Source organism: Microvirga sp., from assembly GCF_014699075.1.
In the GTDB taxonomy this organism is placed as follows: Bacteria; Pseudomonadota; Alphaproteobacteria; order Rhizobiales; family Beijerinckiaceae; genus Microvirga.
The window spans coordinates 1-56,102 of record NZ_JACXAB010000004.1 but is presented as its reverse complement, the minus strand read 5'-3'; the positions used below and the strand labels follow the sequence as shown (position 1 = coordinate 56,102).

54 protein-coding genes, 1 tRNA gene and 1 pseudogene (1 of these 56 running past the window's edge) are annotated in these 56,102 nt (G+C 64.1%); 34 read left to right on the top strand and 22 right to left on the bottom strand.

Annotated features, from left to right (window positions below):
- The 3 genes from IC232_RS07970 to IC232_RS07960 all read left to right on the top strand — a co-directional run.
- Positions 1-328 carry the 3' portion of an arylsulfatase gene (locus IC232_RS07970; protein ID WP_190844405.1) on the top strand. 1,382 nt of this gene lie to the left of the window's left edge, so the window shows 328 of its 1,710 coding nt (coding positions 1,383-1,710); its start codon lies off the left edge, out of view; its stop codon occupies positions 326-328.
- 143 nt (positions 329-471) lie between these two features.
- Complete coding sequence (locus IC232_RS07965) at positions 472-729, top strand: hypothetical protein (protein WP_190844404.1); 258 nt, start codon at positions 472-474, stop codon at positions 727-729.
- A 61-nt stretch (positions 730-790) separates the two neighbouring features.
- The gene (locus IC232_RS07960; protein ID WP_190844403.1) at positions 791-1,783 is read left to right on the top strand and encodes an HAD family hydrolase; all 993 of its coding nucleotides are present in this window, start codon (positions 791-793) and stop codon (positions 1,781-1,783) included.
- Positions 1,784-1,894: 111 nt separating this feature from the next.
- Here IC232_RS07960 and IC232_RS32275 read toward each other — a convergent pair whose 3' ends face one another.
- On the bottom strand, positions 1,895-2,296 hold the full coding sequence (locus IC232_RS32275) for a hypothetical protein (RefSeq protein ID WP_312895133.1): 402 nt from the start codon (positions 2,294-2,296) through the stop codon (positions 1,895-1,897).
- 3 nt (positions 2,297-2,299) lie between these two features.
- On the opposite strand from IC232_RS32275, the pseudogene IC232_RS07955 reads away from it, so the two are divergent.
- Positions 2,300-2,710 (top strand): annotated as a pseudogene (locus IC232_RS07955) (mechanosensitive ion channel family protein); the annotation flags it as partial.
- 70 nt (positions 2,711-2,780) lie between these two features.
- On the top strand, positions 2,781-4,037 hold the full coding sequence (locus IC232_RS07950; RefSeq protein WP_190844402.1) for an alpha/beta hydrolase: 1,257 nt from the start codon (positions 2,781-2,783) through the stop codon (positions 4,035-4,037).
- A 642-nt stretch (positions 4,038-4,679) separates the two neighbouring features.
- Here IC232_RS07950 and IC232_RS07945 read toward each other — a convergent pair.
- Genes IC232_RS07945 through IC232_RS07930 form a run of 4 tightly spaced genes read right to left on the bottom strand, consistent with a single transcriptional unit; the run spans position 4,680 to position 9,188 of the window.
- Positions 4,680-5,792 (bottom strand): SAVED domain-containing protein, encoded by a 1,113-nt coding sequence (locus IC232_RS07945; protein ID WP_190844401.1) that lies wholly within the window; start codon positions 5,790-5,792, stop codon positions 4,680-4,682.
- On the bottom strand, positions 5,789-6,265 hold the full coding sequence (locus IC232_RS07940) for a Mov34/MPN/PAD-1 family protein (RefSeq protein WP_210335285.1): 477 nt from the start codon (positions 6,263-6,265) through the stop codon (positions 5,789-5,791). The genes IC232_RS07945 and IC232_RS07940 overlap by 4 nt, the downstream gene beginning before the upstream one ends.
- Entirely contained in the window at positions 6,262-7,977 is a 1,716-nt protein-coding gene (locus tag IC232_RS07935) for a ThiF family adenylyltransferase (RefSeq protein ID WP_190844400.1), read from the bottom strand. The genes IC232_RS07940 and IC232_RS07935 overlap by 4 nt, the downstream gene beginning before the upstream one ends.
- Complete coding sequence (locus tag IC232_RS07930; protein WP_190844399.1) at positions 7,974-9,188, bottom strand: nucleotidyltransferase; 1,215 nt, start codon at positions 9,186-9,188, stop codon at positions 7,974-7,976. Before IC232_RS07930 ends, IC232_RS07935 begins: the two co-directional genes overlap by 4 nt.
- Positions 9,189-9,437: 249 nt before the next feature.
- Between IC232_RS07930 and IC232_RS07925 the strand changes: the two genes are divergently transcribed.
- The 9 genes from IC232_RS07925 to IC232_RS07885 all read left to right on the top strand — a co-directional run bounded on the left by IC232_RS07925 (position 9,438) and on the right by IC232_RS07885 (position 21,052).
- Complete coding sequence (locus IC232_RS07925; protein ID WP_190844398.1) at positions 9,438-10,760, top strand: DNA cytosine methyltransferase; 1,323 nt, start codon at positions 9,438-9,440, stop codon at positions 10,758-10,760.
- Between the two features lie 877 nt (positions 10,761-11,637).
- The gene (locus IC232_RS07920) at positions 11,638-11,976 is read left to right on the top strand and encodes a hypothetical protein (protein WP_190844397.1); all 339 of its coding nucleotides are present in this window, start codon (positions 11,638-11,640) and stop codon (positions 11,974-11,976) included.
- Complete coding sequence (locus tag IC232_RS07915; RefSeq protein WP_190844396.1) at positions 11,973-12,293, top strand: hypothetical protein; 321 nt, start codon at positions 11,973-11,975, stop codon at positions 12,291-12,293. Before IC232_RS07920 ends, IC232_RS07915 begins: the two co-directional genes overlap by 4 nt.
- Positions 12,294-12,404: 111 nt before the next feature.
- Positions 12,405-14,534 carry an AAA family ATPase gene (locus tag IC232_RS07910; protein WP_190844395.1) on the top strand — a complete coding sequence of 710 codons (2,130 nt, stop codon included), beginning with the start codon at positions 12,405-12,407 and terminating at the stop codon, positions 14,532-14,534.
- A 110-nt stretch (positions 14,535-14,644) separates the two neighbouring features.
- Positions 14,645-14,815: a hypothetical protein gene (locus tag IC232_RS07905; protein ID WP_190844394.1), complete on the top strand. Its 171-nt coding sequence runs from the start codon at positions 14,645-14,647 to the stop codon at positions 14,813-14,815.
- A 97-nt stretch (positions 14,816-14,912) separates the two neighbouring features.
- Entirely contained in the window at positions 14,913-15,683 is a 771-nt protein-coding gene (locus IC232_RS07900) for a TnsA endonuclease N-terminal domain-containing protein (protein ID WP_190844393.1), read from the top strand.
- A gap of 22 nt (positions 15,684-15,705) precedes the next feature.
- Positions 15,706-17,937: a Mu transposase C-terminal domain-containing protein gene (locus tag IC232_RS07895; protein ID WP_190844392.1), complete on the top strand. Its 2,232-nt coding sequence runs from the start codon at positions 15,706-15,708 to the stop codon at positions 17,935-17,937.
- 35 nt (positions 17,938-17,972) lie between these two features.
- Positions 17,973-19,196, top strand: a complete 1,224-nt coding sequence (locus IC232_RS07890; RefSeq protein WP_190844391.1) for a TniB family NTP-binding protein — start codon at positions 17,973-17,975, stop codon at positions 19,194-19,196.
- Between the two features lie 8 nt (positions 19,197-19,204).
- A complete protein-coding gene (locus tag IC232_RS07885; protein ID WP_190844390.1) occupies positions 19,205-21,052 on the top strand; it encodes a TniQ family protein in 1,848 nt (615 codons plus the stop codon).
- A 187-nt stretch (positions 21,053-21,239) separates the two neighbouring features.
- Here the strand turns inward: IC232_RS07885 and IC232_RS07880 are convergent, their stop codons facing one another.
- Positions 21,240-21,416, bottom strand: coding sequence for a multiubiquitin domain-containing protein (locus IC232_RS07880; protein WP_190844389.1), 177 nt, complete (start codon positions 21,414-21,416; stop codon positions 21,240-21,242).
- A 300-nt stretch (positions 21,417-21,716) separates the two neighbouring features.
- Here IC232_RS07880 and IC232_RS07875 point away from each other — a divergent pair, with 300 nt between their 5' ends.
- From IC232_RS07875 to IC232_RS07860, 4 genes are all read left to right on the top strand, one after another.
- A complete protein-coding gene (locus IC232_RS07875) occupies positions 21,717-22,145 on the top strand; it encodes a DUF1801 domain-containing protein (RefSeq protein WP_190844388.1) in 429 nt (142 codons plus the stop codon).
- Positions 22,142-22,912, top strand: coding sequence for a hypothetical protein (locus IC232_RS07870; protein ID WP_190844387.1), 771 nt, complete (start codon positions 22,142-22,144; stop codon positions 22,910-22,912). The genes IC232_RS07875 and IC232_RS07870 overlap by 4 nt, the downstream gene beginning before the upstream one ends.
- A gap of 501 nt (positions 22,913-23,413) precedes the next feature.
- On the top strand, positions 23,414-24,892 hold the full coding sequence (locus IC232_RS07865; protein ID WP_210335295.1) for a PAS domain-containing methyl-accepting chemotaxis protein: 1,479 nt from the start codon (positions 23,414-23,416) through the stop codon (positions 24,890-24,892).
- Positions 24,893-25,069: 177 nt separating this feature from the next.
- Positions 25,070-25,444 carry a hypothetical protein gene (locus tag IC232_RS07860; RefSeq protein WP_190844385.1) on the top strand — a complete coding sequence of 125 codons (375 nt, stop codon included), beginning with the start codon at positions 25,070-25,072 and terminating at the stop codon, positions 25,442-25,444.
- Between the two features lie 99 nt (positions 25,445-25,543).
- On the opposite strand, the gene IC232_RS07855 is transcribed toward IC232_RS07860, so the two are convergent.
- Complete coding sequence (locus tag IC232_RS07855) at positions 25,544-26,284, bottom strand: hypothetical protein (RefSeq protein ID WP_190844384.1); 741 nt, start codon at positions 26,282-26,284, stop codon at positions 25,544-25,546.
- Between the two features lie 214 nt (positions 26,285-26,498).
- Between IC232_RS07855 and IC232_RS07850 the strand changes: the two genes are divergently transcribed.
- Complete coding sequence (locus IC232_RS07850) at positions 26,499-26,978, top strand: cupin domain-containing protein (protein WP_190844383.1); 480 nt, start codon at positions 26,499-26,501, stop codon at positions 26,976-26,978.
- Positions 26,979-27,282: 304 nt separating this feature from the next.
- Here the strand turns inward: IC232_RS07850 and IC232_RS07845 are convergent, their stop codons facing one another.
- Positions 27,283-28,194, bottom strand: a complete 912-nt coding sequence (locus IC232_RS07845; protein WP_190844382.1) for an MBL fold metallo-hydrolase — start codon at positions 28,192-28,194, stop codon at positions 27,283-27,285.
- Positions 28,195-28,460: 266 nt separating this feature from the next.
- Between IC232_RS07845 and IC232_RS07840 the strand changes: the two genes are divergently transcribed.
- From IC232_RS07840 to IC232_RS07820, 5 genes are all read left to right on the top strand, one after another.
- On the top strand, positions 28,461-29,576 hold the full coding sequence (locus tag IC232_RS07840; protein WP_190844381.1) for a DUF2778 domain-containing protein: 1,116 nt from the start codon (positions 28,461-28,463) through the stop codon (positions 29,574-29,576).
- Positions 29,577-29,640: 64 nt separating this feature from the next.
- The gene (locus IC232_RS07835; RefSeq protein WP_190844380.1) at positions 29,641-30,765 is read left to right on the top strand and encodes an alginate lyase family protein; all 1,125 of its coding nucleotides are present in this window, start codon (positions 29,641-29,643) and stop codon (positions 30,763-30,765) included.
- Between the two features lie 96 nt (positions 30,766-30,861).
- On the top strand, positions 30,862-32,322 hold the full coding sequence (locus IC232_RS07830; protein WP_190844379.1) for a family 43 glycosylhydrolase: 1,461 nt from the start codon (positions 30,862-30,864) through the stop codon (positions 32,320-32,322).
- A gap of 76 nt (positions 32,323-32,398) precedes the next feature.
- Positions 32,399-33,352 carry a carbohydrate kinase family protein gene (locus IC232_RS07825; RefSeq protein WP_190844378.1) on the top strand — a complete coding sequence of 318 codons (954 nt, stop codon included), beginning with the start codon at positions 32,399-32,401 and terminating at the stop codon, positions 33,350-33,352.
- Positions 33,349-34,281: a pseudouridine-5'-phosphate glycosidase gene (locus tag IC232_RS07820; protein ID WP_190844377.1), complete on the top strand. Its 933-nt coding sequence runs from the start codon at positions 33,349-33,351 to the stop codon at positions 34,279-34,281. Before IC232_RS07825 ends, IC232_RS07820 begins: the two co-directional genes overlap by 4 nt.
- Before the next feature lie 3 nt (positions 34,282-34,284).
- Here IC232_RS07820 and IC232_RS07815 read toward each other — a convergent pair whose 3' ends face one another.
- Positions 34,285-35,199 carry a histone deacetylase gene (locus IC232_RS07815; RefSeq protein WP_190844376.1) on the bottom strand — a complete coding sequence of 305 codons (915 nt, stop codon included), beginning with the start codon at positions 35,197-35,199 and terminating at the stop codon, positions 34,285-34,287.
- 3 nt (positions 35,200-35,202) lie between these two features.
- Positions 35,203-36,090: an MYG1 family protein gene (locus IC232_RS07810; RefSeq protein WP_190844375.1), complete on the bottom strand. Its 888-nt coding sequence runs from the start codon at positions 36,088-36,090 to the stop codon at positions 35,203-35,205.
- A gap of 204 nt (positions 36,091-36,294) precedes the next feature.
- Here IC232_RS07810 and IC232_RS07805 point away from each other — a divergent pair, with 204 nt between their 5' ends.
- The 6 genes from IC232_RS07805 (at position 36,295) to IC232_RS07780 (ending at position 39,482) form a co-directional block, all read left to right on the top strand.
- A complete protein-coding gene (locus IC232_RS07805; protein ID WP_190844374.1) occupies positions 36,295-36,507 on the top strand; it encodes a heavy-metal-associated domain-containing protein in 213 nt (70 codons plus the stop codon).
- Positions 36,508-36,517: 10 nt separating this feature from the next.
- On the top strand, positions 36,518-37,012 hold the full coding sequence (locus tag IC232_RS07800) for a DUF4396 domain-containing protein (protein ID WP_190844373.1): 495 nt from the start codon (positions 36,518-36,520) through the stop codon (positions 37,010-37,012).
- Between the two features lie 29 nt (positions 37,013-37,041).
- Positions 37,042-37,425 carry a DUF305 domain-containing protein gene (locus IC232_RS07795; RefSeq protein WP_190844372.1) on the top strand — a complete coding sequence of 128 codons (384 nt, stop codon included), beginning with the start codon at positions 37,042-37,044 and terminating at the stop codon, positions 37,423-37,425.
- Between the two features lie 125 nt (positions 37,426-37,550).
- On the top strand, positions 37,551-37,853 hold the full coding sequence (locus IC232_RS07790; protein WP_190844371.1) for a hypothetical protein: 303 nt from the start codon (positions 37,551-37,553) through the stop codon (positions 37,851-37,853).
- A gap of 89 nt (positions 37,854-37,942) precedes the next feature.
- Positions 37,943-38,431, top strand: a complete 489-nt coding sequence (locus tag IC232_RS07785; protein WP_190844370.1) for a DUF411 domain-containing protein — start codon at positions 37,943-37,945, stop codon at positions 38,429-38,431.
- A gap of 40 nt (positions 38,432-38,471) precedes the next feature.
- The gene (locus IC232_RS07780) at positions 38,472-39,482 is read left to right on the top strand and encodes a ribonuclease Z (protein ID WP_190844369.1); all 1,011 of its coding nucleotides are present in this window, start codon (positions 38,472-38,474) and stop codon (positions 39,480-39,482) included.
- 2 nt (positions 39,483-39,484) lie between these two features.
- Here IC232_RS07780 and IC232_RS07775 read toward each other — a convergent pair whose 3' ends face one another.
- Entirely contained in the window at positions 39,485-39,946 is a 462-nt protein-coding gene (locus IC232_RS07775) for a DUF2726 domain-containing protein (protein ID WP_190844368.1), read from the bottom strand.
- A 144-nt stretch (positions 39,947-40,090) separates the two neighbouring features.
- On the opposite strand from IC232_RS07775, the gene IC232_RS07770 reads away from it, so the two are divergent.
- Both IC232_RS07770 and IC232_RS07765 read left to right on the top strand, forming a co-directional pair.
- Positions 40,091-40,798, top strand: coding sequence for a L,D-transpeptidase (locus IC232_RS07770; RefSeq protein ID WP_190844367.1), 708 nt, complete (start codon positions 40,091-40,093; stop codon positions 40,796-40,798).
- A gap of 85 nt (positions 40,799-40,883) precedes the next feature.
- The gene (locus tag IC232_RS07765) at positions 40,884-42,101 is read left to right on the top strand and encodes a DUF882 domain-containing protein (protein ID WP_190844366.1); all 1,218 of its coding nucleotides are present in this window, start codon (positions 40,884-40,886) and stop codon (positions 42,099-42,101) included.
- A gap of 21 nt (positions 42,102-42,122) precedes the next feature.
- Here IC232_RS07765 and IC232_RS07760 read toward each other — a convergent pair whose 3' ends face one another.
- Positions 42,123-42,554: an RNA polymerase sigma factor region1.1 domain-containing protein gene (locus tag IC232_RS07760; protein WP_190844365.1), complete on the bottom strand. Its 432-nt coding sequence runs from the start codon at positions 42,552-42,554 to the stop codon at positions 42,123-42,125.
- A 141-nt stretch (positions 42,555-42,695) separates the two neighbouring features.
- Positions 42,696-42,953 (bottom strand): hypothetical protein, encoded by a 258-nt coding sequence (locus IC232_RS07755; protein WP_190844364.1) that lies wholly within the window; start codon positions 42,951-42,953, stop codon positions 42,696-42,698.
- Between the two features lie 122 nt (positions 42,954-43,075).
- On the opposite strand from IC232_RS07755, the gene IC232_RS07750 reads away from it, so the two are divergent.
- Entirely contained in the window at positions 43,076-45,043 is a 1,968-nt protein-coding gene (locus IC232_RS07750) for a PhoX family protein (protein ID WP_190844363.1), read from the top strand.
- A 149-nt stretch (positions 45,044-45,192) separates the two neighbouring features.
- Here IC232_RS07750 and IC232_RS07745 read toward each other — a convergent pair.
- From IC232_RS07745 to IC232_RS07715, 7 genes are all read right to left on the bottom strand, one after another.
- Positions 45,193-45,269, bottom strand: a tRNA-Asp gene (locus IC232_RS07745).
- Between the two features lie 130 nt (positions 45,270-45,399).
- Positions 45,400-45,624, bottom strand: coding sequence for a hypothetical protein (locus tag IC232_RS07740; protein WP_312895125.1), 225 nt, complete (start codon positions 45,622-45,624; stop codon positions 45,400-45,402).
- A gap of 27 nt (positions 45,625-45,651) precedes the next feature.
- A complete protein-coding gene (locus tag IC232_RS07735) occupies positions 45,652-46,155 on the bottom strand; it encodes a peptide deformylase (RefSeq protein ID WP_190844362.1) in 504 nt (167 codons plus the stop codon).
- A gap of 42 nt (positions 46,156-46,197) precedes the next feature.
- Entirely contained in the window at positions 46,198-46,593 is a 396-nt protein-coding gene (locus IC232_RS07730) for a VOC family protein (protein WP_190844361.1), read from the bottom strand.
- Positions 46,594-47,072: 479 nt separating this feature from the next.
- Positions 47,073-48,113: a hypothetical protein gene (locus IC232_RS07725; protein WP_190844360.1), complete on the bottom strand. Its 1,041-nt coding sequence runs from the start codon at positions 48,111-48,113 to the stop codon at positions 47,073-47,075.
- Complete coding sequence (locus IC232_RS07720; RefSeq protein ID WP_190844359.1) at positions 48,113-51,001, bottom strand: penicillin-binding protein 1A; 2,889 nt, start codon at positions 50,999-51,001, stop codon at positions 48,113-48,115. The genes IC232_RS07725 and IC232_RS07720 overlap by 1 nt, the downstream gene beginning before the upstream one ends.
- 206 nt (positions 51,002-51,207) lie before the next feature.
- Positions 51,208-51,966: an SDR family oxidoreductase gene (locus IC232_RS07715; protein WP_190844358.1), complete on the bottom strand. Its 759-nt coding sequence runs from the start codon at positions 51,964-51,966 to the stop codon at positions 51,208-51,210.
- Positions 51,967-52,141: 175 nt separating this feature from the next.
- Here IC232_RS07715 and IC232_RS07710 point away from each other — a divergent pair, with 175 nt between their 5' ends.
- Positions 52,142-52,549, top strand: coding sequence for a DUF1236 domain-containing protein (locus IC232_RS07710; protein WP_190844357.1), 408 nt, complete (start codon positions 52,142-52,144; stop codon positions 52,547-52,549).
- Positions 52,550-52,627: 78 nt separating this feature from the next.
- Here IC232_RS07710 and IC232_RS07705 read toward each other — a convergent pair whose 3' ends face one another.
- Together IC232_RS07705 and IC232_RS32050 are read right to left on the bottom strand one after the other, a co-directional pair.
- Entirely contained in the window at positions 52,628-55,291 is a 2,664-nt protein-coding gene (locus tag IC232_RS07705; RefSeq protein WP_246812100.1) for a DNA translocase FtsK, read from the bottom strand.
- A gap of 501 nt (positions 55,292-55,792) precedes the next feature.
- The coding region (locus tag IC232_RS32050) for a hypothetical protein (protein WP_210335283.1) at positions 55,793-56,102 on the bottom strand (310 nt) is incomplete at its 5' end.

The window sequence follows — 56,102 nt, the reverse complement described above, 5'->3', positions numbered from 1 at the left end:
CGGCGGGCTCGCAGTCGACACCAACCTCGGCTGGAAAGGGGCGAGCAAGTACGTCGCCACGGTCCCGCAGGTCTTTGACCTCTTTCAGGATCCGCAGGAGCGGTACGACATCTTCATGAACAACTTCACCGAACGCACCTGGATGGGCGTGGTCATGGAGGAGGAACTCAAGAAGGTGATGAAGACCTACGTCGAGTATCCGCCGCGGAAAGTGCAGAGCTACGGCTACACCGGCCCGATCACGCTCTCCGACTACGAGCGCTTGCAGACCGTCCGCGAGGTGCTCGCCAAGGAAGGCGTCAATGTGCCGATGCCCTCGGGCAACTGATGTGACCTGGGAGGACCGTGCCTCGCATGGTCCTCCCTACAGTATGACCCGAGCGGTGGAAAGTCCGCTGGAGACTGGGTCAGCGGACGCGTCCATGCCAGTTGAGTCCGGCCGTTCGCAAGTCGTAAGCAGGAGGATTGACCATGAAACGCATCATACTTCTCGCCGCATTCAGTATGCTGACGACGACAGCGGCAGGCTTGGCTCAAGATCGAGATCGCGGGCCAGTCCTGCGCAACGGCGAGATCGTGATCCCGTCGGAGCGAGCCCTTGAGCGCGAGGCGGTTACGCAGCCGCGGAACGAATTCTCAACCAACGACGCCGACGCCCTCAAGCAGATGGAGCGTCAGAACCGACGGATCGACCGGGAGGTCGAGAAGGGCATCTGCATGGGATGCTGACGGATCGCTCAGGCGGCGCTCCGCTTCCAATCCCGCTCCCGGCAACTTAGAGGAGTCATCGATGTATATCCGCTTCGCCCGCCTCGGGGCCATGACCCTGGTCGTCGCATGGTTCTCGGCTGCGGCTGCCCAGACCGATCCGCTACCGTCGTGGAACGACGGCCCAGCGAAACAGGCGATCGTCGCCTTCGTTACCGATGTGACCCGCGAAGGGTCCCCCGACTTCGTCCCGCCGCCGGAGCGGATCGTCACGTTCGACAACGATGGGACGCTGTGGATCGAGCAGCCGATCTACGTGCAGTTCGCCTACGCGCTCGATCGGGTCAAGGCGCTGGCTCCGCAGCATCCGGAATGGAAGGACACGCAGCCCTTCAAGGCCGTGCTCGAAGGCGACATGGCGGCGCTCGGGGCGGCCGGTGAGAAGGGAGCTGTCGCGATTGTCGCCGCAACGCATGCGGGCATGACGCCGGAGGAGTTCCGGCAAGGCGTCAAGGAGTGGCTCGCGACCGCCAGGCACCCCCGCTTCGGCCGCCGCTACGACGAACTCGTGTACCAGCCCATGCTCGAGGTCCTCGCCTACATGCGCGCCAACGGGTTCAAGACCTACATCGCATCCGGCGGCGGAGCCGAGTTCATCCGGGCTTTCGCGGAGGAGCGCTACGGCATCCCGTCGGAGCAGGTCATCGGGTCCCGCATCGTGACGAGGTTTGAGCGTCGTGACGGCAAACCCATCCTGTTCCGCATGCCTCAGGTCGACTTCGTGGACGACGGCCCTGGCAAGCCCGTCGGCATCAACCAAGTGGTCGGTCGCCGGCCTGTCGCGGCCTTCGGGAACTCTGATGGCGACCTCGAGATGCTGCAATGGACGACCGAGGCGGGCAAGCGCACGCTCGGCGTCGTGGTGCATCACACGGATGCGGAGCGGGAATATGCCTACGATCGCCAGGCGCACGTGGGCAAACTCGACAAGGCGCTCGATGCCGCGACGGTAGACCGATGGACCGTCGTCGACATGAAACGGGACTGGAAGACCGTCTTCCCGGTCAGGCCATAGCGTTTGGAGATCGGTGAACGACGGCCAAGAGGCCAATGCGGCCTCTAGTCGAACCGTAGATCGAGGTGGCGATTTGGCCGGCGGCATCCTCCTCCGAGCCCAGGAGGAGCCTTACGGAACCACGGCGAAGAATAGGAACGCGGCGAAGATCACCAAGTGGACTGCGCCCTGAAGCACTGTGGTCCGGCCCGTACCCAGCGTGATCACGCCTATCAGAAGCGTCAGCGCCAGCAGGAGTTGATCCTTGTCCCCCAGCCCGAGTTCCAAAGGCTGGTCGAGAAAGAGGGAGACGGTGACCACCGCTGGAATCGTCAGGCCAATCGCCGCAAGGGCTGATCCAAGCGCCAGGTTCAGGCTGGTCTGCAAGCGGTTGACCTGGGCTGCCCGGAGCGCCGCCAGGCATTCGGGCAGCAGCACCACGGCCGCGATGACGATCCCCAGCACGGCTTCGGGCACGCCGAGCCGATCCAGTCCCGCCTCCAGCGCCGGCGACAGGGACTTGGCGAGCGCCACTACGGCCACGAGCGCGACGAGCACCGCGACTGGGTGATCGACAAGCTCACCGTCGGCGTGGCCTACGACTCCGACTTCGACAAGGCGAAGAAGCTGATCAAGCAGATCGGCAAGGATCTGGCGGAGGATCCGGAGTTCGCGCCCCACATCATCGAGCCGCTCAAGATGCAGGGCGTCGAGCAGTTCGGCGACTATGGCATCCAGATCCGGCTCAAGATGATGACCAAGCCCGGCGAGCAGTTCGTCATCCGCCGCAGAGCCCTGGCGCTGATCAAGAAAGCCTTCGACGAGAACGGCATCCGGTTTGCCGTCCCCACTGTCCAGGTGGCTGGGCACGAAGAAGCCGCACCGGTGGCGGCCAATCAGGCTCTCAAGCTCGTCAAGCCGCCTCCACCCGAAGGACAGGCGGGTTGAATGGACTGCCCCCTCCACACCAAAACCTGGTAACGTGCATATTCCCGCTGCCCGGGATTAGGGATCCGCGATGTTACGATCAGAAGCGAGACGGGCGTTCCGGCCTCCTATCGCTCGTTTCCTCATGGTCATGGCCCTCGGCCCCGTTCTCGGTGCCTGCGCCAGCCTCCGGGGCGTAATGGTCCCGGTGAGTGGGACCGTCGCCGGCGCGAGTCAGGTCGACATGCTCGTCGCCACCACGCGCAAGCAGGCCGATCCGGCGGAAATGTTCTCGGGCGACCGTGGAATGACGCCAGCCTTCGCCAACATCACGGTTTCAGTCCCGCCGCCGAACGCGCGGCAGATCGGCGAGGTGCAGTGGCCGCGACAGGTACCGGGCAACCCGGCCACGGAGTTCGTGACGCTGAAAGCCGACGTGATCGACCGCAACCAGGCGCTCGCCTGGTTCCACCGGACCCTGCGAACCACTCCCAAGCGGCAGGTGCTGGTGTTCATCCACGGCTTCAACAACCGCTTCGACGACTCCGTGTTCCGCTTCGCGCAGATCGTGCACGACTCCCACGCCCCCGTGGTGCCCATCCTGTTCACCTGGCCCTCGCGGGGCAGCGTGCTGGCCTACGGCTACGACCGCGAGAGCACGGCCTATTCCCGCAACGCCCTGGAAAGCCTGCTGAAGGCGATCTCCCGCGATCCGGCCGTTGGCGAGATCTCGATCCTGGCGCATTCCATGGGCAACTCGCTCGCTCTTGAGACCCTGCGCCAGATGGCCATCCGGGATGGCCGGGTCGCGCCGAAGATCCGCAACGTCCTGCTCGCCGCGCCCGACGTCGACGTCGATCTTGCCCGAGAGGCGATCATCGACATGGGCCCCAGGACAAACAGACCCGCCTTCACCCTGTTCGTATCGCAGGATGATCGGGCGCTCGCCGTCTCCCGGCGGGTGTGGGGCAGCGAGGCTCGCCTGGGCGCGATCAATCCCGATCAGGAGCCGTTCAGGACACAGCTCGAACAGGCCAATGTCACGGTCCTCGACCTCACCAAGCTCAAGGCAGGCGACGCCCTCAACCATGGCAAGTTCGCCGAGAGCCCTGAGGTCGTGCAACTCATCGGCAAGCGCCTGGCCGCAGGTCAGACGGTAACCGACTCCCGGGTCGGGCTGGGCGACCGCATCATCCAGGTGACCACGGGGGCGGCCAGCGTGGCTGGAACGGCGGCAGGCCTGGCGGTGTCCGCGCCACTGGCAGTGGTCGATCCCCGGACACGGCAGTCCCTCGGCGGTCACGTGGACAACCTGGGCCGCTCTGTTTCCGATACGGTTGCTCCCTAGCGTATCATCATCCGTAGAGGGGCTCCGTGAGGCACCCCAGTTGACATCCCGAATGTCGCCCTCGGGTCAAAATTTCACCTCCCGACCAATCAACGAACGTCGGCTCTCCAGTGTCGAAGCGGACCAAGTTCTTACATCGCAGGTCTGCCAAGAGAGGCCGTTCTTCGGATCTGGCTCAATCCCTTCGCAACCATAGCGAGATATCCGGCGGTGGAATGATGAAGGCTTCGGCGCTCGATACTACAGCGCATGGCCGAGCAGGATGAAGGTCGCCGTGGGGTGCTGGCGACTCGGGTTGTACAAGTGATAGCCAGAGAGGGGCAGACACCAGTCGGCAAGCACTTGGACGAGAAGTCCATCAGCAGGACCGCCTGAACTCGATCCTCGAGCAGGTAAACCAGACCCTATCCAGCCACTGCTACGTCAGAGGCTGTAAGGGTGCTGTTGAACACGTGCCGCCTGTCACTCCGCACCTTCGATTCACGACCGTCTCTCTCGAATTCTCAAGCGTAGATGCCGCCGGACTGTATGCGGAGGTTAGTGCAGTCGCGGGAAGTCAGGTCCTGTGGCGTTTAGGGTCGTAGCCGGTTCGTGACGTATAATGGCGCGCCGACGACGGCCATGCAGATCAGTCGCAGCATATCATGGCGAGGCGGGTACGGAACTTGTCGTATACACAACTCGAGCGCTATCGAACCCGCCAACGGGCATTTCGATTCCCCATGGATACCGAGGATCCTGGGCGCGTTCGAACTGGTAGACCGTCACCGCAGGCACATTTCTCCTGTCGTACCGTCGTCCGAAATTGAAGACGACGCTGTTCGGCGCAGCCAGCACAAGATGAATTCGGTGAACGCCCAAACCTTCGAGCTGTTTCAGCGCACCCAGAAACTGATCCGCCAACGCTGCCTGCTTGGCTTGCGACCAATGAGATGATTGGAGGTCCGGCATGGTCATCCGGATCACGGGGAACGCGAAAGTGGTCTCCAGATTGTCCGAAAGGATGGGGTACGACAGGGAAATCGCAAGCACGACCTCCGAGGCACCAGCGGCCATCTCCAGTCCGGACACCTCGAACCGCATCGTATCGTCGGGTCCATTGAGCGATTTCCACCGCTCGCTCGTACGGTCCCAATCCATGACGACGATGTCGCCCTCGTCGTCCAGGAGTACCCCGGTCAGAAAGGTCAAGGGAACGGCCGTCAGTCCACCATAGACGGTCGTGAGGTCGCTCCGGTCGTTGCCCTTCTGCATCTGGTGAAGCCAGATCCTCATAGCCTCGACCGGCCGGAGCAGGTCGTCCGGCTCAACGAGAACGCCGTCCTTGCGCTGGCGAAGGTCGAGAAGATAGGGGACCCGGGTGCCGGGGATCGTCTCGGGAACGGCAGCCAGCAAGGGCGAGCCGTCATCGTCCCGCAACCCGCGCCCCTCGATCACGAATACCTTCTTGCGCGACAACCTGCGCTGCTCGGCCGCGTATCGCGTCCATGCCCACCCGGCCGCCCCAGCCATCAGCAGGGCGCACAGCCCTGACAGGCCTAAGAGAAGGCTTTCGGGAATCACTCCTGCCGTCCCAAACTCGACGGAGACGGGACGTCCCTCGAATGATCCATTGTACCTGAAGAACCAGTTCGCCCCGTGCAAGACCACGAGCACGGTCACAGCACCGCGGAAAATCCAGCTCTCCGCATTCCTGGAACGGAACAACCACGCCACGGCCGAGCGGATGGCGAAGTCAAGGGTATCCCGCGTCATGGGTGGCTCTCTTCAGTTAAAATCAATCGGATGGGGGCAGGCGTATGTCCGCGCCTGTGCAGGGTTGCCGATGCGATGAACCTGCGGGCGATCCCCAGCTTCACGATCAGCAGCACGGCAAAATCGATCTCGCGCTCGCCCTCAACGAGTTCCTGCATCGACCGTAGGTCGGTCAGGCTTGGCGCCGCAGGAAAACCAGGATGCGAGTGCCATTCGCCCAGGTAGTTGAACGTCTGGTACTCATGGCCCGTTCGCTCGAAGAAGCGCTCCAGCGCCTCGCGGTGATGCTCGCCATCGCGGACGAAGTGCGCGCGTTCTCCTGAGAGTTCGTCCAGCGAGAAGTCGACGACCTCGAATTGTCCGCCGGCGATCTGCCGTCCCATCAGGATCCCGCCGATCTCGCGCCGCCGCGCGCGCCTGAGCGCCTGCTGCATGCGGTCCTGTATCGGCAATGGCAAGGAGACCTGGATCACTCTTGGCCGCCCGTCGGGAACAGCGTCGTCATCAGGTCGATAAGATCCTCTGTCGACGCTGCTCCCTGCGGGTTGCCCCATTCCCCATCCGGATGCAGCTCGATCGGCCACGTATCGAACGGCGCCTGAAATATCCATTCGGCCGCCAGCCCAATCAGGTAGGCGGAGGATGGGAAGATGGTATGATCCCGGGTCAGGATATCCAAAGCCATCCTGCCTGCATGCGAAGCGATGACGCTGACGTCGGCGTCGTCGGCAATCAGCGGCGCACCACTGCCGGACCGCGCGCCGTAATCCGCTTCCGCGGATCCCGTCCAGGGTATGTTCTGGCTGTCGCACCACGCTTGGATCTGACCACGGGCCTGCATCGGCGGCGGATCGATGTCCGGCCGCGCTCTGGCCACGAGCCCACCGACCCCTCCGGCATAGACCTGACACCAGACCATCGGCTTCCTGTGGCGGCGCGCGACCGCAGCGACCAGGTTGAACGCCCGCGGATCGGCAGTCGCGTCGATCAGCAGGTCGGCCTTGGTTAGGTCTTCCATGACCCACTCGGTGGTCCCGGCGCTTTCCTGCTGGCCAAGCGCGACGCGCCGTGTCGTGATATCCATATCCGAGGCGATGTCCTCGAGACGGCTCGTCAAGGCTTCGGCCTTGTGCAGCCCGATGGCTCGCGCGTCGAGTTCATTCCTGACGAGATTGGCCGGAAAGAAGACGTCGTCGTCGATGAACGTGAAACGGCGAACGCCGGAGCGGGCCAACATGCCAGCGATCTTCGACCCGACGGAACCGCACCCGACGATCGCCACGCGCTTGCTGGCGAGCGCGGCGTGGCCGGGCGGAAGCCGCCCCGCCGTCTCGGGCGCCACGATCACCTTATACGGGAAGACCGTCTGCTTGTCTTGATACGCAAAGAGATAGAGCACGATCCACCGGTCACCTTCACCCAGCAGGACGTAGCCGGTGAATGGGTTCTCGGGGAACCGCTCGGCAAGCTCCGGAAACTCGGCAGGCAGATTATTGGCAAAACCATCGGCATTGCCGCGAAACCGCTCCACATCCCGGGAGGTGCGCAGAACGAATCCTTTTGCCTTGATGGATCCGGACGGACACGGGGCGCCCCCCGCCCAGAGCGGGGCGCCGGTGTCGCCGATGCTGACGAGAGACGCGATCCACAGCGGCTTCCCGATCCTTTCCCAGACATCGATCGGCAGGGGCGCTTCGGGAGGAATGTCCTTCAGAACATCGATCGCCTCCCGGGCGACCACGAACCTCATGGTCTCGCCGCGCAGGTCGCGCCCGATCGAAGCCTGGTGAGCGGACGGCACGATGCCTCTGTCGTCTCCCATGGGCCGTTCACCCGACAATAGGCGGTAGGCACTCTCTACCATCATCGATCCGGTGATCGAGGAATCCCAGTTGTCCGGCCGAAATTCGAGGCAGAGCTCACCTCCGGCTCCGTACTGATGCCAGGAGAGCTGTTTCCCGTCCCGCGGGCTGATCATGGGCGGGGTGTCCGGAAAGGTCGCCGGATAGGCCATGGAGAGGCCGAAGACCTCTCCGTCATGCTCGATATCGAACTCGACATTGAGCTGAAGGTGATCCCCCATGCTCCAGGTCACACCCGACAGCCAGCCGACCTGCTCATCCAACTGCGCCAGCGCAGCCTGTTCGGACTTGGCACGGGCCGTGTCTGTGAACCACCAACTCATGCGAACCCCTTCGGCGTCGACGGCACCCGGGGTGTATTGCCGAAGGCCGGGGTTGCAGCAACCGGAGCAACCGAGGCCATCCGCAGCAACCGGCCACCGTTTCCGCCGATCCGCTTCACCGCGCGATCCGTCAGACCGGCGCCCATCCGGGTCGAGACGGCCTCGTTCATGGTTTGAAGCGTTGTCGCCCGAGCGGCTCGACCGAAGTCCTCACGGGCCTGCCGCAGCCACTGGAAGAAGGCCTGCGCCTTACGAGAATCCTTCTCCCACTTGTCCGCGAAGTTCTCGAGCGGATCGCTCGGATTCGGGATGACGTACTTGGTCCCGCTACGAAGGATGTAGCGATCCATGTTCTCGAGAATGGATAGCAACGCTCCAGCAATAGTCTCCTCGCCGTTATAGGCATGCGCCGACAGGGTCGTGATGATGACGGAGATCGGCTTCAGGTCGGGATCGCGGACGAACATGTTGTCGCGATGCCGCTTCAGGAGCATCACCGCGGCCTGCAACGGCGTGCGCACGCGATAATCGGGCATGGTCTCGACGCTCGCCCTCACGCCACGGCTTTGGAGGCTCTCGACAAGCATCCGCTTGCGGCGAGCCAGGACGACGGCCATGCGGGACTTAAACCACTCACCATAACCCTTGGGATTCGAACGGGGCCAGTCAGGCGTCCGCAACCTGTAGGTCGGCTCCTCGCGGTCCGTGATCGCAATCGCGGTCAGGGCCCATCGGGCATCCTGTTGCGCCCGTTCAAGGAGAATTTTCTGCTCGGCGCCGTTCGGGAGCGCGGGGACGATGTCCATATGGAACTGAGCGCCATCCGCATAGTCGAGGATCCAGCAGCGCCGTCCCTCGCGGACGGGCTTGGTCATGCCCTTGGCATCGTGATAGGCATGAACCTCGTGCCCGAGCAGTTGCTTCAGCTCGAACTGGCTCAGGTGAGCTTTGGAGAGCTTTCGCAGCTCGCATACCGAGTCGACATCATATTCCTCGGCGTCGTTGATGGGACGGATCGCCGTTCCGAGCCGGAATGAGCCTTGCACATAGACGACCGGATCGAAGTCCCGGATGCGGCTGTCGTCCCGGTGGAACCAGTCGCCCAACGACTTGTAGCTGGTCTCGGCCTGCTGATACCGCGTCTCCGGTATCGCTAATTCCTCCACAAGGGCCTGAAGAAAACTTTCGACCTGTTCGTCCCCGCCAGCCATAACCGATCATCTCTATTGCTACGCTAGCGCCAGAAATGAGGATCATGTTCCTGGATTGCAAGGGGCAATGTTCTTGTTTTGAGCCCCCCCCGGGAACTGCGGGCCTGTTTGCGGGGACATGGGCGCCGAAGGCGACTTTCGCCGTTGTGTGTGCCCGCAGATCCTTGCTGCGGCACCCATCAATACTTCCGTAACGGAAACATCCTAGACGCGAATGATTCGACAATGAAGAATTCGGGGGCTTTGAGGATGAACGCAGTCGAAGTGTGCTGTGGGGCCGGCGGCATGTCGCTGGGCCTGAGGAAGGCAGGATTCAAAATAGGACTGGCCATCGATTTCTGGTCCGAAGCGGTCAAGATCTATCGCCAGAACATCAAGACGCCTTCGCTGCTCGCCCGTCCGGGCCGGCACGCCGTCCAGGGCGATCTGGCCAACCTGCTTGCGGTGGTGCCGGAAGCTCTCACCAAGTCGTGCGATATCATTGTTGGATCGCCTCCATGCCAGGATTTCTCTGCCGCCGGCTCGCGCATCGAGGGCAGTCGCGCCGACGTGACCCTGGCGTTTGCCATCTTTGTCGCGGCCCTGCGACCACGCTGGCTGTTGATGGAGAACGTGCCGGAGGCCAAGAAGTCCAAGGCCTACCAGCGCGCACGTAAGATCCTCAAGCGGGCTGGCTACGGCCTCACCGAGCAGATCGTCGATGCCAGCTTCTACGGCGTGGCCCAGGCCAGGCGCCGCTTCATTGTCATCGGCAGGTTGGACGAAGCCGATGGCTTCCTCGACAGCGCCTTGGTGGAGTCCCGCAGCGACAAGCCGATGAGCGTACGTGCCCTGCTCGGCGACGACGTCGGCGTACACCCGGGTGACAGCAAGTCCCCGCCCGAAACCCGCGTCTACTACATGCGCCCGTTCAGCCTACAACCTGGCGTGCGCTCGATCGATCTGCCATGTCCTACAATCATCACGACCTCGCACGAGCCGGCATCGAGCCGCTATATCAAGCATGCGAAGGATCTCGCCCGTGGGCAGGATGTGCCACCGCTCTCCGTCGACGAGCTCTCCCTGATCCAGGGCTTCCCCAAGACCTGGGACTGGAGTGGGCTGACCAAGAAGAACAAGGCCCAAATGATCGCCAATGCCGTGCCGGTGAAGCTGGCGGAAGCGCTCGGCCGCATCATCAAGGCACGGGATGAGGGCCACAGCATTCCAGCCATTGAGACGGACTTCGTGACTTGGCTGACCAAGGCGAGGAAAGCGAAAGGTCAGGTTCTGCGCAACCGCAAAACTTATCTCAACCGCGGCCGCAAGCTGCTGAACGGGCGCATGCTAGCCGACATTGACCTCGAACTCGCTCTGCTGGAGAAGAACAAGGAATTCGCCGGCCTGTCCGCCTCGGTGAAGTCGGACATCCGGCTGTCCCTGCGGCTGCATGCCGAGTGGCGTGACCTGCCGCGGCAAAAGCGGATGCGGGACTTGGCGAAGGAGATGACCGAGGCTTACGAGAACGATGATCCGCAGGAGGAGCACGCTCCCATCGCAAAGCTGAGGATCGGGTCGAGGAAGGCAGCTTGAGCCTTCCCTATACGCTTGAGCCAGGGCCACACCGGCCCTGGCGTTCAGCCGCCGAGGCATTCCAGGGCGAGGGTTGCGTGACCATACCCTGATCACTGCGAAAGGGGGGCTTGGCATCGGTTGCCGCTCCGGCGGGTTTAGCGAACTTCAATAAACTGGGCTAAACTCGCGATAAATAGCGCCAACGCGGCTTGGCAGGTTGTGCGAACCGCGGCCTTGCCCGACCAGATTGCCGGCCTCGCACACCCCCTATGACGCAACGTGGGCACCTGGGACGAAGCTGGATCTCCGGTCAACACCCTCTCGATCTCCCCATTCCCGCCCATCGTGCCACCTGCGCACTTGTCGATTATCCACATCCCTAAACGCCGAATAACACTGCCGAGCGAGGGACTTGCAGAAATGTTAACCATGGATCGCGTCAGCCCCGGGATAACTTTCTTTACGAGTCGCTTTCCGCTTGTATTCGGCGGGAGCGCCGATCGTCGCGATGCTCTTCCCCAACCGCACCGGCACGGTCGCACGCCACGAATCCTGCGCCTCGAATTGCCTGGGAAGGATTGGATCCTCGTCGAAGTGGCAGGCGCAAGAATTCGCACAGGATGATGCAATGTTCTTGCCAACAATTCGCGCTCTATCCGCCGGAATGTCCCAATTGTCGGCACCATCACCGCATCAGATTTTAAGCCTCTTCCGAGTATTGCCTTCCGGATCAATTATCTCCTAACAATTGAAGGCTTTCCGACGCCATCAATATTCCCTCGGCCCTGAGAGGCCTCCGGCGGATACTTACGGATCGGAGGAGCAAGGTGCGGATCGTCTTTTGCACCTTGAGCGTCACTAGGGGCGCCGTCCCCGCAGATTGAGTGTTTTGACCATGCCCATGCCCTCTCCCGCCGTCGCAGGCCGCGACGGCGAACCCTGGCCTTTGCCCAATTGCCAGGAAGCCCGTGACGAGCTTCTTCCTTACGCCGATCATCCGGTTGCCCTACACGAGCGCGTTCTGTTGCTCGCCTGCCTCGACGAGTATGGCTCGCTGCCCGTGACTGGCTGTCTACACGTGCTGAGAGAAAGTGCTCAACCGGTGGCAGTGCTCGCCGCCCTGATCGTGAAGGGCGTCATCGTCGCCGATCTCGATGCCGGCCCTCTCGATCCATGGACCCGCATTCGAAGGGCCGAGCCGACAGCGACTGATTGGCTGGAGAACCGGGCATGAGCATGATCGTGCGTCGTGACGGCCCCGTGCCGCAGCTCTTGCCAGAGATCGCGCGCCTCAAGCGCCTCGTCGCCGATATGGAGGCGATCGCGGCAGGCCTGCATCCCAGGCGTGACGTTCTCGACCGGGCTCCATTGCTCAACGGCTGGACACTCTCCTTGCAGACGGAGCCGTGCCTGACGGGCGTCGTCGAGGGTCATCCCGAGATCGCCGACCTGCGCCCCGCCGTCACGAGCGGCCTGTGGGTGCTCGCACCCGAACTCGGCTACGCCCGCACTCTCAACCGCTTCTACGCGCTCGGCCTGGCCGCGGGCTGACAGCCCACCATTGCCGGGCCGGCCGCATCGTGCCGGCCCGCGCCCTTCCCCCTTATCCCCCATCCCGAACCCTACAAGGACAGGCAGCCTCGCGCGCCTGAACGATGATCCATGCCTTCTTCCTCCCGACCGTCCATGCAGCGATCCCGCCGCCTCCGTCACGCGCCAAAACCCAACTCCGCCGACAAGCCGTTGCATCGCAAGCGCCAGGCCCTGCCTCCCGTTACCGATCCGGCAAAGCGTCTTGCCATGGATCTGATCGTACGCGCCGTGCGCCAAGCCGGCGCGCACAACCTCCTGCGCGGCGGCAGCGGCGCAATCGCCCTCATCGTGAGGCATGCCCAGGATCTCACTCTCGTCAAGGAAGCCAGCGAGACGCTCCTGCTGCGGGCGCGCAGGGAATGGAACAACCTCGATCTGATCATCGAGGACCGCAATGCGGATGCCGTGAGGATCATCTCCATTGAGGAGAAGCTGCGGTGGACGGATGCCGACGCCGCCGCGCTGCTGGCCAAGCACCGCCGCGTGCTGGTGTTGGCCACCGCGGACGCCGACATCCCGTCCTTCTTCCGTCAGGCGGCGGAGGCAGTGGTGCCGCTCGCGCCCTGCGACTCCCATGCCCTGCGCGGCATGCTGTATGCCTTCTTCGGGCAGGCCCCGGCCGCCCATGAGTTGCCTGACGTGAGCGGGCTGTCGATCACCGCGGTCACCGCGGCCTTGCGCACCCGCGCCAGCCTATCCCGGGCGCTGGCTTCTTTGAGTCGCGTGGCGCAAGCCCCCGTGGCTCCCACCGAGTCCGTGCGCTATGCCAGGACAGATCCGACCCTTGCCGAACTCGCCGGTCTCGGAGAGGTTGCCGAGTGGGGGCAGTCGCTCGTCGTCGACTGGCTGGCTTACCGGGCGAAGGAGATCACCTGGGCCGAGATGCCCAAGGGCGCGGTGATGCACGGCAACTCCGGCACCGGCAAGACCACAGCCGCGAAGGCGATCGCTAGATCCTGCAACGCGCCGATCTTCATCCACTCGCTTGCCCGCTGGCAGGCTATGGGCCACCTCGGGGATCTGTTGAAGGCCATGCGTAAGGCTTTCGACGAGGCCAAGCGGACCGCGCCCTGCATCCTTTTTCTCGACGAGATCGATAGCTTCGGCAACCGGTCGCAATTCATTGATGCCCGCAACGAGCAGTATTGCCGCGAGGTGGTCAACGGCTTCCTCGAATGTCTCGACGGCGCCGACGGCCGCGAGGGCGTCGTGGTCATCGGGGCGACGAACTACCCCGACAAGATTGACCCCGCGATCCTGCGTTCGGGACGGTTGGAACGCCTGATCGCGATCCCGCTCCCCGATGCCACGGCCCGCGCCGCGATCCTGCGCTTCCATCTCGCTGGGCTTCTCGAAGGCGCCGACCTGATGCCCCTGAGCCGGCGGCTGGAGGGTCTGTCCGGCGCCGATCTCGAGAAGATCGTGCGCGATGCTAGGCGCAAGGCACGCTTGGAGAAGCGGCTGGTAACCCTCGACGATCTGAATGCTTCGACGCCGCAGCTAATTGCGCTCTCGGAGGACGCCTACCACCGTACCTGCCTGCACGAGGCGGCGCATGCGCTCGTCGGCTGCCTGGTCATGTCCGAGACGAGCAATCCGCCGCTGATGGCGCGGGTCTTCCGCGAGGCACCACCCGGCCTGCCCGCCGGCGAGACGATGTTCGGCCGCTCGGTGGCCGTGCCGCTCACCCGCGCGGCCTATCTCGGCGACATCACCGCGCTCCTCGCCGGCATGGCGGCCGAGACCTTGCTGCTGGGCGAGCACTGCTCCGGCTCAGGCGGCCGTGTGGGATCCGATCTGCACCACGCCACCCGCACGGCTCTCGCCATGGAAGCCTCCATCGGCATGGGCCAATCCATTGCCTATCGCGGCGGCCTCAACGACCGGGATTTCCTGTCCCTGCTCAACGCGGACACCGATTTACGCGCCCGCGTGGAGGAAACTCTGCTTTTTTGTCGGAAACAGGCGGAATCCCTGCTTGCCGGCCATCGCGCGGTGCTGCTGGAACTCACCGAAACCCTTGCCGACAAGGGGCAAATCGCGTTCGCCGCGATCAAGGACATCGTGCAGGCGCATCGCCCCGATGCGGTCCTCGCGGGCAACCCCGGAGAGAAGCACCCAAAGCCGGCAGGTGCGCGTCGCCGCCGCGCCAAAAACCCAAGCTTATCAAGGGAATCCGGCGATGCACAGCATTCGTGACGTCGGCCTGGAACTCTTCGTGATCGGCCCTGCCAAGGACTCGCCCGCCCTTGTTGACGCTAGGGGAGGATTCCTGGCAAAGGCCGGCCGCCACATCAACGAGGCCCCCGATGACCCGCCCTGTTTCCCTGCACGCTTCCTCCACCGCTGCGGCCCTTGCCGAGGTTACGGTTGGGAGCGTGCGCGTTGGACAGGCCACCGTCCTCGCCTCGCCACGGCGCAGGGCCCTTGCGGCATGCGCCCCGGCTTCGCTCGCTGCCTCCTGCGGGCGTCGCGAATAGCGGCCTGACCTGACGCGGCCCTCCCCGGCCGCCCTCCGTCACATTCCACCAGCCATCGCTCCGGAGCACCGCGCCGGAGCACAGGAGAGCTTTGCTCATGCGCCAGAACCCCAACCCCACTCCCTTCGATCCGCTCGCGCCCGGCGCAACCCGCATGGAGCTGCCCCAACCCTCCGAGCGCCCGCCGGTCACCACCCGTATCTTTCCCGCCGCCTGGCATCCGCCGGCCCTCTCGCTTGCCAGCCGTGACCCGCACCCGGAGAGCAAGGGCAGGTTCGACGTCACCCTCGTCGACCCGCTCACCAACCGCATCGTCCTGTGCGAGAGCATGCTCGAGGGCCGGCTCTGGTACATGCTGCGCATCGACCCACAGGTCGCGTGGATCTGGGACCAGCCCCGCTCCGTCTTCTATTTCGGCGAGAACGGTGAGATCCGCCGGCACACCTTCGACTTCCTCGTCGTGCTCCACAACGGACGCCGCATCGCCATTGCGGTCAAGCCTCAGGCCCATGTCGTCTCGAGCGGCATCGAGGACACCCTCGAGCGCATCCGCACTCAGTCCGGCACGCTGTTTGCCGACACCTTCCTGCTGCGCACCGAGGCCCACATCACCACGGTGCGCGCCACCAACGCCCGCCTGATCTTCGAGGCGTTCTGCCAGCGCGACACCGAGCACGTGGAGGCGGTCCATGCCTTCGTGCGCACCCTCGCCGGAGCCGTGCCGATCCGCGATCTCGCCCGCGCCAGCGGGCTGGGACCGGAGGCCTTCAACGCCATCGTCTGCCTGATCGGCGACGGCGTGCTCAAGCTGCATGCGCCCGTGTGCATCTCGCCGGACGCCTTCGTCACCCCCGCCACCGCTCACTGACCCCTTCTCTCAAGGAGACGCCATGACTGTTCTTATCGCCAACGCCGTCACCGAGTTGACCCCGCGCCGCTTCCGCACCGAGGGCTTCGACCGCATCCTGCGCGACGGCATCCCGTGCCGCGAGGTGGCCAACACCCCCACCCATGTCACCCTGCGCCGCCTCGACGGGCCGATCGAGCTCGACGAGACCTTCACCCACGCGGCACTGTTCGCGCTCATGGACCTGAAGCGCCTCTTCATCGAGGAGGGCTACTTCGCGCCCGAGAACGCCGCCCAGCGCGTCACCGGCCGGGGCGTGAGCGCGATCGGCCGCGCCTGGGTTCTGCTCACCCGCTACGAGCAGAAGCGCACGCTGTACAAGGAATACTTCTGCCAGTCGTTCTTCGAGCGCGCCGCGAAAGACCGCCGCGTCAGCACCGGCACGAAGAGCCTGGACGTGCTGATCCCCCAGATCCATGCAGCCTTCGTCCAGCAGCTTAAGGCGGATCTCGCGAACGACAACCCGGCCCCCGAGGAGACACCCGCGCCACCCAAGCGCGGCCGCCAGTCCCGTGCCGAGAAGGAGCGGGCGAAGCGCGCCGCCGACCCGACCGCGACGGCCCCGGGCGAGCCGGATCCCTACGAGAGGCCGGCCGCGCGCACGCTGCGCACCTGGCTCAAGCAGTACAAAACGGGCGGGCGCGACGCCCTGGCCGAACTCGGCGAGCGGCGCGGCAACCGCAGTGACCGCTTCGTGCCGGAAATCCGAGAAGCTCTGAACGCGGCCGCGCGCGAGTACATGGCGTCCTCGCGCCCCTCCGGCAAGGACGTCCATGTCTCGCTCGTGGAGCGGGTGAAGGCGATCAACGCCGAGCAGGGGCTTGAGGGCGACGAGCAGCTCAAGGCGCCGAGCCTGGCCGCCCTGTATCGCGCCATCAAGCGCCTTGACAGCTTCGCCACGCTCGCCGCCCGCAAGGGCAAGGCCCATGCTAAGGCCCGGTTCTATCCCGTGCACGAGGGCGTAAACGCAACCTATCCGTTCGAGCGCGTCGAGATGGACGAGTGGGAGGTGCCGCTCATCACGCTGATCGCCGGCTCGAAACTGTGGGAGGACCTGAGCGACGAGGAGCGCGCCTCGCTCCACAAGCAGAAGTGCACCCTCACGGTGGCCATCGACTGCGCCACCCGGGTGATCCTCGTGATGCACCTGTCGCTGGGCAAGCCCTCAGGCGAGACCGCGATCGCAGGTCTGCGCATGATGCTCTCCGACAAAACCGCGCTGGCGCGGGAAGCAGGCAACGCCAGCCCCTGGCCGGGCGGACGCCCGTTCCAGCTCTTCACCGACCGCGGCCCCGGGTTCCGCAACGAGCTCTTCCGCGCGATCGCGGCCGATCTGGCGATCATGCATGATTTTACCCCCGGCGGGCATCCGCAGGCGCGCGGCACCATCGAACGCGTGTTCCCGACGCTGGAGCGCTACACCCTGGCTCATGCCAGCGGGCGCACCTTCAACAACCCGGAGGACCGGGGCGAGTACAAGCCAGCGGAGCATGCCTGCCTCACAGAGCACGAGCTCAACCGCGCCCTGATCCGCGCGCTGGACATCTACCACAACAAGCCGCACGAGGGTCTCGACGGCGAGACGCCGCTGCACTGCTTCAACCGCCTGTCGCGGGAGCGCTGCGGCCGCATGGTGCCCGGCCCCGACCGCTTGCGCCACATCTTCGGCTCCGAGCAGAAGCTCGCCATCGGCAACCACGGCATCTCGTTCCACGGCCTCGACTACCAGTGCGAGGAGCTTCAGGTCCTGCGCCGCTACGTCTCGGGCAAGGTGCGGGTGCGCATTGATCTCGACGATCTCGGCGCGGTGTCGGTGTTCACGCACGAGAAGAGCTGGATCTCGGTGCCGTGCGTGGATCCGCTCGCCCGCGGGCTGTCGCGCCTCGACTGGGTGGCGGCGGTGAAGCGCCTGCGCCAGCGCCATGCGGACGAGGCTGCACTGGTGCGTCCCATCGTCGAGCAGGCGATTGCCGACGTGCGCGGGATCCACGAGGCGGCGCGCATCCGCGCCGGGCTGCCGCCGCTCCAGCCGACGCCTGAGGAGATCGAGCGGGACCAGCGCGATCTGTTCCGCAATTTCCGCATCCGCCTGAGCGCCGCGACGCCGGCGAGCGACGAGCCGCTGCTCGGCGAGGAACCCACGGGCGCCGTCGTGGCGCAGGCCCTGGCGCCGTCACCCTACAGCGACCTCAGCGCGTGGAGTGTCGAGCCGTGAGCGCGCAACAACCTTTGCAACCAGGAGACCAAACCATGAAGACCCGTTCCACCGGAGACCTGCCCATGACTGCCCCCACGACTGCACCCGCCACCCGCCATCAGGAGACCGAAACCACCATGACGACCAAGACCACCACCGCTTCCGACAACATCATCCCTCTGCGCGAGGACGACCCCAGCCTGTCCGCAGCCAGCGTTCTGCCCGAGCCCGTGCTCGACCTGACCGTCGACGCCGGTCCGTCCACCGCTGGTGTCCTGCGCGATCTGGGGCATGAGCGCATCATCGCACGCATCGATCGGCTCAACGCCTTCTTCATCCGCACGGGCATGTACGACGTGGTCGAAGGTGAGGTCACCCGCCTCAAGGACCTGCATGGCTTGAACGTCTCCGGCCGGCGCGTCGAGGGCCGCGCCCTCGTGGTGGTCGGCGACAGCGGCGCCGGCAAGTCGGCGGCCATCGCCCGCCTGATCGCCTCGCAGCCCGAGCTCCAGCCGCGCAACCTGGCTGTGGGTCCTGTCGTGCCGATCGTCTCGATCACGGCGCCGTCGCCCTTCACCCCGCGGGCGCTCGCCATGGAGGTGATGAACCAGGGTCTCGGCTATGGCATGGTGCGCGACATCCGCGAGAACGTGGCCTATTCCCGCCTTCGCGAGCAGCTCCGCGTGCGCCAGGTGCGCATCCTGCACATCGACGAGATGCAGCATGCGCTGGGTGTCAACAACGCGCACGAGATGCAGAAACTCTCCGATACCCTCAAGAACCTGATGCAGCACGCCGAGAACCCGGTGTCGCTGATCCTGTCCGGGCTGCCCTCGCTGGTCGACTTCGTCAAGACCGACATCCAGCTTCAGCGCCGCTGCCGCTTCGTGCGCTTCACGCCGCTCTCGTTCCCCGCAGACGTGAAGGGCCTGTGCATGATCGTCAAGACGGTAAGCGAGGGTCCGGCGGAGCTGACGCCGGTGGACATTCTGGGCGACGAGTTCCTGGCGCGCCTGTGCCAGGCCGCCGGCGGCCAGTTCGGCTTGGTGATCCAGATCTGCCGCGCGGCCGCCGAGGAGGCGATCCGCGCCGGATCGGACGAGCTCAACCCCGCGCACTTCGCCGATGCGTATGCTGCCGGCACGGGCTGCGCGCCGGACGAGAACCTGTTCACCGTGCGTGACTGGGAGTTCGTATCCTCCGGCTTCGTTCCCACTGCCGCTCTGGCGGAACCGCAAGGCCCGGCCGCGTCCCGCCGCAAGGGAGGTCGCGCATGAGTGCTCACATGTCTCTCCCCAAACGCCTGCGCTACACCGTCGACCTCGGCGTCGGAGAAACCGCGCTCAGCCATGCCGCGCTCAACGCCGCCCTTTATGGGCTTGATCTCGGCACGTTCTGCGCCGATCTGCGCGCCAGCGCCGTGAGCCTGGCCCACGGCGAGGAGGCGGCGCTCGCCCGCCTCACCGCAGCAACAAGCGCCGATCTCGAGGCCGTGCGCCGCTTCTCGCTCAGGCGCGAGGAGCCGCAGGAAGAGGCGCAGGTGTTCTCCCTCAACGGACAGAGCTTAAGGCCCATGAGCCTGTGCCGCTCCCGGGTCCGGGTTTGCCTCGCCTGCCTGGCCGAGGATCTGGACACGCGCTCCGGCCCCGACCGCCTGCGCCCCTATGGGCGGGCAGCCTGGACACTCGCCTCGGTTCGGACGTGCGCTCGGCACGGTCTCAAACTCACCTGCCTCCCGGCACCCGGTGAACGGCCGGGGGTGCCCGACTTCGCCGCCGCCGTGCAGGCAAATTGGGCCACGATCACGGCGGGGCGGATCAAGGGCGAGGAATTGCCCACCTCGCCCTTCGAGGCCTACCTGCTCGCGCGGATCTGGGGCGACGCGCTCAACGTGCCGATGCTCGAGGAACTGCCCTGGTATGCCGCCGCGCGGGCGTGCGAGATGATCGGCGCCGTGTCCCTGTACGGGCCGCGGGTGCGCCGCAGCCGTCTCACCGAGTTGCAGTGGCGCGAGGCCGGGCACGAGGGCTACCGCATCGCGGTGGCCGGGGATGGCGCCTTCACGGACCTCCTGACCCGCCTGCGCAATCAGGTGCAGGCGGTGAAGGACGGCCAGCCCCGGCGCAAGCTCGGACGCCTCTACGAATGGCTCTCGAGCGAGGCGAAGGATCCGGCCTATGCCCCGATCAGGACCAGGATCGCCTCTCACCTGATTGCCACCACGGCGGTCGGCCCAGGTGACGAGATCTTCGGCAAGCCCGTCGCCGAGCGGCGCATGCACTCGATCCACACCCTGTCGCAGGAAACGGGCGAGCATCCCAAGCGCCTGCGCAAGCTGCTCCTTCGCCAGGGTCTCATTGGCGAGGACAATTGCTCACTGTCCGACGACCAGGTGGTATTCCCCGCGAGTGCCGCCGCGAGCCTGGCGCTCGAGGTCACGGGGGCGCTGAGTCTGAAGCGGGCGGGCCACTACCTGAACGCGCCGCGGATGCAGATGACGCTGCTGCATGAGTCCGGCCTCATCCGGCCGCTCGCCGCCAAAGGCTCGGAGCTGCGCCCGGTCTTTGCCCGCGCCGAGCTCGACGGCTTCCTCGCCCGCCTGATGGCCGACGCCAAGCCGGTTACCGCGCGGCTGGAGGGGACGGCCACCATTCCGGAGGCGGCCAAGCGCGCGAACTGCTCGGCGCGGGAGATCGTCACGGCGGTTCTGGAACGTCACTTGTCCTTCATCGGCCAGCGGACGGGCACGCGCGGCTACCTGTCGGTGCTCGTCAACGTGGAGGAGGTCCGGGCGGCGGTGCGCCGTCCGGATCACGGCAGCCTGTCGCTGCGCGACGTCGAGCGGCGTCTCGGCGTTCACACCTCCGCCGTCAAGGGCCTGATCGCCGGCGGGCATCTCGCGAGCGGGACCGCCGTCAATCCGGTCAATCGCTGTCCCCAGACGGTAGTGACCGAGGCGGAGATGACGCGCTTCGAGTCCGAGACCGTCACCCTGTCGCGGCTTGCCCTGGAACGGCATCAGTCGCGTGAGGCGCTGCGGCGGATGCTGGCCGCGCGCGGCATAAAGCCTGCCATCGTGATAGAAGCGGCGAAACGCACGCTGCTGTTCCGGCGCGACACCGTTCCCACATGACTTAAACGCACTCACATCGATTGATGTTGCCCAACCCCCGAGGCTCGCCTCGGGGGTTTTCGTTTGCGCGCGGTTTGCCATGACTGCGTTCTCGAAGGCTGAGCTGTTGCGCAAAAGGGGCCATTCGCTTGCGAATCCGAAAAATCACCCCAATGATGAATGAGGGAAATTTCGTTTAAGCGGGCAATTAAATGTGCAGAGGTACAGTCACTGAATAGACGGTGTCAGGATGCTGCGGATAGGTCGGGTCGAAGTAGGTGACGACCTCCACATAGGTCAGCACTTCCTTTTTGGGCACATTGTACGGCGTGCCGTTCACAATGATGGTGATGGTCTTGCCGGGGCCTTTGTTCTCGTCAGACATGGGGAGTTCTCGTTGCTTATCCGCAGGGCGGGTTTGGTACATTGTAAGGGGTTCCGTTCACGTAGATCGTCACCGCTTTCGGTTCTTTGTCTTTGCTACCCGGTTCAGTCGACATCATATCGTTCCTTGAGCTATGAAAATGATCTTAGAAAATGTATTTTATGTCATATCATTATTCACGCAACAGGCGATTCCATCAAACCGCAAATATATCTTAAGTTGCGTGAATTAACTCTCCATGCGACGCAATGACAGCAGGGGCTAATGAGTGATGCTCAAGTGAGCGGAGAGGTATCAACCATGCAGAAGGCAGATACCGCCCCGCTCGAACAAACACCCTCCCCCTCCCAACAGATCGACGCGCACATCCAGCACCTGAACGACTGGCGCGGCGAGACGCTGGCGCGGGTGCGGGCGCTCATCCGGCAGGCTGTGCCCGATGGGGTCGAGGCGGTGAAGTGGCGTGGGGTTCCGGTGTGGGAGAAGGCCGGGATCATCTGCACGGGCGAAGCCTACAAGGCCGTCGTGAAGCTGACCTTTCCCAAGGGCGCTTCGCTGGACGACCCGTCCCGCCTCTTCAACGCCAGCCTCGAGGGCAACGCCCGCCGCGCCATCGACCTGCGCGAGGGGGAGGCGCTCGACGCGGAGGCCTTCAAAACCCTCATCCAGGCCGCCGCTGCCCTGAACACGTCTAAGCCCGCCAAGCGCCCGAGCCGCGCGGCACCATGATGGACCGCACCCGCGACAAGAGCCTGCTCCGCGCCATGGCGCAGGAGATCGGCTGGGCGGCGAACGCCCTGCCCACGGAGCCCCTGACAGGCTTTCTCGCCGCGCGCGGCGAGGCCTACCAGGGCGAGTTGATGTGGGTCGGCCGGGCCGTGAACGGCTGGCTGAAACCGGGCTGCACGCCCGCCGCGTTGCAGGACGAATCCCGCATCGACGCGCTGGTCCAGGCCGTCTTCGACAAAGCCCTCGGCCTGGACGAGGACGGCCCCTGCCCGCTGCGCTGGGTCGCGAACCCGTGGAGCGGGAAAAAGGACGATTACAACACGGCCCGTTCGGCCTTCTGGCGCACCGCGAAGCAGGTTCTGGCCGGGCTCGATCCGTCCGCCCCCGCGGACCCGACCTGGTCCTCCCGCCTCGTATGGTCCAACCTGTACAAGTTCGCGCCCGAGAAGGGCTGGAACCCTGGGGCGAAGGTCATCGCCAGGCAGCAGGCGCTCTGCCGGGAGCTGCTGCTGCACGAGATCGCAACATTCAGGCCCAAGCGCCTCGTCCTCGCGACGGGTCTGGATTGGGCCAAACCCTTCGTCAGTGCCCCATGCTTCGCGGTCGAGGCAGAGCCAAAGGGCAAATACCTGGACGCCTACGGCGCTCTCATGCTCGACGGCGAGCCCATCGGCCGCTTCGTGGTCGCGCGCCACCCCATGGGCAAGAAAGAAGAGTGCTGGATCAAAGAGGTCCGCAAGGGCCTGGAAGGATCCGCGCTCCCCTGACCGAGCCCGCCGCAACAGGCGGCGGCAGGGTTGATGTTCCTCTTTTGTTCTTGACAGTCTCGCCAAGCTCGGCTATATCGTTGTGTAGATCTGTTCCTATTGAGGGGCGCGCTCGCGAGGCGTCGCAGTGTGGGAGCAGGCACGGTCCCGCCGCAGGGCTCGCACCCCTGTGATCGCGGGTGGCCGATCCTGGCTTGTTCCAGGTCCGCTGAAACAAACCGTGCGCGAAGAGCAGTCTGGCTCTCAAATCTTCCAACACACATCGAGCCGGGCTGCCCGACGCGCCACCCTCGATCAACTTTCAGGCTCGCAGCACCCGCTGCGGACCACAAGGTGCTGGCTGCAAGCACAGCGACACCAAAGCCGATCAATAAAACAGGCTCATGACGTAAAGGAGCCAAGTATTTACCAAATCTTCATTCAGATCCGGCGACACTTCATTGAAAGTTCAACTGAGCATAACTGTTCCAGCCACTCCGAATTTCAAGGCGAGGTTTCGTGCTGTCTCTTTTCTCGCAGACCAACGCCGATGTCGGAGCCAGGCTCGCCGCGCTCGACCGATCGCAGGCCATCATCGAGTTCGATCTCGACGGCAACATCCTGACGGCGAACCGCAACTTCCTCGACACGGTGGGCTACACCCTCGACGAGATCCGGGGAAAGCATCACGGACTGTTCGTCGATCCCGGCTTCCGCGGCAGCGATGAATACGCCGCGTTCTGGCGGAGCCTGAAGCAGGGCGAATATCAGGCCGCCCGCTACCGGCGTTTTGGCAAAGGCGGCCGGGAGATCTGGATCGAGGCGAGCTACAACCCGCTTCTCGGCCGGGACGGAAAGCCCTTCAAGATCGTCAAGTTCGCCACCGACATCACCCGCCAGATGCAGGAGCAGGCGGAGATGAAGGGCCAGGTGGAGGCTATCCGCAAGTCGCAGGCCGTGATCGCCTTCGATCTCGACGGCAACATTCTCGACGCCAACGACAACTTCTTCGCAACCGTGGGCTATTCGCGCGACGAGATCAAAGGCCGGCATCACAGCATGTTCGTCGATCCCTCTCTGCGCGGCAGTTCCGATTATCAGGAGTTCTGGCGCAAGCTCAAAGCCGGCGAGTATCAGGCGGGCCAGTACAGGCGGTTCGGCAAGGACGGCCGGGAGATTTGGATCGAGGCCAGCTACAATCCGATCCTCGATGCATGCGGACGCCCGTACAAGGTCGTCAAGTTCGCCACCGACGTGACCCAGCAGGTGAGCCTGCTGCTCCATCTGCGTCAGATCATCGACAGGAATTTCGGCGAGATCGGCACCGCTCTCGATCACTCGGGCCATGAGGCGAGAGAGGCCACGGCAGCGGTCACCAGCACGTCCAGCAACGTGCAGATGATGGCGTCTGCTGCCGAGGAGCTGGCGGCCTCCGTGGCCGAGATCTCCCAGAGCATGACCAACTCCCGTGCGGCTACCGAGACGGCGTTCAACGAGGCCAAGAGCGCGAGCGAGTTCACCGACAAGCTGTCGGCCGCCACCGCGGCCATGGGCGGCATCGTGGGCCTGATCCAGAACATCGCCGGCCAGATCAACCTGCTGGCGCTCAACGCCACCATCGAGGCGGCCCGCGCGGGCGAAGCCGGCCGGGGCTTCGCGGTCGTGGCCACAGAGGTCAAGAACCTTGCCGCTCAGGCGGCTCGCGCAACCGAGCAGATCACCACGGAGATCGATGCGGTTCAGAACGTCTCAGGCGGCGTCGTCGAGGCGCTGGCGAAAATCCAGGGGTCGGTCGAGACCATGCGCGACCACGTGATCAGCGTCGCGACGGCGGTGGAGCAGCAGAGCGCGGTGACGCAGGAGATGTCCTCCAACATGCAGGGCGCCGCTCACTCCGTGGCGCGGATCTCCAACAACATCGGGGCGATCACGTCGGCCGTCGGCCGCGTGTCGCAGGCCGTCAGCACGACCAAGGAGGCCGCGGTCGTCCTTGCCCGCTAAACGAGGGATCGATCCTGCACGCCAAAGGACAAGCTTTGGAGGCGATGAGAGCAGGCGTCCGGCATCATGACCGCTGATCCTTGTCCTAAGAGGCGGACAGAATTCACTGTTACGCTGGAACGCTCAATGCCAGGGAACGTTGGACCTCCAACGCAACATTCCCTTGAGGAGGTTCAAATGCGTCTTATGAAAACCGGCCTGATGGCCGCAGCTCTTGTTGTCGGCTTTGGCACGGCAGCGTCCGCCCAGTCGGTGGAGATCCGCTCGCGTTCCGTGGCCCCCGGACAGATGATGCAGGATGACGACGAGGTCAGCTCGACCCGCGTGATCCGCCGCTCCGGCACTGTGGAGCGCCGCGTCGTGCGCGAGCCCTCCACCACGGCCACCGTCACCACCCGCCGCGGCGCGTCCTACTACGCTCCCGGGCAGGTGAAGAAGCGCGTGAAGGTCCAGTCCGCCCGCGACTATGCTCCCGGCCGCATGATGATGGATGACGACGACAGCAGCACGACCACAACCACCGTGCGCCGTCGGGTGCGGACCCTCGACTAATCTCTCACAAAACAGAACATGGACGAGGCGGGGCGAAAGCCCTGCCTCTTTTTGCGTGAGTGGCAGAAGCTTCGGCGGCTCGTATTCCGGAGCTGTGCCTTAAAGCCCCGCCTCGTCAACGCTGTTCTCCTGGCCGGCAATGGACCTGCGCGTCGCCCGCTCGGCCGCTTCCTCGGCGCATTTATCCAGATGCGCCGCCTTATTGATCACCTGGAGATTGGGCACGCCCCAATAGGCCAGCAGCTCCGGCCAGGGCTTCGAGCGGTGCTCGGACCAGACGGCGTAGAGCGGAACGCGATGGTCCACCTCGGCGGTCTTCAGAAGACGGCGGCCGGTGGTGGCGCATCTGCGGTTCTGGCGCAGCTTGAGTGCCTTCAGGTGGTCGGGCGGAGCCGTCCAGAGCTGCCAGGCTACCACGCAGGCCGCATGCCAGGTGGCGTTCCGGTTCGGCTTGCCGTCGTCCCACAGGTCACAGTGCCAGCCCAGCCGGTAGACCGGCTGCCCGCAGACGCAGCAATGCCCGGGCCCACGGGCAAAGGCTGCCTCCCGGTAGGGCGCCGGCGGCATGCGGAAGGTGGGCGGCAGGCCGGCCTCCTTGCCGGATCCGAGCCTCCATTGCCAGCCTGCGGGCTGGCCGGACTTGGCAGCGAGCGCCCGCGCCAGCCGGTCGGCCAGGAGCGGCCGGTGCCGCCAATAGGATTCGACTGCCCGGCGCTGGGTTGGCGGGGTCAGCGGCTGGCGCAGCGCGTGGGAGAGCACGCAGGGTGGGAAGAGCGCGGAAAGGCGCTTCTCGAGCCGGGCACGGGCCTTCTGGTTCTTCTCGTCTCGCCAGGTGGACATTCCGGATCGGCCGCCTCGTGTGAATCGCTTGCACGTCTGTAGCGGCTAGACCCGTCGAGGTGAACACTCCCGTGCGAAGATGCCGCCGATGGCGTAACCGGGGCGCATGTTCTTGACAACCGCTCGCAAGAGGCAGAGCTTTTCCGCAGCGGCAGATGTCCGTTCCTGACCGCCCTGTAAGCGTTCGCCACATCACCCACAACGGGAGGTCGCGATGCAACTCTTCATACTAAAAGCAGCCACTTGTGCCTCGGCTTTTCTCTTCATGCTCATGCCCTCCACTGCGCAGCAACAGCACCAGCATGTCATGGCCAACCCTGGCGACGTCACCTGGAAGGATGGACCTCCCTCCCTGCCGAAGGGCGCTCAGATGTCGCTCCTCTACGGAGATCCCACGAAGGACGGCGTGTTCGTGATGCGGCTGAAGTTCCCGGCCAACTACAAGATCCCGGCTCACACGCATGCCGTCGATGAAGTGGTCACTGTGGTCAGTGGCCAGTTCAACATCGGCATGGGAGCGGGTGTCGACCCCGCGCAGATGAAAGCCATCAACGCCGGCGGCGTGATCGCCATGGCGCCGGGAACGCAGCACTATGTGCAGGTCAACCAGGAAACCGTGGTGCAGCTGAGCACGCGCGGCCCGTGGAGCATCGCCTACGTCAATCCCGCTGACGATCCACGCAAGTCGCAATAGACGGCGCTGCCAGCATCGGACATGAAAAAGCCCAGGCTCCGGGGCGAACGGGCGGGATGCCTGCGCATCTCTCGCCTCGCCTGCTACGGGCCTGGGCTAATCGGGTCCAGACGGGCACTCGCATCGTCAGGCGAGCGCAAGAACAGGCCATGCCGGATTACATCCGTCCTGGCACGGCCTCATCGGAAGCAGGCGGTGACGCCCGCCGCGTTCCGAAGTCCACAACAATGTCCGCTGGGTCAGCCTGATATGGGGATTGAAATGCCGTGCGCAAGGGGCGGAAACTCGGTATTCGCGATCAGCCTCAGTCGCCCCACGGCACGTTCGGAAAGACATTGAGCGGGATCTTGAGATAGCGCTTTCCATCGCTTTCCGGCTCCGGCAGACGACCGCCGCGGATATTCACCTGGAGCGCGTTCAGGATAAGCTTCGGCATGGGCAGTGCGCGGTCTCGTCCTTCCCGCAGGGCCACGAACTCCTCCTCGGTGGCAGCCTTCACGAGATGCGTGTTCTCCCGACGCTGCTGGGCCACCGTGCTCTCCCATTGCGGAGCCCGTCCGCCGGGCATGTAATCATGGCCGACGAAGAGGCGCGTATCGTCGGGAAGCGCCATGATGCGCTGGATGCTGTGCCACAGCGCCTTAGCCGAGCCGCCGGGAAAGTCGGCCCGCGCCGTTCCGCCGTCCGGTATGAACAGCGTGTCGTGAATGAACGCGGCATCGCCCACGAGATAGGTGATCGAGCAGAGCGTATGGCCGGGACAGAACATCACCTCCACGTCTAGGTTGCCGATCTTGAACCGCTCGCCATCGGCAAAGAGCCGGTCCCATTGTGAACCGTCCGTGGGAAAGCTGTCGGGCCAATTGTAGAAGGCTTTCCAGAGCTTCTGGACCTCCACCACCTTCTCACCGATGGCCGTGGGGGCGCCGGTCCTGTCCTTCAGATAACCCGCGGCTGAGAAATGATCGGCATGCGGATGGGTGTCGAGGATCCATTCCAGGCTGTAGCCCTGCTGCTCGATATAGGCGAGGATATCGTCCGCCGAGCCTGTGGACGTTGCACCGGATTTGGGCTCGAAATCGAGCACCGGATCGATGATGGCGCAGCGTTTCGTGTCCGGATCCGCGACGACGTACTGGATGCTGCAGGTGCGCGGCTCGAAAAACGCTTTGACCTCAGGACGCACGTCAAGGGAGGCTGCGATCTCGGCTGTCATGGCGAAACCTCTTCTTCAGCACTGGCAGGTGACGCGGCTGAGCCCTCAGCCGTCGGGATCAGGGGCGACCGTTCGGAGAGTGGCCCAAGGTTTTTGTTCCGGCAAGATCCGCACCACTACCATTCCGGCGAGGGCCGCAACTGGATCAACCCGATGAATGCCAACCGGGGATTATCCCGATCTTAACCAAAGTGTCGTTCAATCATCTCTATTGAGAGTATCGCTTCCTCATCACGGGAAGCCCGAGTTGTTGCGTAGAGTTTGCCATGGCGCACAAGCCTTATTCATCCCTTCGTCGCGCCCCGCTCCGGCGGAACCGCAGCCTGCTTCCGACAGCTCTTCTCGTGGCGATTTCGCTCAGTCCCGTGGCCCTCTTCGTGGATTTCGAGCAATCGGTCGGCACAGCGCCCGAGGTGACAGTGGCTGGCCACGCAATCAGCGCAGCGCCTCAGCCCCTCAAGCCCGCTCTGGCCTTAGACGCGGCTCTGATCAACCCAAATCCTACCCTGAAACCGGGCGCCCTCGCCCTCAGGCCGGACACCCCCTTCGAGCCCGGCTTCCGCTCGTCCGTGCAGCGTGAGATTCGTATTGCTCCCCCGCAGCCCATGCCCGATCCGGCTCCACCTGTGGAGGTCGCCCAAGCGGCCGCGCCGATGCCTACCCTGGTGCCCCTGCCGGTCCCGCGGCCGGCAGACCTGCGGGCGCCGAGGACACCGGGTTCCACCCAGGTGGCGAGCGCGCCGGCCATAGTGACGCCTCGCGGGCCGGCAGCACCGGTCGCGGCGCCGGCTGACAACCGCAACTTCTTCGAGAAGCTCTTTGGCGTGCGCCCGTCCAGCCCGCCTGACGCCGCGCTCAGCTATGCGGCTCTGGATCGCGGGACGGGCAGCATCGCACCGACTGCGCGTTTCGGCTCCACCCCGGACTCCGTGAGTGCGGGCACCGCCGTCTATGACATCGTCGCCCAGACGGTCTACATGCCGAACGGTGAGAAGCTGGAGGCCCATTCCGGTCTGGGCGACATGATGGACAATCCGCGCCACGTGAACGTCCGCATGAAGGGCTCGACGCCGCCGGGCACCTACATCCTCACCGAACGCGAGGCGCTCTTCCACGGGGTGCGTGCCATTCGTCTCAACCCGGTGGGCGGCAGCCCCGCCATCTATGGCCGCGACGGCATCCTGGCCCACACGTATCTGCTCGGGCCGCGCGGGGACTCGAATGGCTGCGTCTCCTTCAAGGACTACGACAAGTTCCTCCAGGCCTATCTCAGGGGTGAGGTGAAGCGCCTGATCGTGACCGCCGGCCGCGGGCAGGACCTGCTGCCTCCCATGGCGAGCAACCGCATGGCCCAGCGCCGCCGCTTCGCACAGGCCTTCTGAAGCTCCGCCTCTGGCCTTGCGGCCCTGAGCGCCTAGTTCCTGCACGGCGGTACAGGAGAGGCGGATGATGCGAGATGCGAAATCGGACATGAGGCGAGTTGCTGCGCGATATGCGCTGCGGCCCTCCTTCATTGCCACGATCCTGCTCGCTGCCTCCGTGGGCGCCGCCTATGCTCAAGGTCCAGGCTACCTCGTCCCCGCCCCTGCCAAGGACAATGTGCAGGCAAAGCCCAAATACGAGTGCGACACGCCCAGTGCGCCCGTGATCACCCTCGATACTCAGAGCAAGTACAAGCAGGACGATGCACAGCGGGCGGATATCGACGAGGATGCCGAGGAGACTTACGCGGAGGCCGTCGAGCCGCTGCGGGCCTATGGACGCAATCTGGTCAAGACTGCGAACGCCTATGTGAAATCGAACCCGAAGAACACCGCCGCCGCCTCCTGCACCCTCAGCTGGCTTGACGCCTGGGCCTCCGCAAAGGCCATGACCGACATGCGCTCGAAGCAGGCGCACTTCAATCTGGGGCAGGCCCTCGGCGGCTTCGCGCTGGCCTACCTGCAGGTCCGCAACGCTCCCGGCCTTGCGAGCGATCAGAAGCAGCGGGTCGAAGCCTGGCTGAAGACCTTGGGCCAGCAGATCGTCGGGTTCATGGACAAGAACGACGCGGCATCCAGCCGGAACAATCATCGGTACTGGGCGGGCCTGGGCGCCACAGCGGCTGGGCTTGCCTCCGATGACAAGGAGCTGACCCGCTGGGGCCTCGACAGTGCTCGCATCGGACTTTCGCAGATCACGCCGGACGGAACCCTGCCGCTCGAAATGAAGCGCGGCAAGCGCGCCCGCGACTATCACATCTTCGCCGCCGAACCTCTGGTGACCACCGCCGAGCTGGCCCGCAGCCAGGGGATTGATCTCTACGCCGAGAACAATGGGGCCCTGCAGCGACTGGTGGACAGGGTGCTGGGCTCCCTCGACGATCCATCCTTCTTCGAGAAAGCCACCGGGGCCAAGCAACAGGCCTATCCAGGCGACGGCACCGTGCCGCCATCGCGCATCGCCTGGCTCGAAATCCATCAGAGCCGCCGCCCCTCACCGCAGGCCGAGGCCGTGCTGAGCAAGAAACGTCCGGCAGGTTCGAGCGAAATCGGCGGCAACACGACGCTCCTGTTTCATGGTGCGGAGTGAGAGGGTAAGACCTCACGTCTGCCCACTACGAGATCGGAGACGCGAGCCCAATCTCAAAAGACTGTCCCGTTGATATGCTCTTCCGGGAGAAACCCCATGAACGGCCAAGGGAATGGCATATTCTTCGAATCCCCAGCGGCAGCGCCGTACCCATTCGCGGTTCGTCTCACAGCAGGAAATGCCGAGCAGGCGTTTGAAATAGCAGGGAACGATGCAACGGGAGCGCGGATCACCCGTCGCTACGAGTTGTCCGGGCGGCAGCAGAGCGACTACCTCGACCTTTTCGAGAGGATCGCCCGTGATTTCGGCACCCGCCTTCCCCGCAACCGCCAGGAGCGCGTTGCACCGGCTTTCGAGGCGCCCTATCGGGTTCTCCTCGACAGGAACGTGTCGCCGGACATCTGGTATGGCTATGGCGATCCGGCCGTCACCTTCGTTCCGGCGCAGCGCACGGGTGACGGAGACTGGTATTATCTGTTTGCCACCTCCAACGACGCCCCGAATTCCTTTCCGATCCTGCGCTCCCGGACCCTGGAATCCTGGGAGCCCGTGGGCTTCGTCTTTCCGGAGGGGCACAAGCCCTCCTGGGCTGCGGACGGACTGAATGTCAGCGACTACTGGGCCCCGGAAATGCATATCGCCGGCAACCAGTATCTCGTCTGCTTCACGGCGCGGCAAAAGGATGGTTCGCTCGCCATCGGCCTTGCATGGTCCCCACAACCGGGAGGACCGTTCGAGAGCGACGACGTGCCTCTCGTCAGCGGTGGCGTGATCGATCCTCATCTCTTCGTGACGCGGGACGGTCGCAGCTTCCTGTTCTGGAAGGAGGATTCGAACGATGTATGGCCGGCGCTTCTGAGCGCCTTCCTGCATGAGCATCCGGGCCATGTCGCATCGCTGTTCCCCTCAAGCGAGGATCAGCGCACGGCATCGCTGGCGCTCACGCTCTGGCCCTGGGTGGAGAGGCTGGAGCCCATGGAGCGGTTTCTCGTGCAGCAGGTGCTGATCGAGGCAGTCGTGGACGACTTCTCAGGCTTCCGGCAGCGGCTTCAAGCTCTGCTCGCCGGTGATGCCCCTGATGAGATCGCACAGCCTGCGCGCGCTATTCTCACTGCGCTCCGCACTCCTGTGTTTGCCCAGGAGTTCGACCCTCGCACGCGCCGGCTTCTCGGTGAGCGGGTCGTCGTGATCGAGAACGATCAGGCCTGGGAGGCGCATCTGATCGAAGGGATCTGGGTTCTGGAACATGAAGGATCCTTTTACATGTTCTACTCAGGGAATGATTTCTCGACGCCGGGATACGGCACCGGCGTCGCCATTGCCTCTTCGCCTCTCGGGCCATACCGGAAGATGGAGCAACCGCTCCTGCGCTCATCGGCAGAATGGCTCGGCCCTGGGCATCCTTCCGTTGCGCCCGGACCTGACGGAGCACCCTGGCTCTTCCTTCATGCCTTCTTCCCCGGACAGGCCGGTTACAAGAAGTTCCGCGCCCTGCTCGCCGTGCCGCTCGCCTTCAGCGAAGGCATTGTGAGCCTGGGGTCCGCTCCTGCCCCATAGCGTTCCGCCATTGCAGGCATGACCATCATCCGGCATATCGTCTGCCAAGCATGGGCCATAGGCACGAGGGCAAAGCATGGAGACGGGGATCGGAACCATGCTCTGCATCGGTGGCGCGGCCGTCGATCGGAAGTACCGCGCTCTGGACGCGATCCGGCCCGGAACATCCAATCCGGTTCATTCTGAGCGCTCCTTCGGCGGGGTGGCCCGCAACGTGGCGGAGAACGTCGCCCGGCTCGGTGTTAGCGTCTCCCTGGCATCGATCCTCGGACAGGACGATAACGGACGCGCCCTGCTCGACGATCTCCAGCGTCTCGGCATCGGCACGCAGTTCATGGCGATCTCTGATGAGCATGCTACGGCGGAGTATGTGGCCGTTCTGCAGCCCGATGGCGAGTTGGCCCTCGGCCTCGCCAACATGAGTATCTTCGATGGATTGACCCCTGCCTTGCTGCGCAAGGTGGAGCCTCATTTCCGGTCAGCCTGGCTTTTTGCCGATTGCAACCTGCCGTCCGAGACCCTGCACGCGCTCGTCGACGTCGCTCGCCGGCAATCGCTCACGCTGGCCGTTGATGCCGTCTCGACGCCGAAGGTCATGCGCCTGCCACAGGATCTGACCGGCGTCGGATTGCTGTTCCTCAATCTCGACGAGGCTCGCGCCTGTCTCGGTGAACCCGAGGCCTCTCCCGAGAAAGCAGCCGCGCGTCTTCGCGCCTGCGGCGCCGAGCGTGTTGTCCTGACCCTCGGCGGAGCCGGTCTTATTGTGGCGGACCAGTCGGGAGCCCGTCAGGTCGGTGCCACCCGCGCGAAGATCACAGATGCAACGGGTGCGGGAGACGCCCTGATTGCCGCCACGCTCGTGGCGCTCGTGAAAGGTTATTCTCTCACCGAAGCCGCCCGCCTCGGCACGGCAGCCGCGGCGCTCACGGTGGAGAGCACGGCGAGCGTCCGGCCCGATCTGTCCTTCGCCTTGCTGGAAACCACTTTGTCCCTTAGAGCCGACCCAACCTTTGAAGGGGAGCCCTCATGAACCACGACATCGCTGGCCGCTTTCTCGACATCGCTCCCAACGTGCAGTCGGCCCTCGCAGCGGGCGAGGCCGTCGTGGCGCTCGAATCCACCATCATCACCCATGGCATGCCCCACCCTCAGAACGTCGCCACGGCACGTGAGGTGGAGGCGGTGGTGCGCGAGAACGGCGCCGTGCCGGCGACGATCGCGATCATTGAGGGTCGCATCAAGATCGGGCTGTCGGATGGGGAACTCGACTGGCTCGGCACCGCCAAGGATGTGATGAAACTGAGCCGGGCCGACCTGCCCTATGCGGTCGCCTCCAGGCGCCATGGCGCAACGACCGTTGCCGCCACCATGATCTGCGCCCACCTTGCGGGCATCCGGGTCTTTGCCACGGGCGGCATCGGCGGCGTCCATCAGGGCGTCGAGACCACCATGGACATCTCGGCCGATCTCGACGAACTCGCCCGCACGCCGGTGGCGGTCGTCTGCGCCGGCGCGAAAGCCATCCTCGACCTGCCGCGCACCCTCGAATATCTGGAGACGCGCGGCGTGCCCGTGGTCGGCTATGGAACCGACCGCTTTCCGGCCTTCTGGAGCCGCACAAGCGCGTTGCCCGTTCCCCTGCGCCTCGACACGCCAGACGCCATCGCCGACCTGATCCGCACCAAGGAGGCGCTCGGCCTTGGGGGTGGCGTTCTCGTGGCTAATCCCGTTCCCATCACCGACGAGATTCCCGCTCATGAAATGAGCGATTTCATCAGTGCCGCCATCGCAGAGGCAAAAGCTCGCGGCGTTTCCGGAAAGGCCGTGACGCCTTTCCTGCTGTCCAATCTATTCGAGCAGACCGGCGGACGAAGCCTCGCCACCAATATCGCGCTGGTCAAGAACAACGCGGCGCTCGCCGCACAACTGGCTGCATCACTCGCTCGATCCAGAGTGTGAGGATCAGCCGTTCGCCTCGCTCCAGGCAGCCATCGCCTCGAACGCGATGGCGTGCCGCCTGGCCAGGGCATCGATGTCCGTGGAGTAGCCGCCGCCGATAACGGTCACCATGGGGATGCCGCGGCTGCGGGCCTGCTCGATCACGTAAGCGTCCCGGCGGCGCAGGCCTTCATCGGTGAGGTCGAGCCGTCCCAGCTTGTCGTCGCGATGCGGGTCGACACCCGCATTCAGGAACACGAGCTCCGGCTCGATAGCGTCCAGTAGGCGCGGCAGATGGGACCGGAGGACGTCCAGATAGGCATCGTCCTCCATGTGGTCCGGCAGGCCGATGTCCAGATCGCTCGGAATCTTGCGAACGGGATAGTTCTTCTCCGCATGCATGGAGAAGGTGAAGAGATCCGGCTCGTCGCGCAGGCAATCCGCAGTGCCGTCACCCTGGTGGACATCGAGATCGACGACGAGGGCGCGCTGGATCGTGCGGTCGGCCCGCAGCGCCTTGGCCGCGATGGCAACATCGTTGAAGACGCAGAAGCCCGCTCCGGTTTCCCGCTGCCCATGATGAGAGCCTCCGGCGGTGCTGCCGGCAAGCCCATGCTGCAGCGCAAGCCGCGCTGCAAGGAGCGTCCCGGCGGCAGATGCCCTGGCGCGGCGAACGACGCTCTCGCTGACCGGCAGACCGATGCGCCGCTCGATCTCGCGAGGCACCGAGCAGGCGAGGACCTGATCGACGTAAGCACGGTGATGAGCCAGCGCGATCAGGTCAGCCGAGGCTTCTCCCGGGGTCACGAAGCCGTTGGGAGTAAGGCCTTTCTCGGCCAGCACCTCCGCCAGGCGTCCATATTTCAGCATCGGAAATCGATGATCGTCGGGAAGCGAGGCCACGTAAGCGGTGTGGGAGACGATAGGCACCTGCTTCATGGCTCAACCTCCAGCGATGGCCATCTCCGCAAGACGCACTGCCGATTCCTGCGAGCGCGCTCCGCAGATGAACCCGCTCGGGTGGCAGAACACGCCATCCTTGATCCCGGCGGCTTTCGAGAACTCCGTCTCCTGCAGGCCGCGCCAAGCCTCAGGCAGGGAAAGCCGCTGACCGAAGGAGTTCGGCTCGGGCGGGATGGTGCGGCAGTACCAGGCGGTCAGATCCTCGTTCGGGTAGATGACGAAGAGAAGATCACGCAAGCCGCCCTCGAAAACTGCCTTTTCCCACGGCAGCTTGCGGTCGAGAACGATCACGCGGGGATCCCGCGCTTGTCTGGCTGCCGCCATCACGAGGGAGAGGGCCTGAGCCTCGGCATGGGCCTGCCGGCAGGCACGGACCAGGATCCCTCTGGCGAAGTCGGCGGCTTCAAGGAAGGCATCATCATAGGACTGCCCGCTGTCCCAGGCTGGATTGAAGGCTTCCACCAGCAGCGCGAGATGGCTCTGGCTCGCCGTGGCAACCCCGTTGTCGGCTTGGTCGATGGTCAGGATGAAAGTCGTGTCGATGTCATGCCAGACAGATTCCAGCACGTCCTCACCGATCGCCGGCACAAGCCGTGGCAGGGCCTTGCGTCCATAATCGCGCCAGATCAGGCCGACCGAGCTGTAGGGCGTGCCGTCCTCCCGTCGCGGGAGATCCCGCATGTGGTGGTCGTACCGGCCTTGAGCGGGATTGTAGATCCCCCCGACATCGAAGACGATGTCGGCAGAATCGATCAACGCCATGTCACGGGTCCGGACAAACTCGAACGCTTCCACGGCATCGCGCAGGACGGAATAGGCGAAGACGTCATCGGCATGGAACGTGCCGCTATGGGTTGCAATCCGCATCGCTCTCCTCCGACCAGCGTCGGCTACTCCGTATCAATCGCGATACCCGCGATAGCAGAGCTATACGCTCAAGATAAGCCGTTCCGGAGCAATCCTTTATGATCATTCCGGATAAATAGCGAACGAGCCCGCCCAACCCGCTTGACCTTACCATCGTGGGAACGCCTAGAGATTCTGGGACCTTGAGATGAAAGGATCCCGGCCATGCATATCTTCCACATTCCCGGCATGAATTGCGGCGGCTGCCTTCGTGCCGTCACGCGAGCGGTGCAGGCACTCGACCCTCAAGCCAAAGTCGAAGCCGATCTGGAGGCACGCACAGTCAAGGTGGTCTCCAGGCAAAGTGAGGCTTCGCTTCTCGACGCCCTGAGCAAGGGGGGCTACCCGGCTGAGCCCCTTGCCCGTCCTGCTGCATGAGGAGGCCAGCATGCCTGCCGATGCTCATGTCCACCATCATCATGGCGCGCCATCCAGAAACGAGTTGAACCGCACCGCCCTCAGCGCCACGATCCATTGCCTCACAGGCTGCGCCATCGGCGAGGTCCTCGGCCTTGTCATCGGCACTGCCCTCGGCTGGGGAACGGCACAGACGATCATCCTGGCTGTCGCCCTCGCCTTCCTGTTCGGCTACGCGCTGACCATGCTGCCCCTGCTCCGCAGCGGTCTGCCCTTCCGTATGGCGCTGGGCCTCGCCCTTGCCGCAGATACGGCTTCAATCACCATCATGGAAGTCGTGGACAATCTGATCATGCTGGCCATTCCGGGCGCGATGGATGCCGGCCTCGCCAGCTCTCTCTTCTGGGGAAGCCTTGCCGTGGCCCTGCTCATCGCCGGCGCGTTTGCGTTCCCGCTCAACCGCTGGCTGATCGCCCGCGGGCGGGGCCATGCCGTCGTGCATTCATTTCACGGACAGCGATCCTAGATCATAAACTCATTTTCGGGAGAACCATCATGAAGCATCGCATCATCGCCCTGGCCGCGGCCATTGCAGTCCTGCCGACCCTTGCCGCCGCCCAGGGTGCCCATGGCGGCCATTCCGGCCACTCCACCCCCGCGCAGACGGCAGGTGCGCCCGATACACCCGCAACCCAGGGCCACAAGCGGGCGAATGAAACAATGCACAAGAACATGGACATCGCCTTCAGCGGCAATGCCGATGTGGACTTCGTGCGCGGGATGATTCCCCATCACCAGGGCGCCATCGACATGGCGAAGGTTGCCCTCCAGCATGCGAAGGACGAGCAGATCCGCAAATGGGCCCAGGACGTTATCCGTGAGCAGGAGCGCGAGATCGGCGAGATGCAGGCTTGGCTCAAAAACAAGGGTGTCCAGTAGTTGCGCCCAGGTCATAGGTGGCCGGCGATGGCTTTTCTCCCTGACCCCTGTATCAGGATGCTGCCACGAACAGGCGGGTGAAGCGTTAGTGGATATCCCCTGCGGGCGAATGGAAAGGAAGAACGATGTTCACGCTTACGATCAGCGACAAGCCTGTTGCCATCACCAATGCCAATGAGGAAGAAGCCCGCGAACTCCTCATGAGCGAGGAATTCAAGGACGACCTCAAGGTCCTCGAGAGCGAAGGCGCTCCTCTCTGGGACGGCTTTGCCAGCCTGAACGTCAGACCGGCGACGGAAGAGGAAAAGTCAGAATTCGAGGGCGCCGATTTCGACGAGGATGAGGAGGACGATGATGAGGAGGAGGAAGGCCCCTACATCATGTTCCTGGTCGACGTGACCGATCCCGATGAGGACGATGAGGGCTAACACCCTAAAGGTTCGAAAGCCCTGCCGATAAGGCAGGTTCAAGCATCGTCGGTCCGGGCATCCGGACCGACGTACAGGAGGAGACTTTCATGGGTTCTACCCTACCGATCAGCCGACGGGCGCTGCTTGCAGGCTTTGCAGCGTCCAGCCTGATCGTCACATCACGGGCTTCTTTGGCCACTGAGACCCTGCCGAAGATGGTTGTGACCAAAGACCCGAACTGCGGCTGCTGCACCGGATGGGTCAAGCATGTCCAGGCGGCGGGTTTTAACGTCGAGGTGGTCGAATCCGCCGAGGTCAACCGCCTGAAGGCCCGCCTTGGCGTGCCCGAGGCGCTGGCCTCCTGTCACACGGCGGAGATCGGCGGCTATGTGATCGAGGGGCACGTTCCCCCAGCCGCGATCAAGCGGTTGCTGGCCGAGAAGCCTGACGGCAAGGGTCTGGCCGTTCCCGGTATGCCTGTCGGATCACCCGGCATGGAGGTCGAGGGCATGGAGCCCGACACCTACGAGGTGGTTCTGTTCGGCCCCTCCGGACAGCGGACCTATGCACGCTATATCGGGGGCCGCGAAGCCTGAGGCAACGGGAACACTCCAGGATTCGCGCCGTTGGCCCGGCATGAGTTGGCTTGTTCAACCCCGCCTCGTGAACGATCCCTTCAGCGATCCGGGCCTCTACCTCGACTTCCGCTACGGCCGCCGTGCCATCCTGTTCGATCTGGGCGACGTCAGCCCTCTCTCATCCCGCGAATTGCTGCGGGTGAGCCACGTCTTCGTCTCCCATACGCATGTGGACCACATCGCCGGCTTCGACCGTCTGTTACGCCTGTGCCTCCACCGCCCCTCCCCGCTGACCCTCATCGGCCCGCCGGGCTTCGTGGAGCAGGTTGAACATCGGATCCGAAGCTTCACGTGGAATCTGCTCGATGAGAACTCGGTGGATTTCCGCCTCTGCGCGATGGATTACGACGGCTCCCGCCTGACGAGGGCTGCCGAGTTTCACGCCCGTGAAGCCTTCAGACGCCGAGATATTGCGCCGCCAGTCTTTTCAGATGGAATCGCTTGGACGGAGGACGAGTTCAGGATCGAAGCCGTTGCCCTCGACCACGGCATCCCGTCTCTCGCCTTCGCCCTGCGGGAGGTGCTGCAGGTCAACGTCTGGCGCGGCGTCCTGGCAGAGATGAACCTTACTCCTGGCCCGTGGCTGAACGAGGCCAAGCGCGCGGTCCGCCTGGGGCTGCCGGACGACCACACCCTCGGTGTACCGGACGGCGGATCCATCCCTCTCGGGGACCTCAAGCACCGCGCCCTGCGGGTGGCGCCCGGACAGGTGGTCGCCTATGTGACCGACGCCGCTCCCCACGCGGAGAACCGGGCCAAGATCCTGCGTCTTGCCGACAAAGCCGATCAGCTCTTCATCGAGGCCGTGTTTCTGGAATGCGACCGCCCGCTCGCGCTGGCCTCCCTGCACCTGACGGCATGGGAGGCCGGCGCCCTGGCGCGTGAGGCTGGCGTCCGGCATGTCACGCCGTTCCATCATTCGGCCCGCTACCTGTCAGAACCCGATGTTCTGCGGGATGAGCTCTATGAAAGCTTCGGATCGGCAGACCGGCGGGCGATTTCTGCCTGACCTCAATCGGCGAAGATCGCCTCGTGGATCTGGCGCCCGTCGGGTCTGCGGCTAGAATTGAACCGGACGACGCGATAGCCGCAGGATTTCAGGATCCTGTCGCGCTGTGCATCCTTGCGGGCGTCGTGGGAACGGTCGTCCAGCTCGATAACCGCCAGCACCTCCATGTCCTGAACGACCACCCAATCGACGCGGGTGTTGGAAATTCTCTTGAACGCCATCCAGAATGCGCGGCTGCCTTCCTTCGCGTCGGGCCGAACGAGCGCCAGGATCGGGACCTGAGGCCAGATCTGGCAGTCCGGGCAGGCGGCGAGAAGGCGACCGTAAAACTCCCGCTCGTTCTCCGTCATGATCGCAGCGCGGCGGAAGCGTGGCTTTCGGGTCAGGAAGAGGACGAGCACCAGCAGGATGCCGAGCACGGCGCTGCCGGCCAGCCATGACCATGAGAGATTGTCGATCGTCATATCGCTCCGCCCCTGCCCTGCACTCGCTCAAACGTGAACGGCCAGGCTTGGTTCTGCCCACAAAGCATAGCAGCTAGCATGAAACCTGCATGCGTGGTCCTGCGTCTTCTTATTGTCGAGTTAAAGAACACCGGGGAGAGCATCATGGACCTCAGCCGCCGAACATTCCTGCTTGGAGCGTCAGCCGCTGCCGCAGGATCCACTCTGCCGTCCAGCAGCACTTTCGCCCAATCGCTGCGCGATATGTCCGCCCATCAACGGATGTACGGACCCGTCGACGATGATCTCTATCCGATTCCTGGAATCGAGCTCTCGCGGATCAACCCGGCCTTTCTCCGCCGCGTGGTGCAGTACGACACCACGGAGGCTCCGGGCACCATCGTGGTCGATCCCCGGAGCCGGTATCTCTATCTCGTCATGCGGGACGGGATGGCCGTACGCTATGGCGTCGGTGTCGGACGCTCGGGCTTCGGCTGGTCGGGTGCTGCCACCATCAAGACCAAGCAGGAATGGCCGGACTGGTATCCGCCGAAGGAAATGTTCGCCCGCGAGCCCGAACTCATGGAGCAGATGGGCGAACTTCCGGGCGGACCCGGCATGCCCGGTGGTCCAGGGAACCCCTTGGGCGCCCGCGCCCTCTACCTCTGGCAGGGCAACAAGGATACGCTCTATCGCATCCATGGCACCTTCGAGCCATGGACCATCGGCACCAACGTCTCGTCCGGCTGCATCCGCATGATCAACCAGGACGTGATCGACCTCTACAACCACACGCCGACAGGCACGAAGGTCGTCGTCCTGAACGCGCCATCCGGACGAGGAAAGCGCGATCAGACCGCCGCCCGCTCCTGAGATTAAGCAAATAGGCACGGTTCGTGCCTATTTTTGCCATGGTTAACAATCACACGTCGCTTAGGGACGCGGGAACTTACGAACCATGGCGGGAATCTTCGCCCGATCCAAGCGATCGGCTGGCGGATGGAAGGTGGCCTCTGTGCCGCGGGGCGGCCGCCTGTCCGGCGGAAAGAGAGTCCTTCGTTCCGTCATTTGCCTCTCGGCCGCAGCCCTCTCCCTCGTGGCATTGTCCCTGGTTCCGATGCAGGGGGCGGCAGCGTTCGGCGATACCCGCACACTCAGCTTCTTCCATACCCATACGCGGGAGAGCCTGACCGTCACATTCCGCCGGAACGGCCGGATCGACGAGGGCGCCTTGAGCCAGCTCAACTGGTTCCTGCGGGACTGGCGGGTCGACAAGCCTGCCCAGATGGATGCGCGCCTGTTCGATATACTCTGGGAGGTTTATCGGGAGTCCGGCTCCTCGCAGCCCATCAACATCATCTCCGCCTACCGCTCGCCGGAAACAAACGGTGCCCTGCGCCGCAGATCCAGCGGTGTGGCGGAGCACAGCCAGCACATGCTCGGCAAAGCCATGGATATCCGCCTGCCCGACGTGGACACCGGCCGTCTGCGGGCGATTGCCATGAAGATGCAGTACGGCGGCGTGGGCTATTACCCCTCCTCCGCCTTCGTTCATGTGGATACGGGCAATGTGCGCGCCTGGCCGCGCATGTCGCAGCAGCAACTGGTGCAACTGTTCCCGGACGGGAAGACCTTGCACCTGCCCTCGAACGGTAAGCCGCTCGCCGGCTATGAAGTGGCAAAGGCCGAGGTCCTATCCCGGAATGCCTCCTTGGCCACCCAGGCTTCGGCCGGCGGCGGTCCGTCCATCGGCAATGTTCTGGCCAATCTCTTCGGGCGGAAGGATGCTCAGCCGGCACCTCAGTCCGAGCCCACGCAGGAGAGCCCGGTTACCCTGGTGGCTTCCGCCGATCCTGAGAGCATAGCCACCTCCGTGACGCCTGCGCCTCTTCCGCCGCAGCGTCCAAAGGAGATCAGGCTCGCCAGCGCCGCCCTGCCCGGCCAAGCGTTGGAAACGACCTCGGCAATCCTTCCGGTAACGACTAGCGCTCCCAAACCGGAGCCGATTTTAGGCTATGATGAGAAGGCGGCGATCAAAGCCCTGTTCGATCCCCGCACGGCATTTCTGGATCTGGGCTTTGCTTCCCGCAATCAGCACGAGCTGAGCGTGACGCAGTTCACCGGGCCGGCCGTCAAGCCGCTGCCCGTCCTTGGATCAGCCGAGGCCGAACTCTAGGACTCAGCCCTTTAGAGCGGGTCAGACGCCGAAGAGGATCAGAGCACCGACCATCAACGCCAGCACCAGAAGCCCCCCGATGGCCACCGCCCAATGGGCCGTGCGTTTCTCCCGCTGAACGAAGGCGGGCTCCGCCGCCTGAATGGCAGCTGCCTTTTGGAGGGGTGCTGTCCGCTTCTTCATCCGGTCGGCAGTGGCGCGATCCGGAAACGGGATGATCTCGGCGCTCCTCGTCGGAGCCGCGGCCGGCTTTGGACTGGGAGCCATCAGGCTGTCTTCCAGCTCGACCGGAACGCCGGCCTCCTCAAGGTGAACCACAATCAACGCGATGTCTTCCGCGCTCATGGAATGGATCGGCAGATTGGTTTCGAGATCGAGGGTTGTCAGTTGTCCCTGCTGGCGTCCCAGGGCGATCAAGCGGTCCAGGGTATTGCTGTCGAGCGCCTGCTGCATGAGGCACCACCCCATTGTGTCCGGAGGGCAAAGAAGCGGCCGAGGCCGCTTTGAAGGTTCGCCAAGCTAACGCGGCAATTGCCTCAGACGTTGCAATGGAAAAACGTCTATGATGAACAACGCCGCCGGGAATGCGGGATGCTAGTTCTTCGTGGCCGTGGAGGCCTCCTGGAGAGCCTCCTTCTCGCGCCTGACCTGTTCGGACAGCTGCTCGGCAATGGCCACGAGCTTGCCGGCCATGAAGTGCTTGCCATGCAGCTCAACCTGACCCGCGAGCCCCACGGTCAGCAGGGTCTCGAAGACGGTTTCGGCGGGAAGCCCCTTGCGGATCAGGTCGATCGCGACCTTCTGCCATTGGTCGGACAGCTGATCACGGATTTCAGAAGTATCGTTGCTCATTCCCGGACCATACAGGATCTCATACGGGTTGTCGCGTTCCCGCCCTCACCTTGGCGAATTGTCACGCAGCTTACATAGAACGGTTCTAATGCGTGATCGTCACATAAGACGGAGAAACCGATATGGACGAGCACAAGGGCCGCCTTCGCGCCAGCGAACTGGAAGACTCAGGCGATGTCGGAGTAAATCCGACGCATAACCTCACCATGGGCGAGATCATCGCGACCCGCTTCAACCGGCGCGACCTCCTGCGGGGCTCGCTGGCCGTGGCGGCCATTTCCGCGACCGTCGGCCACCGGGCCCTGGCAGCCAACGAGCAGCCGGCCAAGAAGGCCTCGAACCCGATCTCCTTCGACTTCAAGGAAATCGAGGCGGGGGTCGACCATACGCATCACGTCGCCGAGGGCTACGACGCCCAGGTGCTCCTGCGTTGGGGCGACCCGCTTTTCCCGGATGCCCCCGAGTTCGACCCCATGAAGCAGACGGCTGAAGCCCAGGCGCGTCAGTTCGGCTACAACACCGACTTCATCGGCTTCATCCCGCTCAACGGCTCCGCCGATCATGGCCTCCTGGTCGCAAACCATGAATACACCAACGAGGAGCTCATGTTCCCGGGCGTGGGCGTTCAGGACTCCAAGGACGCCAATTTCGCCAAGATGACCCAGGACCTCGTGGCCATCGAGATCGCCGCCCATGGCGGCGCAGTCGTCGAGATCCGGCGCGTCGACGGCAAGTGGCAGGTGGTGAAGGATTCGAAGTACAACCGCCGCATCACCGCCGACACCCCCATGGAGATCACCGGACCGGCCGCCGGCCATGCCCGCATGAAAACCTCCGCCGATTCCAGCGGCCGCAGCGTGCGCGGCATGATCAACAACTGCGCCGGCGGCGTGACGCCCTGGGGCACGTGGCTGAGCTGCGAGGAGAACTTCAACGGCTATTTCTGGGGCAAGCTCTCCGACGATCATCCCGAGGCCAAGAACTACAAGCGCTATGGCATCGGCACGCCAGCCTACGCCTGGGGCAAGTTCCACGATCGTTTCGACCTCGCCAAGGAGCCCAACGAGGCGAACCGCTTCGGCTGGGTGGTCGAGATCGATCCCTTCGACCCCAACTTCATCCCGAAGAAGCGCACGGCGCTCGGCCGCACCAAGCACGAGGGCGCTGCCGGCATCACAAACAGTGACGGCCGCTATGTGGTCTATCTCGGCGACGACGAGCGCTTCGACTACGTCTACAAGTTCGTCACCGCCGGCAAGGTCGACCCGCAGAACCGCGCCGCCAATTTTGGCTTGCTCGACGAGGGCATTCTCTACGTGGCGAAGTACAACCCGGACGGCACCGGCACGTGGCTGCCGATGGTGCATGGCCAGGGACCGCTCACCGAGGCTAACGGCTTCAGGAGCCAGGCTGACGTGCTGATCGAGACCCGCCGCGCGGCGGACCTCCTCGGCGCCACCAAAATGGACCGTCCCGAGGACATCGAGGCGAACCCGCAGACCAACCGCGTCTACGTCATGCTGACGAACAACACCCGGCGCAAGGAAGACCAGGTGGATGCGGCCAACCCGCGCGCCAACAACGCGTTCGGCCACATCGTCGAGATGATGCCTGAGGGCGGCAACCACGCGGCCACCGCCTTCGCCTGGGAGATTCTCGTGAAGTGCGGCGATCCTTCCGTCGCGGCGGTCGGGGCGACCTTCTCATCGGAGACCACCAAGAACGGCTGGTTCGGCATGCCGGACAACTGCGCCATCGACAGCCAGGGCCGACTCTGGATCTCCACCGACGGCAACAACGCCAAGGCCACGGGCCGGGCGGACGGCCTCTGGGCGCTTGAGACCGAAGGCGAGCGGCGCGGCACGTCCAAGCACTTCTTCCGGGTGCCGGTCGGCGGCGAGCTGTGCGGTCCCTTCTTCACGCCCAACGACGAGTCGCTCTTCCTCGCGGTTCAGCACCCGGGCGAGGTCGACGAGGGCACGTCCACCTTCGAGAATCCCGCTACCCGCTGGCCGGACTTCAAGGACGCAATGCCAACTCGTCCCTCCGTACTTGTGATCACCAAGCAGGGCGGCGGCAAGATCGCCTGACAGCGTTCAGCACCATCATGCAGAGACAGCAAAGGAGCCCTCGCGGCTCCTTTGTTCATTCACGCGGCTGCAAGATCAGGGCTCCTTGAAGCGGCATGTATAATCAGTCGATTTTGCAAGGAGGGCTGCCTGCTGCAGCCTGAGGAGAGTGGCGCGGGCGACGGGGCTCGAACCCGCGACCTCCGGCGTGACAGGCCGGCACTCTAACCGACTGAGCTACGCCCGCGCATTTCTCATCCATCACATGCCCGAAAGGAGCGTTTCTCGCGATGGAGGCGCGCTCGTACCGGTGATCGGGCACGCTGTCAAATGGTGTTTGGATTATCCCCAGGAGGCACGACGCCGCGCTTGGAGCGTCAATCCCTCGTGCTGATCGAGAAGATCTCGTAGCCGGCCCCGTCGAGCACGCGGACGGATTCGATTTCGGGATCGCGGGACTGGGGACGCCGCGCCAGGGAGAACACCTTCAGCGCCCTCTCCTTCGCCTTTTCGACGGAATCGGTGCGAACCAGGATCCGGCGGATGATTCCGCCGCCCGCGTCCTCGGACGCCACGGATTCGATGCGATAGACTTCAACCACGTTTCCAGAACTCCATTGTCAGCGCCTTCATGCCTTAAGACGCTGCAGTTTGTCGAACCGCTTGATCAGGCGGTCACGTTTCAATTTCGACAGACGATCGATCCAGAAGATGCCGTCGAGCTGGTCGATCTCGTGCTGGAAGCAGACCGCCATCAGCCCCTCCGCCTCCTCCTCGTGCTCCCGGTCGTCCAGCCCCCTGTATCTCACCCGCACGCGGGCATAACGCTCGACCTCGTCGTTGACGCCTGGCATGGAGACGCTTCCCTCCACGTGCCGGATCCTCTCCGGGGAGGACCAGACGATCTCCGGATTAATCGACACATGGGGCTCTGTCTGGCCCTCCAGCTGGATCACCACGAGGCGCCGGAGCACCCCCACATGCGGCGCCGTGATGCCGATGCCGGGTGCGGCATGCATCGTCTCTGTGAGGTCTCTTGCCAGAGCCCGGACTTCGTCGTCGATGTCGACAACGGCTTCCGCCCTCCGGTGCAGGCGAGGATCGGGGAAGCGGATGATGGGACGGATAGCCAAGAAGGATCCTTAGGAACTCAAAAGCTGAAGATCTACGCTGAGCTACTTGTAGCGGCCACCCCGCTGAAGCACCTCGATTTTGTAGCCGTCCGGATCCTGCACGAAGAAGAACCGCGCTGGAGGCCTGCCGTCAAGCTTCAGTTCCTTCAGGGACGTCGGTCTGAGACCAAGGGTCTCGAAGCGGGCATGCTCGGCTTCAAGATCAGTGACGGAGAGTGCGAGATGCCCGTAGCCATCGCCCAGCACATAAGGCTCGGCTCGGTCATGGTTGACCGTCAGTTCGAGTTCGAACTCGCTCTCAGGATTGCGCAGGTAGAGCAACGTGAAGCCTTCGAACGCCAGGCGTTCCGCCACCGTGAGGCCGAAAGCTCTCTCATAAAACGCGAGGGAGCGCTGCTCGTCGAGCACCCTGATCATGGAGTGAATGGCTTTGGCCACGGGACACCTTTTCCGCTTTCGTCAGCTCCGCCGGCGCTGGCAGAAGCAATCCTGATCTGACTTGTCGTCGGGAGATAGCAGCGGACAGGTTGGAACGGAAGGACGGAGGCTCTCCCCGCATTTCAGCAAAAAGCCTTCCCCAGTCTGTGCCGGGGAAGGCAAGTTCGGGAGGAAGAAACGCTGACTGCCCGGCTCAAACATCCAAGCGGCAGGCTTGTTACGCCTCTGAGGCGTTCCATCACACCTGCTCCTGGAGACCAGCAAAGCCAGTCAGAGCCTCAAACGTGGCGCAATCAAGGAAATTTGATGCCCGCCAAGGTTCAAAAGCGAGGAACGGGAAGGAACATTGAACAAGATGAATGCTTGGTTTGGTACGGAGGCACCATTCCCCGCAACCCCTTGTCGCCTCCGCAGACTTGCAGCCCCGTTCAGCCTGATGTGGACGGGGCTTTTTCTGGTCTGATGCTCTGTAAACCCGCTTAACGCTCGATCAGGTCGGCGATCGCCCTGATACGGTTGCGGACGTAGTCGGGAAGGCCGGCACTGATGGAATTGCCGGAATTGAACGAGCTCTTCCCCATCAGCACCTGCGCCGGGATGAGATTGCGCAGGACCGGAACATTCTCGAACTCCTTCTTGCGCTCCAGCACATCGGTCTCGACCGCGAGCGCCATGAAAACGGTCGCGACCGTTTTGTTTGAATCGGCAGGGTGCTCCTGAAGAACGGCGAGAAGCTTTCCGAACTGCATAACCTGGTTCACGCTGAAGATCGTCTGCTCCAGCACCCCGGCGACCGGCGCTTCCAACGCTGTCAGCTTGGTTAGGTCGGCACGGTCGATCTCCTCCGGAAGCAGCACACGGATTTCGGTCTGAAACTCCATGAACTCCGAGATCTTCTTGCCCCCCTCCTCCAGCTTGTTGGCCAGCCGAATGCCGACCGGCAGCTTGCCCTCAAGTGGGTAGCGGGACTCGATGCACAGGCTTGCCGGAGCTTCGCACCAGCGACGGTTCGGGTGGCGATTGTGAGCGATCGAGGGATCCACCTGCGGCGCTGCCTGCTCTGTCGAGATTCGGCGGTGTTTAATCGAGGGATCGATCTTTTCCAGCGTCTCAAGACGCGAGAAGCGGGCAAGGTCAACGGAACCCGGCGCCTTGCCGATCAGGAAGCGCGCTTCCACCACATACATGTGCAGCTTCTCGGTGTAGGTCTTTGGGATGCCGTGCACGGAAACCTTGATGGTCGGCTCCGCATAACCCGGAAAGAGCCCCAAAAGCTGTTTCTGCACGGGTCGCTCGCGGCCCCAATCCTCGAATCGGATGAGGCCTGATCCGGGGTCTGTCAGCTTGTCGTCTCGCTGATCGCTGAACACGATCGTCCTTGGCTTCAGCTTTGCCGGAGCAACCGCTGTCACCGACGGCACCTCCTCGATCCGGAACTCCTCGGCCGCCGATCCTGCGAAGGAGACGAAAAGAGCAGCAGCGGCAATCAGCGACCGCCCAACGAAAACCTGCAATGCCATCAGTAAACCTGTCCGTTGCGCCAGAGATAATCCGGATCGACACGCCTGGGTCTGCGTGGCGCCTCGTCCTCCCACCACCAGCGGAAACCGCGCTCGGGCTCGACCTGGCGGCGTGCGGGAGGGGCAGACTGGCGCGGGTTTTCGAGCCAGCCGGGCCCCTGCGCGTAAGGCCCATCCTCATAGTAGTCGGGACCGCCCCTGTCCTCCCCGTCGCTCCAGGGATCCGGGTTGCGGAACGCATAGACTTCCGACTGCGGCACGAGGCGGAACTGCGTCTCGGCGAGCCGCCCGAACCAGTTCAGGCGGAAATGCTCCATGAAGCCTTTGCGCCCATCCGTCAGCCGGTCGCCGGTATTCAGATCGATCGGCATGGCGATGAGTTGCTTCGCAGCCTGCGGCGATGGCGGGCTCAGCGGTGCCTTCGGCGCATGATGATCCCAGGCGGCCTGAACGATCGACTGGAAGATGGGAGCCGCCACCTTGCCGCCTGTCTGGCCGCGTCCGAGCGTGCGGCGCTTGCTGTCGGCGTTGTCGTGCCCGACCCATACTGCAACCGTGACGTCGTTGGTAAAGCCCACGAACCAGGCATCGTTCTCGTTGTCCGACGTCCCGGTCTTGCCGGCGACATAAGGAGCAAGCGCCTTCAGGGAACGGGCCGTTCCGCGTTCGAGAACGCCTTGCAGCATGCTTTTCAGCTGGTAGAAGGCGGCAGCGTCGGCCGAACCCAGACGCGCCAGGGGACGGGCCTTGCGGCCGTAGACGACTTGACCACCCTGCTCCACGGCCTCGATGGCGTGGGGCACCGGCATGGCGCCCTCATTGGCAACCGCCGCATAGAAGGCCGCGAGGTCGAGCATCCGCACGGGCTGCGCACCGAGCACGAATGGATAATGCGGCGTGCATTCCAGATAGAGCTGCGCCTCCATGGCGAGTTCGCAAACCCGCTTGAGGCTATCCGCCGGCGAGGACTCGATAGCGCCATCGAGAAGACGGGCCGTGACCAGGTTCTTCGAGTTCTCGAGAGCCCGTCGCAGGGTCATGATGCCTGAGCGCCCGCCATCGAAATTCTTCGGGCTCCAGGAGTCACCTGCCTGACTGCCGACGGGCGGCAGCGTCACAGGGGCATCCCAGATGAGCGTGTTGGGCTGCAATCCCTTCGACAGGGCCGCGAGATAGGTCAGCGGCTTGAAGGCGGAACCCGGCTGGCGGTGCGCCTGCGTCACCCGGTTGAGCTGGCTCAGGGGATAGGAGAACCCGCCCGTCATGGCGAGGATGCGGCCGGTCCTGTTCTCCACTACGACGGCGCCACCCTGCACCGAGGGCGGTGTTCTCAGGTCGGCCCGAGCCGCACCCTTGCCCTTCTGTTCAATGAGTTGGACACGCACGACATCGTAGAGCTTGAGGTCCCGACGGGCCGCCTCCCAGGCGTTCAGCGGCAGGACGCGTCCATCTGCAAGCCCCACCCGCAGGACGTTCGCGCCCGTTTTCCGATCACGGCCTTTTTCGATCACCACGGCTGCAGGCCAACGCACATCGTAGAGCGGCAGGCGCACCGCCTCCAGGGCACGCCTCCATGCCGGAGCCGTGGCTGCCGGATCCTTGCTGCCTTCGAGCGTCTTTATAGCCTCGGCAATGTTGGCCTCAGGTCCTTGATAGCGTTGGCGTCCTATGCTCAGCTCATAGCGGGCGAGCCCTTCCTGCAATGCAGCTTCCGTCTCCTGCTGCAGGGCCGCGTTAATAGTCGTGCGCACCGTATAGCCTCCGGCTGCGAGGCTCTCGATGCCGGCAAGCGTGCGCGCATCGCGGCTGACGTGATCGACGAAGTGAAAGCCCATGGTGCGCCTGGTGCGCTCGTAGGGCGCCCGATCCGGAAGGGAGGCGACCGCCTGCTGCACCTGCTCGGCCTTCAGGAAACCATCTTCCTGCATGCGGCTCAGCACGTAGGCCATCCGTTCCTGAGCACGCTCGGGTTTTGTGTCGGGATTGTAGTAGTTCGGCCCCTTGGCGAGTCCGGCGAGAAGTGCTCCCTCGGCCACCGAGAGCGCCTTGGCGCTTTTGCCGAAATAGCTCTGGGCCGCCATCTCGATGCCCCAGGACGAGCGTCCAAGATAGATCGAGTTGAGGTAGATCTCCAGGATCTCCGCCTTGCTGAGCACCCGCTCGATGCGTGAGGCCACGATCATCTCGCGCATCTTGCGGTCATAGGTGACGTCGTCACCCACAAGCAGGTTCTTCGCGACCTGCTGCGTGATGGTCGAACCGCCTGCCGGGCGCCCGGCATTGGCCATGTTGCCCATGAAGGCACGGATAACGCCGCGCTCGTCGATGCCCCGGTGCTGGTGAAAGCGCTTGTCCTCCGCAGAAACGAAGGCTTGCCGCACGCTTTGCGGAATATCCGCCAAGGAAACCCAGATGCGCCGGTGGTCCGGCTCGAAGACCTCGGCGAAACGCCTGCCGCTTCCATCCAGCACTACGCTAACGCCTGGCAACTTCAAGCCCTTGAGCTTTCCCGCATCGGGCAGTCCGGCCACGGCGGCATTGTAATAGGAGATCACCTCGCCGAGATCGACCGGCGCGGGCTCGACCTTCTCGCCCTTGCAGAACTGGCGGTAGCTCGCGTGCAGATCGTTGAAGCTCAACCCCTGCAGGACCTTCAGGTCACCCGTGACGGCTTGCGGGTCGTCCATGGCGGTTGCGATCAGATCGTCGAGATTGATGTCCTCGATATCGAAGGCCCGGCGCATATGGGTGCAGCCGCTCTTGAGGATCTCAGCCACCTGACCCTGATCCCGAGCGGGATCGAAGCTCGTCTTGACCGTATCCGGATCGACGAGAACCTGGCTCAAAGTCAGGGCCGTTGCGAAAATCTTGACGAGGATCGCGCTCATTCCGCCGCCATCATCGGATCATTGGCCCCACGAGAAGATCATCGGCACGGACAAGAGGCTCACGCCCTGGCTGCCGGGACGAACCCTGCCCGAGCCCAGATGAATGGAAGCCGACCACCGCGGCTCTTTTGTACCGACCATGATAAGGAAATGGGGCGGCCGAGCTTACATCCCAGACCTAGCCGGTGCTGTCACGGCAATGTGTCTCACCCACGCCCGACGAACGGCATCTTGGTCGCCATCACGGTCATGGTGAGAACATTGGCGTCGAGCGGCAGGCCGGCCATGTAGACCACCGCATCGGCCACGTGCTTGGGGTCGATCCTGGGCTCCGGCGCCACGGTGCCGTTCGGCTGCAGGACGCCCTCGGTCATTCTCGCCGTCATGTCGGTCGCCGCATTGCCGATGTCGATCTGGCCGCAGGCGATGTCATAGGCACGGCCGTCGAGGGACGTCGACTTTGTCAGTCCGAGGACCGCATGCTTCGTCGCCGTATAGGGCGCCGAGAGCGGACGGGGGGCATAGGCCGAGACCGAGCCGTTATTGATGATGCGCCCGCCCCTCGGGTTCTGGTCCTTCATGATCCGGAAGGCCTCCTGCGTGCAGAGGAACGTGCCGGTGAGGTTCGTGGCCACCACTGTCTGCCACTGCTCGAAAGGGATCTCCTCCAATGGCACGGCAGGCGAACCGATGCCTGCATTGTTGACGAGGAGATCGAGCCTGCCGAAAGCCTGCTTCGTGGCGGCGAAGAGCGCCGCGACGGAGGCAGGATCCGTCACATCGGTCGGCACGATGAGGACGGAGCTCTCATCTCCCCCAATCCCGCGCGCCGCATCTTCCAGAGCCTCCCGGCGGCGTCCTGCCATCACCACGATGTAGCCGGCCTTCAAAAGCCCTTCACAGATGGCTCTGCCCACGCCGGTTCCGGCGCCCGTCACAATCGCAGTCCTGGAGCGTTCCGCCATGATGCCCTCCTCAATCTACGGCCACGTCTGACATGAGAGATGCATCCATGAGCGGAAACGGCAAGGACGCATGCCAAGACTACACAGCTTTCGCCCGGGAACCGATACGCACTCCCGGAGGGAACCAGCCAAGCTTTCCTGCGTTCGCATGATGCTACTCGGAAAGGAATCCGTCATGCGCAATCATGTCCTAAGCTCGGCTGCAGTTCTGACTCTTCTGGCTCTTCCCCTTGCTGCCTGCCAGAGCGGCACGACCGCGGGCGCCGCAGGCGGCGCCGTCACAGGCGCCATCGTCGGCGGTCCGGTGGGCGCCGTGGTCGGCGGCGTCGCCGGTGCAGCGGCGGGAAGCGTCCTCAGTGCTGATGAATCGACCCGCGTCCGCAGCTATGTGGTCGCCGAGCGTCGCCCCTCGATCCGTGTGTCGGATGAAGTCGTGGTCGGCCAGCCCCTGCCGCCGCGGGTCAGGCTCTATTCCGTTCCGCCGACAGTCGGCCTGCGCACCAACTACAGCTACACGGTCGTGAACGACCAGACTGTGCTGGTCGATCCGCAGACCCGGACGGTGGTCCAGGTCATCGAGTGATCGGACAGGATCCTCAGAAACCAGAAAGGCGGCTCGTGAGAGCCGCCTTTTCCTTTGTGCACACGATTCCTGAACGGATCAGTCATCCATATCCAGGTGGGTCATCAGAATCTCTCTTTTTCCGGCGTGGTTTGCGGGTCCGACGATGCCCTCCTGCTCCATGCGCTCCATGAGCGAGGCGGCCCGGTTGTAGCCGATCTGCAGCCGGCGCTGGATGTAGCTCGTCGACGCCTTCTTGTCCCGCAGCACCACCGCCACCGCCTGATCGTACAGGTCGCCGCCCGGCGCCCCGAACTCGCCCTGGTCGAACACCGGTGTGTCCGCGCCTGCTCCCGCAGCCTCGTCCTCGTCGGCGGTGACCGCCTCCAGATACTGCGGCCGCCCCTGGCGCTTGAGGTGCGCCACCACCTTCTCCACCTCCTCGTCCGAGCAGAACGGCCCGTGCACGCGCGTAATCCGCCCGCCGCCCGCCATGTACAGCATGTCGCCCTGGCCTAAGAGCTGCTCGGCGCCCATCTCGCCCAGGATGGTGCGGCTGTCGATCTTCGACGTGACCTGGAACGAGATCCGGGTCGGGAAGTTCGCCTTGATCGTGCCGGTGATCACGTCCACAGACGGCCGCTGCGTGGCCAGGATCACGTGAATGCCGGCAGCCCTGGCCATCTGGGCCAGGCGCTGGATCGCGCCCTCGATCTCCTTGCCGGCCACCATCATGAGATCCGCCATCTCGTCGACGATCACCACGATGTACGGCAGCGCATCGAGCTCCATCACCTCGTCCTCGTACACCGCCTCGCCGGTCTCCCGGTCGAAGCCGGTCTGCACCGTGCGGGTGATGGTCTCGCCGCGCGCTTTCGCCTCCACCACGCGGGCGTTGAAGCCGTCGATGTTGCGCACGCCGAGCTTGGACATCTTGCGGTAGCGGTCCTCCATCTCGCGCACGGCCCATTTCAGCGCCACCACGGCCTTCTTGGGGTCGGTCACAACAGGGGTGAGCAGGTGCGGGATGCCGTCGTAGACGGACAGCTCCAGCATCTTGGGGTCGACCATGATCAGCCGGCACTCGGCCGGCGTGAGGCGGTAGACCAGCGACAGGATCATGGTGTTGATCGCCACCGACTTGCCCGAGCCGGTGGTGCCGGCCACCAGCAGGTGCGGCATGCGGGCAAGATCGGCGATGACCGGCTCGCCCCCGATGGTCTTGCCGAGGCAGAGCGCGAGCTTCTGCTTGGTGCTCTCGAAGTCCTGGGAGGCGAGGAGCTCGCGCAGGAACACGGTCTCGCGCTTGTGGTTGGGCAGCTCGATGCCGATGGCATTGCGGCCCTGCACCACCGCCACACGGGCCGACACCGCGCTCATGGAGCGGGCGATGTCGTCAGCCAAAGAGATCACGCGAGACGACTTCGTCCCAGGCGCAGGCTCCAACTCATACAATGTGACCACGGGGCCGGGACGAACGTTGATGATCTCGCCCTTGACGTTGAAGTCCCAGAGCACGTTCTCGAGGGTGGCGGCATTCTCCTGCAGCACCTCCACAGGCACTTCCGCGCTGTTCCAAATCTTGGGTTCGGCCAGAAGGTCGAGTGCCGGCAGTTCGTAGTCGAAGGAAGCTCTGGCCGGCGCCGTGACGCCGACCGAAACCGACGCGTAGTTGTCACGGCGAAAGCTGTCGTTGGCCGGAACCGGAGCCGCCGGCACGTGGCTCACGCGCGGCTGGGTCACAACAGCTGCGCGGCGCGGCGCCTCCTCAATGATGTCCTCGTCATCGAAGACGTCATCGCTAAGGGCCTCTTCGACATAATCCTCCTCATCATCCCATGGGGCAGTCTCTGGCTGAGCCGTCAGCGGAACCTTGGAGGGCGCAGGCGCGACAGCCCGCACGAGCGGCGCAGCTTTGACCGGTGGCGCGACTTTCCTGGCAGGCTGAGGATCCTCCTCCCGCTTTGCTTGTAAGGGCGCGGCGGAAACAGGCTGGAGCGAGGGGTCCAGAAGATAAGTCCCCGGCTGCCACATGAAGCTGTAGGATTGCTGAACCGTCTGAAGTTCATAGGGCACGGGCACGACAGGGCTGCTCTTGGCGGGCCGGGCCGGCTGCTCAGCCTTCTGCGGATGCGCTGGCTCGGCAACTGCCGGACGCCGAGGTGGAGCTTCCACCGTCCGGACGGGAGTTGCAGCGCGTGTGATCGGCCTGTGCTCCGGCGCAGGAGCCCGATTGAAGATGCGGGGATTGTCGGCGCCGGTTTGCTGGGAAGCAGCCTTGCTGCGGAGGGCCTGCAGCCGCTCCTGGACGGCCGGTGCCGGATCATCCAGGCGAGCGGCAGCAATCTGTCTTGCCTGTTCCTCGACAGCATCATCGAACGGGTGGGAAGCCCCTTTCATCCGGCGTTCCTTCAGAACGCGTTCGGGCGTGCGCGTGAACCGAACCTCCGGCGACATGGAGAAGGACTGCTCCCACACCTCTCCGCGCGGAGCACCATTCGCCCCCCTGCCCTGTCCGGCTTTTGGCGCAATGGTGCTAGGAGCCCGTGCGCTGGACGGGCTGCTCACGGGACCGGCATTCGTCTGCACACGGGTTCCACCGGAGGAAACTTCGCCAGCGCGATGACCCGTGTGGCCTCTTGGCACCAAGCCACCGGAGGCGCCCGGTTCGTGGTTGTCCAGCTCGGTCTTGTAATCCTGGTCCTGCGCGAGAGAGCCATAGCCATGGGCGGCGGAAGATGGAGGCCGTCGGTTGAAGTGCATTGTCTGTTTTGGTGTTGGGACTGAGCGGATCAGTCCGGGGAAGAGAGGTCCCCCTGATTACGCCTACCAAAGGTAAAAAGAGCCTTAGGAGGGCGGCACGAGCTGCCCGGAGCTGCACTTGTCCCCAGCCCCACTCTTCAATGCCAGCTCCCCCATTCCCATATATCTGGAGCTGGTGTTCCTTGTTTCTCCTGCCTTTGCTGGGCCTCCCACATAGGGGCTTGCAAAAAGTCTGGGTATGTTTATATCGGCGCTTCCTTTGGGCTGTTTGGGTCTGAGGGCGTTCTTTTTCCCTGCATGGCGGGTTTGGTGTGGGCTGGGGCGTGAGCTTCGGCTCTCCTTTGCTGTGCGGGCGGCCTGGAGGGTTGTCCTTTGGGCGTGTCCAAGAGCTCTGGCGGTTCGACGGTGGTTGAACCTGTCTGGTTTGGCTCCTCTGGTGGTTCTTGTCCGGCATGGGCTGCGGGTTTATGGCCTGGCAGCAAGGTCAATGCGGAAATGATCTCATTTCTGCGAACGGCAATGCTGTGCCTTTGCTTGTGCAGCGGCAGTTTTGTTTCGACGGGAGCTTGCAAATTCTTGTTGAATGCTGTTGACACCGGGCCGGGCATTGACTAGATAGGGTTCATCGACGGCGGCCACTGTGGTGGCTGGCCTGACGGGGCCTCCTGATCTTGGCGCGTTAAGCGGGTGGGATGTGTGAGGTTCTGTTCTTCGTCTTTTGTGGCGGGGAATTTTGCTCTTTGACATTGTTGAGAGGGGAAGAGAAGCGTAGGCGGCGGTGTCCTTGCGGGCAGCTTTTACGAGCTGCTGT

Excerpts from the sequence above, each read along its gene's own strand:
- IC232_RS07965 (WP_190844404.1), top strand. The coding sequence starts at position 472 with ATGAAACGCATCATACTTCTCGCCGCATTCAGTATGCTGACGACGACA.
- IC232_RS07960 (WP_190844403.1), top strand. The coding sequence starts at position 791 with ATGTATATCCGCTTCGCCCGCCTCGGGGCCATGACCCTGGTCGTCGCA.
- IC232_RS07950 (WP_190844402.1), top strand. The coding sequence starts at position 2,781 with ATGTTACGATCAGAAGCGAGACGGGCGTTCCGGCCTCCTATCGCTCGT.
- IC232_RS07945 (WP_190844401.1), bottom strand. The coding sequence starts at position 5,792 with ATGACGCGGGATACCCTTGACTTCGCCATCCGCTCGGCCGTGGCGTGG.
- IC232_RS07935 (WP_190844400.1), bottom strand. The coding sequence starts at position 7,977 with ATGAGTTGGTGGTTCACAGACACGGCCCGTGCCAAGTCCGAACAGGCT.
- IC232_RS07930 (WP_190844399.1), bottom strand. The coding sequence starts at position 9,188 with ATGGCTGGCGGGGACGAACAGGTCGAAAGTTTTCTTCAGGCCCTTGTG.
- IC232_RS07925 (WP_190844398.1), top strand. The coding sequence starts at position 9,438 with ATGAACGCAGTCGAAGTGTGCTGTGGGGCCGGCGGCATGTCGCTGGGC.
- IC232_RS07920 (WP_190844397.1), top strand. The coding sequence starts at position 11,638 with ATGCCCATGCCCTCTCCCGCCGTCGCAGGCCGCGACGGCGAACCCTGG.
- IC232_RS07915 (WP_190844396.1), top strand. The coding sequence starts at position 11,973 with ATGAGCATGATCGTGCGTCGTGACGGCCCCGTGCCGCAGCTCTTGCCA.
- IC232_RS07910 (WP_190844395.1), top strand. The coding sequence starts at position 12,405 with ATGCCTTCTTCCTCCCGACCGTCCATGCAGCGATCCCGCCGCCTCCGT.
- IC232_RS07905 (WP_190844394.1), top strand. The coding sequence starts at position 14,645 with ATGACCCGCCCTGTTTCCCTGCACGCTTCCTCCACCGCTGCGGCCCTT.
- IC232_RS07900 (WP_190844393.1), top strand. The coding sequence starts at position 14,913 with ATGCGCCAGAACCCCAACCCCACTCCCTTCGATCCGCTCGCGCCCGGC.
- IC232_RS07895 (WP_190844392.1), top strand. The coding sequence starts at position 15,706 with ATGACTGTTCTTATCGCCAACGCCGTCACCGAGTTGACCCCGCGCCGC.
- IC232_RS07890 (WP_190844391.1), top strand. The coding sequence starts at position 17,973 with ATGAAGACCCGTTCCACCGGAGACCTGCCCATGACTGCCCCCACGACT.
- IC232_RS07885 (WP_190844390.1), top strand. The coding sequence starts at position 19,205 with ATGTCTCTCCCCAAACGCCTGCGCTACACCGTCGACCTCGGCGTCGGA.
- IC232_RS07880 (WP_190844389.1), bottom strand. The coding sequence starts at position 21,416 with ATGTCTGACGAGAACAAAGGCCCCGGCAAGACCATCACCATCATTGTG.
- IC232_RS07875 (WP_190844388.1), top strand. The coding sequence starts at position 21,717 with ATGCAGAAGGCAGATACCGCCCCGCTCGAACAAACACCCTCCCCCTCC.
- IC232_RS07870 (WP_190844387.1), top strand. The coding sequence starts at position 22,142 with ATGATGGACCGCACCCGCGACAAGAGCCTGCTCCGCGCCATGGCGCAG.
- IC232_RS07860 (WP_190844385.1), top strand. The coding sequence starts at position 25,070 with ATGCGTCTTATGAAAACCGGCCTGATGGCCGCAGCTCTTGTTGTCGGC.
- IC232_RS07855 (WP_190844384.1), bottom strand. The coding sequence starts at position 26,284 with ATGTCCACCTGGCGAGACGAGAAGAACCAGAAGGCCCGTGCCCGGCTC.
- IC232_RS07850 (WP_190844383.1), top strand. The coding sequence starts at position 26,499 with ATGCAACTCTTCATACTAAAAGCAGCCACTTGTGCCTCGGCTTTTCTC.
- IC232_RS07845 (WP_190844382.1), bottom strand. The coding sequence starts at position 28,194 with ATGACAGCCGAGATCGCAGCCTCCCTTGACGTGCGTCCTGAGGTCAAA.
- IC232_RS07840 (WP_190844381.1), top strand. The coding sequence starts at position 28,461 with ATGGCGCACAAGCCTTATTCATCCCTTCGTCGCGCCCCGCTCCGGCGG.
- IC232_RS07835 (WP_190844380.1), top strand. The coding sequence starts at position 29,641 with ATGATGCGAGATGCGAAATCGGACATGAGGCGAGTTGCTGCGCGATAT.
- IC232_RS07830 (WP_190844379.1), top strand. The coding sequence starts at position 30,862 with ATGAACGGCCAAGGGAATGGCATATTCTTCGAATCCCCAGCGGCAGCG.
- IC232_RS07825 (WP_190844378.1), top strand. The coding sequence starts at position 32,399 with ATGGAGACGGGGATCGGAACCATGCTCTGCATCGGTGGCGCGGCCGTC.
- IC232_RS07820 (WP_190844377.1), top strand. The coding sequence starts at position 33,349 with ATGAACCACGACATCGCTGGCCGCTTTCTCGACATCGCTCCCAACGTG.
- IC232_RS07815 (WP_190844376.1), bottom strand. The coding sequence starts at position 35,199 with ATGAAGCAGGTGCCTATCGTCTCCCACACCGCTTACGTGGCCTCGCTT.
- IC232_RS07810 (WP_190844375.1), bottom strand. The coding sequence starts at position 36,090 with ATGCGGATTGCAACCCATAGCGGCACGTTCCATGCCGATGACGTCTTC.
- IC232_RS07805 (WP_190844374.1), top strand. The coding sequence starts at position 36,295 with ATGCATATCTTCCACATTCCCGGCATGAATTGCGGCGGCTGCCTTCGT.
- IC232_RS07800 (WP_190844373.1), top strand. The coding sequence starts at position 36,518 with ATGCCTGCCGATGCTCATGTCCACCATCATCATGGCGCGCCATCCAGA.
- IC232_RS07795 (WP_190844372.1), top strand. The coding sequence starts at position 37,042 with ATGAAGCATCGCATCATCGCCCTGGCCGCGGCCATTGCAGTCCTGCCG.
- IC232_RS07790 (WP_190844371.1), top strand. The coding sequence starts at position 37,551 with ATGTTCACGCTTACGATCAGCGACAAGCCTGTTGCCATCACCAATGCC.
- IC232_RS07785 (WP_190844370.1), top strand. The coding sequence starts at position 37,943 with ATGGGTTCTACCCTACCGATCAGCCGACGGGCGCTGCTTGCAGGCTTT.
- IC232_RS07780 (WP_190844369.1), top strand. The coding sequence starts at position 38,472 with ATGAGTTGGCTTGTTCAACCCCGCCTCGTGAACGATCCCTTCAGCGAT.
- IC232_RS07775 (WP_190844368.1), bottom strand. The coding sequence starts at position 39,946 with ATGACGATCGACAATCTCTCATGGTCATGGCTGGCCGGCAGCGCCGTG.
- IC232_RS07770 (WP_190844367.1), top strand. The coding sequence starts at position 40,091 with ATGGACCTCAGCCGCCGAACATTCCTGCTTGGAGCGTCAGCCGCTGCC.
- IC232_RS07765 (WP_190844366.1), top strand. The coding sequence starts at position 40,884 with ATGGCGGGAATCTTCGCCCGATCCAAGCGATCGGCTGGCGGATGGAAG.
- IC232_RS07760 (WP_190844365.1), bottom strand. The coding sequence starts at position 42,554 with ATGCAGCAGGCGCTCGACAGCAATACCCTGGACCGCTTGATCGCCCTG.
- IC232_RS07755 (WP_190844364.1), bottom strand. The coding sequence starts at position 42,953 with ATGAGCAACGATACTTCTGAAATCCGTGATCAGCTGTCCGACCAATGG.
- IC232_RS07750 (WP_190844363.1), top strand. The coding sequence starts at position 43,076 with ATGGACGAGCACAAGGGCCGCCTTCGCGCCAGCGAACTGGAAGACTCA.
- IC232_RS07725 (WP_190844360.1), bottom strand. The coding sequence starts at position 48,113 with ATGGCATTGCAGGTTTTCGTTGGGCGGTCGCTGATTGCCGCTGCTGCT.
- IC232_RS07720 (WP_190844359.1), bottom strand. The coding sequence starts at position 51,001 with ATGAGCGCGATCCTCGTCAAGATTTTCGCAACGGCCCTGACTTTGAGC.
- IC232_RS07715 (WP_190844358.1), bottom strand. The coding sequence starts at position 51,966 with ATGGCGGAACGCTCCAGGACTGCGATTGTGACGGGCGCCGGAACCGGC.
- IC232_RS07710 (WP_190844357.1), top strand. The coding sequence starts at position 52,142 with ATGCGCAATCATGTCCTAAGCTCGGCTGCAGTTCTGACTCTTCTGGCT.
- IC232_RS07705 (WP_246812100.1), bottom strand. The coding sequence starts at position 55,291 with ATGCACTTCAACCGACGGCCTCCATCTTCCGCCGCCCATGGCTATGGC.